Raw genomic sequence first — 56,823 nt, forward strand, 5'->3', positions numbered from 1 at the left:
CGGTGCGGGGGAGCGGTGGCCTCGGTGGGCGCCGCCAGGGCGCCGGCCGGGGCGGGGCTGCCGCCGGCCACCACGGTGCCGACCCGCGGCCGGGCCTCCACCAGCCCCTCCAGGCGCAGCACGGTCAGGGCCTTGGTGGCGGTGGCGAGGGCGACGCCCCAGTCCTGGGCGATCCGGCGGATCGAGGGCACCCGCTCGCCGGGGGCGAGTTCTCCGGTGGTGATCCGCCGCCGGAGGTCGGTGGCGATGCGCTGGAAGGGCGGGTCGGTCTCCGTTGCCATGCTGTCGACTCCTCGGAAGATCTTTTTCGCCGGTGCCCGCTCTGTACTAGCTCAGACCCTACCGGCGCGAACGTCCACCGGAGGGCCCTCTGTCCTAGCACAGAACCGACGGAACCCACCTTTCGGGCCCTTGCGAGGCTCTGAATTTACGTCGTACATTCAGAGCGCTTACAGCGTACAGACACAGTCGACAGCCTAGCGGCAGCGAACAGGGGAGCCCCTCATGAAGACCGTCCTCATCTCCGGCGGCGGCATCGCCGGAACCACGCTCGCCTTCTGGCTGCGGCGTCAGGGCTTCGCCCCGACCGTGGTGGAGCTCGCCCCCGCCCCGCGTCGCGGCGGCCAGGCCGTCGACATCCGCGGCGTCGCGCTCGACGTCGTCGACCGGATGGGGCTGACCGGACCGGTTCGCGCCGTGCGCACCCGGATGCGCGGCATGTCCGTCCTCGATGCCGACGGCAACGAGGTGCACCGTTCCACCGAGGCGACCTACAGCAGCGGCCGGCTCGACAGCGACGACGTGGAGCTGCTGCGCGAGGACCTCGTCGCCCTCCTGCACGAACGCGCCGCCGACGGCGTCGAGTTCGTCAACGGCGACAGCGTGACCGAGCTCCGCGAGGACGAGCACGGCGTGCACGTCTCCTTCGCGCACGGCCGCCCCCGCACCTTCGACCTGGTGGTCGGTGCGGACGGTCTGCACTCCGGGGTCCGCAAGCTGGCCTTCGGCCCGGAGGAGCGGTTCCTGCGTCACCTCGGCACCCACATCGCCATCTTCGGCGCGGACAACTTCCTCGGCCTGGAGGACTGGCAGGTCTGGCAGCGCGACGGCCACGCCGGCTACGGCATCTACCCGGTGCGCGGCAACAGCGAGTTGAGGATCACCTTCGGCTACGGGAGCGACGGGCCGGCCGAGCGCGACATGGCGGTGGCCCGGCGGCAGGTGGCCGCGCGGATGGGCGCCCTGCGCTGGGAGACGCCCCGGTTGCTGGCCGCGCTGGACCGGGCGCCCGACTTCTACGCCGACGTCATGGCCCAGGTCCACCTCGACCGCTGGTCCGCCGGCCGGACCGTCCTGCTCGGCGACGCCGGGTACTGCGCCTCACCGCTGTCCGGCCAGGGCACCAGCCTCGCGCTGGTCGGCGCCCACCTGCTGGCCGACGAACTCGGCCGGGCCCGGACGGCGGGCGAGGACCACCACGCCGCCTTCGCGCGCTATGAGGAGCGGATGCGCCCCTTCGTCGCCCTCAACCAGGCGCTGGCCACCGAGAACCCCGGCGGTCCGCCGGCCGGGGAGTCGGTCGAGCGGGCGAAGAACGCCATCGCCCTCGACCGGTGACCCGACGGCCGGCCACCTCCCGGGTCGGCCTAGAAGACGCCGGCCCCGCGCAGGGCGAGGTCGGCGGCGACCGCCCAGTGGGCGTCCGGGGCGGTCACCACGAGGTGCCCGTCGCCGGAGGGCAGCGAGGCGCTGGTGCACCCGTGGGAGCCGTGGCCGTCGACGCGGGTGGCGGCACCGTCCAGGTGGACGACGACGCTGCGCCGGACGGGCGCGAGGTCCGCCGGGAAGGTCCTGTGCGGAATGCGGTCCGTGTTGGCGAGGAAGACCCAGAGTTCGGAGAGGGGTGTGGTGACCGGCCGCACCCGGTGACTCTCCGGCACCGGGCGGGAGGTCTGGACGGCCGCGACCTGGTCGGTGCCGCGGTGGTAGGCGACGTCGAGGCAGTGGAGGAACCCGTCCGAGCGCTGCTGCCCCAGCAGCGCGAACCAGCCGGGCGGGGCGTCCCGGAGCACGGCGACCGGCTTGCCGAACTCCTCGACGGTCTCCCGGTCGGGTGACCGCGACCCGGGCGGCTGCTGGTCGCTGCGGAACACTGCTCCCCCACGTGTGCGCCGGGCCTTTCTCCTTGGGCCAGTACACCACGGGAGCGGGCGGGCGGCGGGTGAACCGCCCGCCCCACTCGCCGGTGCCTACGGCGTCTTGTCCGACTCCCGGATCTCGTGGAGGTGGATCAGGACGTCGAAGGACGCGGCGAGCGCGAGGGTGCCGGGCGGAACGGGGGCCTGGGTGCCGTAGTTGCGGGTCGGCCGGGGGACGTTCAGCCAGGCCTTCGCGGCGGCCGGCGCGGTGCGGGTGTCGAGGTAGAAGTCCCGCTGGCGGACCTGGTCGAGGGTGTACTCGTTCAGCTCGGCCCCGGGGGGACCGTCGGTGAACTTCTTCCAGTCGCCGCCGATCGCGGTGTCCTTGGACAGGAACGAGCCCTGGTAGAAGGTGAACCCGATCGGGAGGTAGCCGCGGCCGAGCGTCTCGCGCAGGAAGGCCCCCTGGGTCTTCGGGTAGAGCGCGGCGTTGCTCGCGGTGTAGCCGACGTGGTCGTTGTGGGCCGAGAGCAGCACCTTGTGGCCGGTGCGCTGCTGCCACCAGGCGACGTTCTGCGCCATCACCTCGTCGCGGAACCGCTCGAAGCCGGGCAGCGACTCCTGGTCCGCGGGGTCCAGGGAGAGGAACGCGGTGGTCTGGGCGACGGAGCGGGCGTTCTGCTCGGCCCACTCGAAGGCCTCCCCGCCGGAGCCCCGCAGACCGCTCACCAGCTCCAGGGCCTGCTGGGCCCGCGCGGCGAGCTGCCGGCGCTCCGCGACGGGCTTGCCCAGGTAGGCGAAGGCGTCGTCGATCGGGCGCAGGCCGGTGTAGAGCTCGTCGAGCCGTGCGAGGGCCTGCGGGTGGTTCTGCCGGACGTAGTCGGTGATCCGGGCGAAGAAGGCGTCGTTGAGCGAGGGGGCGCCGAGGTCGTCGCCCATGAAGTGGACGGTCCGGCCGGGGTGGCGCCGGTTGTAGTCGCGCATCCACTCGATGAGGCTCACGAACTCCTCGCGGTCCCAGGGGGAGTTGGCGAGGGTCGCCTTGGCGACGCTGCGGGCGTCGCCGCCCTTGCCGGTCTGCAGGTAGTCGTCGATTTCGAGGCCTGCGGACCAGCTCAGTTCGAGGGCGAAGGTGGTGAAGCCCTTCTCCTCGACGAGGTAGCGGAACAGCCGCTCCTTCATGGCGAAGAACTCGTGCGAGCCGTGGGTGGCCTCGCCGAGGCCGACCACCCGGGCGTCACCGATCATCGTGCCCATGGCGCGCAGGTCGGCGGTGTTCCGGCCGGGTTCGGTGGAGCGCAGCGGGTGGGCCGCCTGCTCCAGCGCGCGGACCGGGCTCTGCCGTCCGGCCGCGGCGGTCGCCGTGTCCGCCGGGCCGGCGGGTGCCGCCTGGGCCGCGACGGGGGCGAGCAGCGCTCCCAGGGCGACACCGGCCGTGATCAACAGCCCTCGTCGGCCGATGCGCTTTCGATTGCCAGTCATGTTCCGACCCCTCAATGTCCTTATCGGCGTGTGGGATCGATCATCACCTGCGATTCCATGGTCGCGCGCTGAGGGAAGCCTCCGAAACCATCCGGGGGGATACCCCCCGTCGGAAGGGCAACGGCCGGGGCGTGAAGGGGCAGCGGCCGTTGCCCGGACGGGCCCGCGCCGGGGCCGGCCCGGGGTGCCGGGCGGGCGGCTCACCGGGTCGGCGTGACGAGCCCCGCCTCGTAGGCGGTGATCACGAGCTGGACCCGGTCCCGGGCGCCCAGCTTGGCGAACAGCCGCGACACGTGCGACTTGGCGGTGGCGACCGTGATGAAGAGGTCCTCCGCGATCTCGGCGTTCGACCGGCCGCGCCCGACCAGCGTCAGGACTTCCCGCTCCCGCTCGGTGATGCCCTCGATCGGCTGCGGGGAGCCTCCCGGGGCGGCCGCGGCGCCGGCCGCTCCCGGGCGTCCGACGAAGTCGGCGATCAGACGGCGCGTCACCCCCGGCGCGATGAGCGCGTCGCCGGCGGCGACCACCCGGACCGCCGAGAGGATGTCGTCCAGCGCCATGTCCTTGACCAGGAAGCCGCTGGCACCGGCCCGGAGCGCGTCGTAGACGTGGTCGTCCTCGTCGAAGGTGGTCAGGACGAGGACGCGCGCCGCGGTCGGACCGGCCGTGATCAGGCGGGTGGCCTCGATGCCGTCCATCCCGGGCATCCGGATGTCCATCACCACGACGTCGGGGCTCAGCTCGCCGACCAGCCGGACCGCCTCGGCTCCGTCGGCGGCCTCGCCGACGACCGTCAGGTCGGGGTGATCGGCCATGATCACGCGCAGGCCGGACCGCAGCAGCGGCTGGTCGTCGACGAGCAGGACGCGGACGGTCACCGGCCCGCCGCCGGCACCGCGACGGGCTCGGGCAGCGGCACCCGCGCCGCCACCCGGAAGCCGCCCTCGGGACGCGTCCCGGCGCTCAGCCGGCCGTGCAGCAGGCCGACCCGCTCCCGCATGCCCACCAGCCCGAAGCCGTGGGCCGAGCCGCTCGTGGCGGCGCCCCGTCCGTCGTCGACGATCTCCACCGACAGTTCCTCGTCCCCGTAGTCGATCGACACCCGGCAGTGCCCGGTGCCCGCGTGGCGGACCACGTTGGTCAGCGCCTCCTGGACGATACGGTAGGCGGACAGGTCGATGTCGGCCGGCAGCGGGCGCCGCTCCCCGCCGATGCGCAGGTCGACCCGCACACCCGCGTCCGCGGTCGCCGCCGCCAGCCGTTCGAGGTCCGCCAGGCCCGGCGTGGGCGTGCGCGGTGCCTGCGTCGAGTCGGCCGCCCCCGCGTCGGCCTGACGAAGCGCCACCAGCGTGCGCCGCAGGCCCGACAGCGTCTCCCGGCTGGTGGCCTCGATGGCCCGCAGGGCCTCCCGGGCCTCGGCGGGCTGGGTCTCGATCACCCGGCTCCCCACGCCGGCCTGGATGGCGATGATGCCGATGCTGTGCGCGACCATGTCGTGCAACTCCCGCGCGATCCGCAGCCGTTCGGCGGTCACGGCCTCGTCCACCTCCTGCGAGCGCAGCGCCACCGCGTGCTCGCGGCGCTCGCGGCTCAGCAGGCCGACCATGCAGGCGGCGGCCATCGCCAGGAGGGCGATCACGGCGTTGACGGTCAGGCCGTCCCCGTGCGCGAAGCCACCGACCATCAGGAGCTGGGCGACGAAGGACACCGCGACGGCGACGATCGAGGTCTGCCGGGCGGCGGTGGCGACGATGTAGCCCAGGAGGGCGTCCATCGCCAGGAAGGACAGGAACTGGCTCTGGTAGGACGCCGACAGGGGCGCCCCGAGGGTGCCCGGCGTGCCGACCACCACGAGGGCGGACCCGAGGTGAGCCGTCACCAGGGTCAGCAGCGGCCACCGTCGGAGCAGGCCGACGAGCAGGGTCACCGACAGCATGGCCCCGATGCCGTGGACGGTGCCCGAGGCCCGCGGCGCACCCCCCACCAGCAGACCGACCGCGAGGAGGTACAGCACCGCCCCGGCCCAGGCCGTGGCCTTCGTGCCCGGGAGGGGGAGCCCGGCCTTCCGCGGGGGCGGGGGCGGGGTGAAACCCGCAGGTGGCGGGGTGGTGGTCGGTGTGGTGTCCATGCCGCGACAGTAGCCAGCCGGTCCCGCGCGCGACATCGGCCCGGGGATGTACGCCCCCGGGTTGATCACGGCGCGTGATTGCCGCCCACGGCCCGATGCCCGGCCGGGGGGAGTCCCGGCAAGGTTGCCGTTGTGATCGAAGTCAACGAACTCACCAAGCGCTACGGCCGCAAGACGGCCGTCGACCACCTGTCCTTCACCGTGCGGCCGGGCCAGGTCACCGGCTTCCTCGGCCCCAACGGCGCCGGCAAGTCCACCACCCTGCGGATGATCCTCGGCCTGGACACGCCCACCGCCGGGACCGCCACCGTCGGCGGCGTCCCCTTCCACCGCCACTCACGCGGACTGCGGCACGTCGGGGCCCTCCTCGACGCCGGACAGGTCCACGGCGGACGCGGCGCCGCGGCCCACCTGTCCGCCCTGGCCCGCAGCAACGGCATCCCGCTGCGCCGGGTCGACGAGGTGCTCCAGGAGGTGGGGCTGGCCGAGGTGGCGAAGCGCCGCATCGGCGGATTCTCCCTCGGTATGAAGCAGCGGCTGGGCATCGCCACCGCCCTGCTCGGCGACCCGCCGGTGCTCATGTTCGACGAGCCGATCAACGGCATGGACCCGGAGGGTGTGCTCTGGGTGCGCCGGCTCTTCCGGCGCCTGGCCGCCGAGGGGCGCACGGTCTTCCTCTCCAGCCATTTGATGTCGGAGATGGAGAACACCGCCGACCAGCTGGTCGTGATCGGCCGGGGCCGCCTCATCGCCGCCGAGTCGGTGCGGGACTTCGCGGCCCGCGGCAACCGTGGCAGCGTCGTGGTCGGGACCCCGCAGGCCGCCGAGCTGGTGGCCGTGCTGACCGCGGCGGGCGCCGCGGTCGAGCCGGAGGGCTCGGCGGGGGCCGAGAAGCTCACCGTGACCGGCCTCCCGGCCGACCGGATCGGAGCGCTCGCCTTCGAGAACGGCATCCGGCTGGACGAACTGACCACCCGGACCGCCTCGCTGGAGGCGGCCTTCATGGAACTCACCGCCGACAGCACCGAATACCTGGCAGGACAGCCCTGATGACCACGCTCGCCACCACCCCCCGGACCATCCCCGCCGCCGCGCCGGCCGCCCGCTTCAGTGACCTGGCCGCCGCCGAGTGGATCAAGATACGGTCCCTGCGTTCCACCCCGTGGGTGATCGGACTCACCGTCCTGTTCGTCATCGGGTCCGCCGCCGCGGCCGCCCTGGCGGACAAGGAAGCGGGGTCCGGCGCCGGCTTCCTGCCCTACGACGCCTACCCGCCCGCCGGCTACTGGACGTTGATCCTGGTCGCCGCCACCATGGGCGCCCTCACCGTCGTGAGCGAGTACGGCAGCGGGCTGATCCGCACCACCACGGCGGCCGTTCCGGCCCGCGGCTCGGTCGTGCTGGCCAAGGCGGCCGTCACCGCCGCGCTGTGGAGCGCGGTCGGTACGGTCGCCGCCCTCGGTTCCTTCCTGGTCTCCCAGGCCATCCTGGACGGGCGGCACGCCGGCGTTCCGATCACCCATCCCGGTGTGTTCCGGGCGCTGGTGGCGTCCGCCTTGCTGGCGCCGGTCTGCGCCGTGGTCGGCCTGGGTCTCGGTGTGCTGCTCCGGCACGCCGCCGGGACGGTGGTCACCAGCGTCTTCGTCCTGCTGATGCTGCCCACCATGTTCTCGGAGAGCAACCGCTGGTCGGCGGACCTCAAGCACGCGCTGGTGTCGTCCGCCTGGCACCGCCTGGTCCAGTCCTGGGAGCCGGATCCCGACTCCCTGGGCTACACCGCCACCGTCCCCGGATGCTGGCTCGTGTACGCGCTCTGGCCGCTGGTCACCCTCGCTCTCGCGGTGATCGTCGTGCGGCGCCGGGACGTCTGAACGGCTCGTCGGGGCGTGCGCCGCGCGCCCCGGGATGCCTGTGCGGGCCTCGCGGGTGGGAGCAATTGACCCATGGAACTGGTCGTCAAATGCACCATAGGAGAGGTCGCTTGGCCTCATAGAGTCCTAGACACAAGGCCACGGCGAGCGACCGGGGCCGCCGCTCGAAGAGGGAGTCACCACGATGAACACCGCCGCGCCGAAGCCGGTCCTGACCCGCGCCGCCACCGCCGAGACCACCAGCGACCCGAGCAGTGTGATGACCCTGCTCGCCGACTGCGGCACCGACGGCAGCCCGATCACCAGCTACCGCTCGACGTTCGCGAAGGGCGCCGTCGGGGCTCCGGCCCACTTCCACACCCGGGCCTCGGAGTTGTTCTTCGTGATCGGCGGAGCGCTCCAGGTGCTGGTCGAGGACAAGGTCGAGGTCCTCGGCGCGGGCGACTTCCTGCTCGTCCCGCCGCACACCCCGCACGCCTTCGCGGCGGCGCCCGGCTCCGAGGCCGACGTGCTCTTCGTGTTCACGCCCGGCATGCCCCGCTTCGACTACCTGCGCCTGCTCGGCCGGGTGATGCGCGGCGAGGCCGGCCCGCAGGAGATCAAGGACTCCTCCGAGCAGTACGACAACCACTACGTCGACAGCCCGCTCTGGCGCGCCACCCTCGAAGCCGCCAAGTGACCGGTGCGGCAGCCGAAGACCGGACGGCGGCGAACGGGGTGGCAGCCCTCAGCGCCGCCACCCCGCCCGGGACTCGCGCCACCTGGGGCATCGGTACGCGCAGGTCGATGAGTTGAGCCAAACCCCACGTTGGGGGGAAACCGTTGTGGAGCGATGGGCGAATGCGCCGGGTCGCCGCCGCCGTCAGACGGCGACGACATCCCGTGCTCGTCCAAAGACGAGCGTGGTGGGCCCGGGCGCGGGAGTGATCAGCGCCCAGACGAACTTGCCGATGCCGCCGGCGCGTGGGCAGCAACCCCACTGATCAGCAAGCTCGTTGACGAGAAACAGGCCACGGCCGTGCTCGTCCTCGGAGGAACTCTCGCGCAGAGCGGGGCGGCCGCCACCCGCGTCGTGCACCTCGATCCGCAGCCGGTCGCAGACCTGTGCGAACCGGACCTCGACGACCCGGTCCGGCGGCGCGTCACTGTGCCGGACGGCGTTGGCGAACAGCTCCCCGAGCAGCAACTCACCGACGTCCGCGTACCGTTCGCCGTGTGGCATGCCGGCGAGATAGGCCCGCAGCATCTGCCGGGCCAGGGGGGTGCATTCGGGCCGGGAGTCCAGCCGCGCCGCGAATTCACGCGGTCGACGCGGACCGAGGGCGACACAGTTCTTGGGCATGGCGGGGCTACCTCCTGGGGCGATGGGGGAGTGGAAGCGGCTCGCGGGACGGCGTGCGCGATCACGTATTGCGAGCAAAAGATTGCGTTCCGGCATCAATCATCGAGGGGGCGGAGGTACGGTGACGGCCAAATCGCAGTGACGTTGGGTCACGTCACAAGAGGAGGTGGGGATGTCACATCGGAAGGGCCGCTCGGGGCCGACCGCCAGTTCGGCCGAACTGTTCGGTGAGGAGCTGCGGTTCGCGCGCGAGGCTGCGGGGCTCACGCAGGAGGATCTCGGCAGGCTCCTGCATTGCGATCGGACGGTGATCACCAAGTCGGAGGGCGGCAAGCGCAAGTTCCCCGTCGAGCTACTGGAGGAGGCGGACAAGGCGCTGCGGACCGGGGGCCTGCTGGCGCGGTTGTACGAGCGGGTCGATTGGCACGCGGATATCGAGCACCCCGACTGGTTCCAGCGATATGCGGAACTGGAGGCCGAGGCGGTGGCGGTCAGGGTCTTCCAGTACGCCCGAATCAACGGGTTGTTGCAGTGTGAGGACTACGCCCGTGCGGTCTTCGCCACGGGGAGGGCCCAGAACAACCCGGAGGCGCTTGAGGAGCGTGTCACGGCTCGTTTGGCGAGGCAGGACCGATTCCTGACAGATGAGGGGCCGTTGCTGATGGTGCTCCTGCACGAAAGCGCCCTCTACACCGTCTTTGGAGGGTCTGGCGTGATGCGGGTCCAGATGGAGCATCTTCTCGCAGTCGGCGAGCGGTCCACCGTCCTCATCCAGGTTGTGCCCTTTGACTGCGGCATCGTGATGCTTCCTCCCACCTCGATGTTCCTGCTGGAGATGCCGGACGGGAAGGAGTGGGTCTACTCGGAGAGCCTGTACCGTGGGCACTTCAGTGACGCACCGTCAGTCGTTTCCGAGCATCGGCGTGACTATGACCTCGTTCGCGGGAGCGCGCTCTCAGTGGTTGAGTCTCGTGCGCTGATCGCAGAGGTGATGGAGGAGTATCGACATGAGGAATATCGAGCTCAGCGCAGCGGTCTGGCAGAAGAGCAGCTACAGCGCGGAAAACGGCGGCGAGTGCGTCGAGGTGGCCCCCGGATTCCCCGGCCTCGTGCCGGTGCGTGACTCGAAGGATCCCGAGGGTCCGGCCCTGGTCTTCCCCGCCCCCGCCTGGCAGTCCTTCGTCGCCGCCGTCCGGGCCGGCGACTTCCCCGTCTGAGCGACCCGTCGCATTCGGTCATCCGCCGATCCCGGCCGAACAGTTTCGATCACTCTGCGTGTTTCACTGGTGCGGTACGTAATCAAACGGTTACGGTCACCGACTGTGCGCACATGATCCCTGTTCGACTAGACCGAGGCGGAAGTCATGGCACAGGAACCCCGGATCGACGTAGCGCTGACCCTCAAGGAGGGCCAGGCGGAGCCCAGTTCGGCGGAGAAGGCGGAGCTCGCCGCCACCCTGGCGCCCGATGTGTGGTTCACCGCCGCACTGGAGCGCGCGAGTGACGGCGGTCGGCAGGCCGACGTGACCTGGGAGCTGACCGGCGCCGAGTACAAGGGGCAGGTCGCGACGGGCAAGGCGGCCGTCTACTACGCCAACCCGAAGTTCGGCCTGCGGCGGCCCTTCATCTTCGCGGACGGCTTCAACTACGGCCCGAGTGACCTCCCCGGGCTGTTCGCGTACTTCAACCAGCCCTACGGCGGCAAGCAGGGCCTCTTCGACCAGCTGATCGGCCAGGGCTACGACATCGTCCTGCTCGGCTTCGAGGAGCGGCACACCTACATCCAGGCCAATGCCGAGGTCGCGATCAGCGCCATCCAACGGGCGATCGCCGAGCGGGTGGGCGAGGAGCGGCTGACCGTCGGTGGGGTGAGCATGGGCGGGATCATCACCCGCTTCGCGCTCGCCAAGCTGGAGACCATGAAGATGGATCACCAGACGGAGACCTACCTCTCCTACGACTCGCCCCACAACGGCGCGTGGATCCCGCTCGTCCTCCAGCAGATGGCGTACTTCTTCGAGGACTTCACCCCCGCCGGTCCCGGTGGTGCCAAGCAGGCCGACCTGATCCGCAGCCCCGCCGCGCAGCAGCTGCTCTGGGCCTGGGTGGAGAACTCCAAGTACTCGGGGCCGGTGGCCACCTCCAGTGAGCTGCGCAAGGAGTTCCTGGCGGACCTCGAACGCTTCGGCAACTTCCCGGTGATCCCGCGCAAGCTCGGTGTCTCCAACGGGCGGCGCGACGGCGTCGGCCGTCCGCTGCCGGCCGGCGAGGTGGCCTTCGACTGGCAGGCCCTGATCGCCAGCGCCACGGCGCGCTTCCAGCCGGAGAAGGGCGAGCAGCAGAAGATCGGCGGCATGCACCTCGGCCTGGCGGTGCGCCGCAGCTCCACCACCGAGGTCCCGGCACTGGACGGGGCGCCCGGCGGCACCCTGGACTCGTTCGGCAAGGTGGCGGACGCGCTGAAGGCGAAGATCGCCGAGGACTACCGCAGCGGTGCCTTCGTGCCGTCCGTCAGTGCGGCGGCGCTGGACTTCGACCCGGTGAAGTGGGACGTCAACGTGAACCTCTCCATCACCGACGCCGACCTGGAGCGCGGGCACCTGGACGAGGTCGCCTTCGACGACGACAACACCGAGCACAGCCACGTCTCCGGCACCTTGATCGACTGGATCGTCGGGCGCCTCACCCGCTGACCCGGCGACCCGGCCGACCTGGTTCGGAGCACCCGCGCGGATGGGCTACGATTTACCTCATCACCCAGATGCGCGGGTGGCGGAATAGGCAGACGCGCTGGATTCAGGTTCCAGTGCCCGAAAGGGCGTGGGGGTTCAACTCCCCCCTCGCGCACACTCGGTCTTCGGACCACATGAGGCCGGTCAAGTCGACGACACGTCGGATTGACCGGCCTCTTTGCTGTCCGGAGCGTGGGCCGTCGGGTGCGCGGTGGCGGAAAGCGTGCGCTCCGGGTGCCATGTGCGCGAACGCCCCGACGCGTCCGGATCGGGCAGGAATCGAGAAGCGCGGCTCCCGGGCCGCGTCTAGCCTGCTGGCCATGGACATCACCATTCACACGACCGTTCTCCCGCACGACGACCCGGACGCGTCGGTCGCCTTCTACCGCGACGTCCTCGGCTTCGAGGTCCGCAGCGATGTGGGGCAGGGCCGGATGCGGTGGATCACGGTCGGCCCGGCCGGTCAGCCCGGCACGTCGATCCTCCTGGCGCCGCCTGCCGCTGATCCCGGCATCACCGAGGACGAGCGGCGCACGATCACCGAGATGATGGCCAAGGGCACGTACGGCTGGATCCTGCTGGCCACCCCGGACCTCGACGCCACCTTCGAGAAGGTGCAGGCCGGTGACACCGAGGTCGTCCAGGAACCGACCGACCAGCCGTACGGCGTCCGTGACTGCGCCTTCCGCGACCCCGCGGGCAACCTGGTCCGGATCCAGCAGCTGCGCTGAGCCCCGCGGGCTGCCGTCGCGACCGCCGATGAGGAGCGCGACGGGCCGGTCCGTACCGCCGAGCGGCCGGGGCACCCACCGGGGCGGCACCCCGGCCGCTCGTATGTGCCGATGGCACAGGGAAGACGAACGATCAAGGGGAGGGTTCTCATGTGCAAGCCCGAATGGCATCGTGCCCGCGTCCAGGCGTTGCGCCTGGCCGATTTCGCGCGGCTGCGCCGCGTCCGCGACCGGATCGACCGGGAGTACGCGCAGCCGCTGAATGTGGAGGCGCTCGCCCGCGACGCGCACATGTCCGCCGGGCACTTGAGCCGGCAGTTCCGGGCGGCCTACGACGAGTCGCCGTACGCGTATCTGATGACCCGGCGGATCGAGCGGGCGACGGCGCTGCTGCGGCGGGGCGACCTCAGCGTCACCGAGGTCTGCTTCGCGGTCGGCTGCGCGTCGCTGGGCACGTTCACCACCCGCTTCACCGAGCTGGTCGGCCTGCTGCCCGGGGCTTTCCGGCGCCAGGCGGCGGATGCGGCCGCCGACGATGCCGATGCCGCGGGGGCGGCCCGCGAGCCGGGCCCGACCGCCGGGCTGGAGGGGATGCCGGCGTGCGTCGCGAAGCAGGTCGCGCGACCGGTCAGGAATCGAGAAGCCCCGGCCGCCCCCCGGCCCCTAGCGTGATGGTCATGGCAACCACTGCTCTCACCGCAGCCCACACGTCCCTCGCGTCCGTCACCCTTGAGGTGGCCGACCCCGAGGCCGCCCAGCGCTTCTACACCGCCTTCGGCGTGGCCGCGCACATCCGCCTGCGGGCGTCCGAGGCCCACTCCACCGGATTCCGCGGCTTCACCCTGGCGCTCACGGTGTCCGGCCCGGCCACCGTCGACGGCTTCGTCGCCGCGGCCGTGGGCGCCGGCGCCACGGTGCTGAAGCCCGCCGCGAAGTCGCTGTGGGGCTACAGCGGCGTCGTCCGGGCCCCGGACGGGACGATCTGGAAGATCGCGACCTCGGCGAGGAAGGACACCGGCCCCGCCACCCGCGAGTTCGACGAGCTGGTCCTGCTGATCGGCGTGGAGGACGTGAAGGCCACCAGGCAGTTCTACGTCGGCCGGGGCCTGACCGTGGCCAAGAGCTTCGGCGGCAAGTACGCCGAGTTCGCCCCCGGTACCTCCAGCCCCGTCAAGCTGGCCCTGTACAAGCGCCGCGCCCTGGCCAAGGACCTCGGCGTCCCCGTGGACGGCACCGGCTCGCACCGCATCGCCCTCGGCGGCACCGGCGGCAGCTTCACGGACCCGGACGGCTTCGCCTGGGAAGCGGCGGAGTAGTCCGCTCCCGCGCCGCGCCGACTCCCACACCACCCCGACTCCCGCCCGCCCCACAGCGTTTCGTCCGAGAGGAAGCCCACCATGCCGTCCACGAAGTCGCCCGCCGAGACGTACGACGGATTCACCGCCGAGGAGCGGGCCGCGATGAAGGAGCACGCGCGGGAGCAGAAGAGGACGGCGGCGCGGCGCGGTGCGTCGAAGGCGGAGAAGGACGCGGCAGCGGAACGGGACGTGCTCGCGAAGATCGCCGAGATGCCGGAAGCCGACCGGGTCCTGGCCGAGCGGATCCACGGGATCGTCAAGGCCGCCGCTCCCGATCTCGCGCCCAAGCTCTGGTACGGGATGCCCGCGTACGCCAGGGACGGCAAGGTCGTCTGTCACTTCCAGAGTGCGGAGAAGTTCACGTCGCGGTACGCGACGCTCGGGTTCGGCGACCGGGCGGCACTCGACGACGGCGCGATGTGGCCGACCGCCTTCGCCCTGAAGGAGCTGACTGCGGCCGACGAACAGTTCGTCAGCGCGCTCGTGAAGCGGGCGGCGGGCTGAGGCGCGGAAATCCGTGGACGGACCAGTGGCCGGCCACGTAGCGTGTGGCACCACGCCCCGAGACGAACGGAAGGAGGCGAGTGCCGTGCAGTTCACACCTTTCCAGCGCTCCCTCGTCCGCTCCCCCGGCGTGATGCACCAGTTCTGACCGGGAGCGCTCCAAGCAGCCTGTATCCCGGAGGAATCCATGACCGGTCCGGTCATCCGCGCGCTCTCCGCGAGCGACGCCCATCTCTTCGACGCACTCCCCGACCCGCTGGGCGCCCGTGAAGGCCACCGGCTCACCCGGTTCCGCCCCGACTGGAAGCGCGTCGCCCTGCGCGACGGCGAGGTCGTCGCACGCGGCGCGTGGTGGGGCGGCCCCGACGACGCGGAGCCCGTCACCGTCAACTGGTTCGACGTGGCCGAGGGCGAGGAGGAGGCCGGGACCGCACTCCTGCGCTCCGCCCCCCGGCAGGTCGAACTGGAGATCAACCTGCCCGGCGGCTGGCGGGAGGAGAGCGGCCTGCGCGCCGCCGCCGAGGCCCGCTTCACCGCCGCACGGGCCGCGGGGTACGAACTCCTGGTGGAACGCTTCCTGTACCGCTGGACCCCGGAGCGAGGTCTGCCCGAGCGGCCCGGACGCCTGCGCTTCGACGCGGAACCCGACGACGCCGTGTTCTTCGACGCGCTGCGCCGCATCCACTCCGTCACCCTGGACGCCCACGCGCTCAGGGCCATCGAGGAGGGCGGCCTCGACCGGGCCGCCCAGGAGGAACTCGACTTCTTCCACTGGTGCCCCTCCCCACGGGAGTGGTGGCGGATCGCGCGCACGCCGGAGGGCGACCTGGCCGGCATCCACATCCCGGCCCACAACCCCTCCGGTCCGGTCATCGGCTTCATCGGAGTCGTCCCGGAACAGCGCGGTCGCGGCTACGCCTACGACCTGCTCGCGGAGTGCGTCCACCTTCTCGTGGGGCAGGGCGCGGAGTTCATCGGCGGAGCGACGGACCGGGCCAACGTCCTGATGGCCGCGAACTTCGCCAAGGCGGGGTTCCCCGTCGTCCGCGAACGCATCAACTTCCTCCCGGCGGGCCGGGCCCCCGGGGAGGAGTAGTGCCCGGCGAGGAGTAGCGCGCGCTGAGCGGTCCGGTCCGGGGGCGGGCCCGGACCGGACCGCTCACCGGCGGTCGGAGTCGACGCCCCGGCCCCCGATCGTCAGCCCCTCCCTCGCAGACCGTCCAGCACCAGGTCGGCCAGGCGTTCCGGCAGGTCCGGCTCGATCGGGCGGTGGCCGAGCAGCGCGCGGGTCTGGATCGGGGCGCAGAGCAGTTCCAGTGCCAGGGCCGTGTCGGTGTCCGGGGGGAGCTCCCCGCGTTCGACGGCCCGGCCGATGACGGCGCCGGCCTGATCGAGCCGGGACTGCCAGAACGCCTGCCAGGCCTCGGCGAGTTCGGGGTCGGCGTCCTCGGAGCTGAGCGAGGCCGCCCGGGCGACGGACCGCCCGGTCGGGGTGGCGAGGTACTCGGCCAGCGCGCGGGCGAAGGCGGCCAGGTCGGTGCGGACGGCGCCGGTGTCGGGGACGGGGATGCCCTCGCTGCTCCCGGCCAGCAGGGCGTCCAGTACGAGCTTCTGCCGGCTGCCCCAACGCCGGTACACCGTGGTCTCGTTGACCCCCGCACGGGCCGCGACGCCGGCGATGCTGAGCCGGTCGATGCCCTCCTCGGCCAGCAGCTCCAGGGCGGCGCTCAGAACGGCCTGGCGGACCCGCGCGGCGCGGCCGCCGGGGCGGCGGCGGATCGGCTCCGCTGCTTCCTCGGTCATGTGTCGATCACCTCGGTCGCCACCTTTCGCTCCTCACCTTTCGCTCCTCACCTTTCGGTCGCCACCTTTCGATCACCACCTTAACGCAGGCGTGCTTGCGTTAAGCCCCGCCCGAGCGCATAGTCGCTAAGGCAAGAGTTCCGGCTTTAAGCACAGCAGGAGGCGCCACCATGTCCTTCACCTGGCCCCTGGACCCGCAGGACCTGTTCGTCGAGCGCTACCCGCAGATGACCCTCGGCCTGCCCGTCGACGAGGTGGACGCGGTCCGCGCCGCCGTCACCGAGATGTGGCCCGACCGGCCCGGCAGCTGGGTGCACGAGTGGTCCGCCCTCGCCGCCCGGCACGCCGGGGCCGGGCAGCACCGGCTCGCCGCACAGGCCTACGGCTGGGCCAAGTTCCCCTCGCTGGCCGACGAACCGAAGCGCACCGCGCTCGCCCGCCAGGTCGAGCAGTACGTCCTCGCGGCTCCCGGCTTCCCGGTGGAGTTCGAGCGCCGCACGCTCACCGTCCCGTACCGCGGGGCCGGGGCCACCCTGCCGGTCCACCTGATGGCCGCCCCCGGCCTGCCCGCCGACGCGCCGGTCGTGCTGGCCAGCGGCGGGGTGGACTCCTGGAAGACCGACCTGCACGGCATGTGGGAGCAGCTCGCGCTCACGCTGCCCGCCCGGCTGCTGCTGTTCGACCTCGCCGGCACCGGCGAGACCGCCCACCTGCCGATGACCCCGGACGGCGGAGCCGAGGTGGTCACCGGACTGGTCGCCTTCGCCCGCACGCTCGGCAACGGGAAGGTCGGCCACTTCGGCATCTCGATGGGCGGCTACTACTCCGCCCGGACCGGACTGACCGGCGCGGTGGACGCCTCCGTGGTGCTCGGCGGCCCGGTGGAGCGCTCCTTCGCGCCGGGCCGCGGCTTCGCCTTCGGCATGGACGGCATCGTCGGCAACGCGCTCGGCTTCGAGGCATTGCCGAGCACGGCCGAGCGCGAGCAGGCCTTCGCGGCCTTCGACCTGCGTCCCCTGCTGGACCAGGACGCCAACGGGCCGATGCTGGTGGTCAACGGCACCGAGGACGTCCATGTCCCGCTGGACGACACCCGGGTGTTCGAGGGTCGCCGGGACACCCGGGTCGAACTGATCCCGGACACCGGTCACTGCGCCATCTCGCGCTTCGGCGAGGCGATGGCCGTGATCACCCCCTGGCTGGAGGACGCCCTGGTCGGCTGAGCCGGGCGCCCCCGCCGCGCCATGAGGGCCGTCCGGCGGGCAGTACGGCCGAGCGCCCCGCACGGGCCCGTGCGGGGCGCTCGGCCGCGCTGTGGTGGGGGCGGGACCGTCCGGCGGCGCCGGTCAGGCGGCTGGCAGGCCGAGCGCGGTGCGGGCCTCGCCGACGAGGCGGAGCGAGCCGAGGACGACGATCAGGCCGCCCGGCCCGGCGAGTTCGCCGGCCCGGTGCAGCGCCGACCGGGTGTCCTCGGCGGTCAGGCAGGGGCCCCGGCCGGCGGGCGCCAGGCGGGCGCGCAGGGTGGCGGGGTCGGCGCACTCGTGGGAGCCGGTGCGGGTCAGGACCAGGGGCCAGTGGGGTGGCAGCGGGGCCAGCATGCCGGGGACGTCCTTGTTCGCGAAGGCGGAGAAGACCAGGACGGGGGGCCGGTCGGGGTGGCCGGCGGCGCGGGCGTGGCGCAGGATCTCCGGGGTGACGGTGGCGACGCCCTGCGGGTTGGTCGCGCCGTCGAGGAGGACGCGGCCGGTCCAGTCGCCCAGCCGGGCCGCCGGGACGAGTTCGAGCCGGCCGGGCCAGCGGGTGGCGGCCAGCCGGGTGCGCAGGCGTGCGGCGTCCGGTGCGCGGACGTGGCCGCGTTCGACCATCGCGTCCACCGCGGCGACGGCGAGCGCGAGATTGTGGTGCTGGTGCGCTCCGGGCAACGGGCAGGGGAGGTCGCGGTGCACCGCGCGGGGGGTGGTGACGTCGACCAGCGCGGCCGGGCCGCCGGGGCCGTTCGCGGTGCGGGCGGTGTAGCGGATCTCGTGGTCCATCCGCCACACGGACACCCCGGTCCGCCGGTCGAGGACCCGGCCGGCGGCGGTGACCGCCTCGGGGGCGAGCCTGCCCAGGACGGCGTGGTCCCCGTCCCGCACGGCTTCGACCTTGGCCCGGGTGATCTCCGCCAGGGTGTCCCCGAGCAGCCCGACGTGGTCGAGCCCGATGCCGGTGACGACCTTCACGTCCAGGTCCAGTTCCCTGGCCGCGGCCCTGCTCCCGCCGATGCTCGCCTCGGCCACCGCCAGGCGGACACCCGCGTTCCGGAAGTGCACGGCGGCGGTGGCCGCGTAGAGGCCCGTGGCCATGACGGGCAGGTCGTACCGGTAGGCGGCCCGGTACACCTCGGCGAACGCCGAGGCGTACTCGGCGCGCGTGACGGGGACCCCGTCGACCCGGATCCGCTCCCTGGGCTCCTGGAGGTGCGGGCTGGGCATGCTGCCCGCCCGCGCGCCGGCGGCGGCCACCGCCGCCACCGCGAACGCGCAGGTCGACCCCTTGCCGTTGGTCCCGACCACCAGCATCCCGCGCAGCTCGTGCTCGGGATGCCCCAGCGCCGCCAGCAGCCGGGGGACGTTCGCCTGCCGCGCCTCCCGGAGCGGCCCGTGCGAATTCCCGTGCAGCTCTTCGAGGATGTCCACGCACTCCTGGTAGTCCATCCTCCGATGATGCCCGAACGGACCGTCAGATCCATTGGGGTGGACGAAGCTTGACGCCCGGAGCGGCCCCGGCCGGCCGGGGCACGGCCGGGCGTGACCTGCCGCTCCCGGTCGCGGGCTCGCGCGCGAGCCGGCGACCGGCGACCGGGAGCCGGTCCGGGTGCCTACCGCTTGGGGGCGATCAGGCGGGTGCCGGACCAGTCCGCGGCAACGCTGACGGGCTTGACCTGGGAGAGTCCGGCGGTCTGCGCGGCCTCGCCGATGTCGCTGGGCTCGATGTACCCGACCCGTCCGGTCTTGGGGGTCAGCAGCCAGATCGTGCCGCCGTCCGCCAGGAGTCCGATCGCGTCGACCAGTGCGTCGGTCAGGTCGCCGTCCTCCTCGCGGCACCAGAGCAGGGCCACGTCGGCGACATCGTCGTAGTCCTCGGCCACCAGGTCCTGGCCGGTGATCTCCTCGATCGCCTCGCGGAGTCCCAGGTCGACATCGTCGTCGTAGCCGAGTTCCTGGACGACCTGTCCGGGCTGGAAGCCCAGTCGGGCCGCAGGGTTGATCCGCTCTTCGGTGCTCATCACTGCCTCCGGTGCCGAGGGCCGCGCCTGCCGCGGTCCACCCGTAGCCAATCAGACACGCAGGGTGTCCGGGGGCAGGCCGCGCACCGGGCCGGGACGGCGGGCCGTGGTCGGCCGCCGAGGGTCAGCGAGCGGTGTCCCGGCGCCCGGCCGGGCCGACGGCGACCGCGTCGGCGAGATGCCGGCGGCCTACGGGCCCCCCGAGTTCGTGCTGGACGAGCTCCTCGCCCGACGGCGACCGGGTCCACGCCCGGTGGACCCAGCACGGGCACCACCTCGCGCCGATCAACGGTCGTCCGCCGACGGGCCGGCCGCTGACGGAGAAGGCGAGCGCGGTCTACCGGGTCGAGGCCGGGCGGATCGTGGAGTACTGGATCCAGATCGACCGTCAGGGCCTGCCGGCCCGACTCACCCCCGGCGAGGCCTGACCGCCTCCCGGCGCCGGTCCCCGGGTACTACGGCAGCTCCTGCTCGGCCCAGATGGTCTTGCCGTTCCGGGTGTAGCGGCTGCCCCAGCGCTTGGTGAGCTGGGCGACCAGGTACAGGCCGCGGCCGCCCTCGTCGGTGAGGCGGGCCCGGCGCATCCGCGGCTGGGTGGCGCTGGGGTCGGAGACCTCGCAGGTCAGCCGCTCCGCGCGGATCAGCCGCACCTGGACCGGGCCGCCGGCGTAGCGGATGGCGTTGGTGACCAGCTCGCTGAGCACGAGTTCGGTGGTGAAGACCAGCTCCTCCAGACCCCAGGCGCGCAGCCGCTCCGTCGCACTCTCCCGGACCCGGCCGACGGCGGCCGGGTCGGCCTCCAGCGACCAGGTGGCGGTGGCCTCGGGCGGCACCGCGCGGGTGCGGGCGAGCAGCAGGGTGACGTCGTCGGCCAGGCGGTGCGCCGGGTGGTCGTCGACGAGTGCCCGGCCGAGCTCGGGCAAGGGCGCCTCGGCGGCGCCGGGGCGGGCCATCCGGCGGCGCAGCTCGGCCAGGCCCTCGTCGAGGTCGCCCCCGTATCCGAGGATCAGCCCGTCGGTGTAGAGCGCCAGCACGCTGCCGGGCGCCAGCTCGACCTCCGTCGCCTCGAAGGGCAGGCCGCTGACGCCCAGCGGCGGTCCCGGGCGCACCGGGACGTACTCGACGGTGCCGTCCGGGGCGGCGACGGCGGGCGGGGGGTGTCCGGCGGAGGCCATCGCGCAGCGCCGCGAGACCGGGTCGTAGACGGCGTAGACGCAGGTGGCGCCGAACGGTCCGGTCCGGTGGCCGGTGGGCCACTCGCCCTCGTCCTCCGGTTCGTCGGCCTCGATGAGCAACTGGCAGACCAGGTCGTCGAGGTGGACCAGCAGTTCGTCGGGCTCCAGGTCGAGGTCGGCGAGGGTGCGGACGGCGGTGCGCAGCCGGCCCATGGTGGCGCTGGCCTCCAGCCCGTGGCCGACCACGTCCCCGGCGACCAGCGCGACGCGGGCCGAGGAGAGCGGGATCACGTCGAACCAGTCGCCGCCGACGCCGCCGGCGGTGTCGGTGGGCAGGTAGACGCTGGCGGTGGTGACCGCGGCGGTCTCGGTCTGCGCGGGCGGCAGCAGGCTGCGCTGGAGGCTGACGGCGGCGCGGTGCTCGCGGGTGAAGCGGCGGGCGTTGTCCAGGGCCAGGGCGGCGCGGGCGGCGATCTCGTGCAGCAGGTCGAGATCGGCCGGTTCGTAGGCGATGCGGCCGGCGGCGCGGTGCACGGTCACGCGGCCGAGGAGACTGCCCCGGGCGCGCAGCGGCGCGGTCATCGTGGTGGGGGTCGGGTCGGTAGCGGTCGGGTCGGTCGGGGCCGGAGTGGTGGCGGTCGGGTCGGTCACGGTCGGGGAGCCCTCGGTGTGGAACGCCACCGCCGCCGTGTCCGGGCCCGCCCCCGGGGACGCTCCCGCGTCCGTCAGCAGCTCCGTGGCCCCGGTGACGGCGGTGCGGCGGAGCGTCAGACGGCCGTCCCGGCCGGGCGCCGGCTCCTCACCGGTGAACACCGCCTCGGCGACCTCGACCACGGCGAGGTCGGCCAGCCCCGGAGCCAGGACGGCGGCGAGGTCCTCGGCGGTGCCGGTGACGGAGAGCGATCCGCCGACCGCCGTGGTGGCGCGGTGGAGCACGGCCAGCCGTTCGCCGGAGCGGTGCAGGGCGGTGACGTCGGTGAACAGGGCCGTCACCCCGATCACCTGGCCGTCGGTGGCCTGCAGCCGGAAGGCCGAGATGGCCATCGCCGCGCCGCCGCGCGGAGCCTCGATCGTCCGCACCAGCTCCCCCGAGATCACCAGCGGACGGCCTGTCCGCAGGACCTCGCGCAGCTGCCGCTCGACCGCCTCCGCGTCCTCGGTCTGCAGGAAGTCCCCGAGGCGTCGACCGGTCAGATCCGGCGGGAGGCCGGTGTAGGGGAGCAGATGGGTGTTGGTCCTGACCAGCCGCAGCTGGTCGTCGAAGACGGCGAGGCCCACCCGGTCCTGGAGGAACAGCTCCCGGGTGAACGCCTGGTCCTGCCGCCACTGGGTGACCAGCCGGGCGGGGGCGGCGAGTACGAAGTACCGGGCCGCGGACGGCTCCCCGGCGGTGGCCTCCGCCAGCGGGAGCACCTGGAAGACGACCCCCAGGTGCCCGCCCCGGCCGGAGCGCAGGAGCGCCGTGCCGGACCAGGTGTCCGCGGGGGGTTCCGCCGGCGGCCCGGCCGTCCGTTCCGCCGCGCGCGCCGTCCGGCGTTCGGCCAGCAGGGTGTCCCAGCCGGCCGGGTCCGCCAGCAGCTCACGGACCGGGCGGCCGCAGACCTCGCCGGCGGGCAGCGACAGCAGCCGCTCGGCCTCCCGGGTCCAGCGGACGATCCTGCCGTCGGCGTCCAGCAGGGCACCGGCCGCGCTGTCGACGAAGGGGGGTCGTCGGCTGTCCATGGTGCGCACCTCGGATGTGTCGTGCCGTCGCGTCCGTCTTCGGTCCGTCCGTCGTCCGTCGTGCCCGGTCCTTCGTCCGCCCGGTCGGGTGCCGCCGTTCCGTGCTCCGACCGGGGGTCGCGTGCCGCCGTCCGGGTGACGGGTGGTCCCGTCCGTGCCGGTCGCCGCCCGGCGGCCGGGGGAGCGGAGCGGAGCCGGAACGGGGGAGGTGCCGGTGTGAGCGGGGGGAGATCCGGTACCGGGCGGGCCTGGCCCGACCGTTCGCCGGTCGGTGGCCGAGGGGGAGGGCGGCTGCCGTGCTCATCCGGTCCGCTCCTCTCCGCGGGCTGCTCCGCCGGCCGAGAGCGCGCCGGTCCGTGCCCCCTGCTGCGCGGCCCGGGGCCTCTCCATCATCCCTCCGGTGGGCGTGGCCGCCAGTCACGCCCGGGGCCCGGACGGTGCGCGAGGGCTTCTCGCACCCGGGCTCTTATTGTACTCTCCGTCTAATAAGCGGGGCGGGCGGGAACCCCGCGCAGGGCACGCACCTGGAGGCAGCCATGGCTCACCCCGGCACGGCAGCAGGAACCCACCGTCACACCTCGGCCGACGACGACGTCTCGAAGCGGCTGCTCGCCTCGGCCGCGACCCTCTCCTACGACCCGGCGACCGCGATCGACTGGGACGCGCCGCTCCCGGCGGACGGCTACGGGCTCAACCCGGAGTGGAGCACCCTGTACGGCACCCGGCTGTGGGACGAGATGACCGAGGAGCAGCGGGTCACCCTCACCCGGCACGAGGTCTGCTCGATCATGACGACCGGCATCTGGTTCGAGATGATCCTGCAGCAGATGGTGCTGCGCGACCTGTACCTGAAGGACCCGGCCAGTGCCGAGTTCCGCTTCGCCCTCACCGAGATCGCCGACGAGTGCCGGCACTCGATCATGTTCGCCCGCGCCTGCGAGAAGATGGGCGTCCCGCGGTACCGGCCGGCCACCGCGATAGCCCAGGCCGGCCGCCTCTTCAAGGCCACCGCCAAGGGTGAACTCGCGTACGGCGGAATCCTGGTGGCCGAGGAGGTGCTCGACGTCATGCAGCGCGACTGGATGCGCGGCGAGAACGTCCTGGAGATCGTCCGGGAGGCGTCCCGGATCCATGTCGTCGAGGAATCGCGGCACATGAAGTTCGCCCGCCAGGAGATCCGTGAGCGGCTGCGCGGCGCGGGCCGCGCGCGCCGGCGGGCCGCCGGGACCGGCATCGCGGTGGCCGCCTTCGTCATCGTCGGCAGCATGGTCCACCGGGGGGTGTACCGGGCCGCCGGCCTCGACACCGAGCGGGCGCTGGCGGAGGTGCGCGACAACCAGCACCGCAAGGCGATGATGCGCACCAGTTCCGGCCACCTGATGGCCTTCCTCGGCGAGACGGGGCTGCTCAACCGCTCGGCGGCGGCGGTCTACCGCCGCGTCGACATGCTCTGACCGGGCTGACCTGACCGGGCCGAACCGACGCCCGACGCGCGCCGGTTCGACGCCCGCAGCCCGACGCGCACCGCCCGGACAGCCGGCCCACCCGGGCCGAACCCGGTGCGACCCGACCGACCCCCACGCAGCGAGGACCCCACCCGGCCATGGCCTACGCGATCACCCAGACCTGCTGCAACGACGCCTCGTGCGTGTCCGTCTGCCCGGTCAACTGCATCCACCCCACCCCGGACGAGCCGGAGTTCGGCCGGACCGACATGCTGTTCATCGACCCGGTCGCCTGCATCGACTGCGGCGCCTGCGCGGACGCCTGCCCGGTCGACGCGGTCTTCCCCGTCGACCGGCTCGCCGGCCCCGACACCGTCTTCGGGCAGCTCAACCGCGACTACTACCGGGACCACCCCGCCGACCACAGCTGGGGAGCGCCGGCCTTCCCCCGCAGCCTGCCGAACGGCCTGGGGCCGCTGCGCATCGCCATCGTCGGCACCGGCCCGTCCGCGAGCTACACCGCCCAGTCGCTGCTGCGCACCACCGGCGCGGAGATCACCATGATCGACCGGCTGCCGGTCGCCGGCGGACTGCTGCGGCACGGCGTCGCCCCCGACCACCAGTCCACCAAGCGGATCGCCGAGAGCTTCGCGAGCGTGTTCCACCACCCCCGGCTGCGGGTCCATCTCAACGTCGAGATCGGCAAGGACCTCACCCATGCCGAACTCGCCGCCCACCACCACGCCGTCGTCTACGCGGTCGGCGCCGCCACCGACCGCCGGCTCGGCCTGCCCGGTGAGGACCTCCCCGGCAGTCTGCCCGCCACCACGTTCGTCGGCTGGTACAACGCCGACCCGACCGTCCCCGCCGAGGCCGTCGACCTCTCCGCCGAGCGGGTCGTCGTCGTCGGCAACGGCAACGTCGCCGTGGACGTCGCCCGGATCCTGCTGCTGGGTCCGGACCGGCTCGCCGCGACCGACATCGCCGACCACGCCCTGGCGGCCCTGCGGGACAGCCGGGTGCGCGAAGTGGTGCTGCTCGCCCGCCGGGGGCCCGAGCAGGCGGCCTGGACGCGGCCCGAGTTCCTGGCCCTGCGGCACCTGCCCGGCGTCGAACTCGTCGTCGAGGACCACCCCGAGGTGCGCGCCGCGATCGCCGCCGCCCCGCCCGGCTCCAAGGCCGAGCTGCTCGCCGGGCTGCCGTTGGAGCGCGTCGACGGCGACGAGCCGCCGCGCCCCGGCCGGCGGATCGTGCTGCGCTTCTTCGCCGTGCCCACCGAACTGCTGGGCACGAGCCGCGTCGAGGGCGTCCGGCTCGGCGGGACGGCGCTCGTGGAGGGGCCCGGGGGCGGCCGCGTCGAGCCCACCGGTGAGCAGGGCGCCATCCGTGCGGGCCTGGTGGTGCGGTCCATCGGCTACCGGGGCGTTCCGGTGCCCGGCCTGCCGTTCGACGCCGCCGCCGCGGCCGTTCCGCACCGGGGCGGTCGGGTGATCGATCCGGCGTCCGGCCGGCCGCTGCCCGGCACGTACGTCGTGGGCTGGGCCAAGCGCGGCCCGTCCGGCGGGATCGGTGCCAACCGGGCCTGTGCCCAGGAGACCGTGGACGCCCTGCTGGACGACGCCGCCGCCGGCGTGTTGCCCGAGTCGGCCCGCGGCCGGCGGGAGTTGGCCCGGCTGGTCCGCAGCCGGCGGCCGGACGCCGTCGGGCTGCGGCAGCTGCGGGCCATCGACCGTGCCGAACGCGCGCTCGGCGAGGCCGCCGGCCGCCCCCGGGTCAAACTCGCCACGCTCCCCGCGCTGCTGGCCGCCGGCCGCCGCTGACCGCCGGCCGCCCCCGAGCGCGACCGGCCGGCCACCGGAACCCGGCCGGCCGCGCACGGAGCCCCCCGGGGGCGCGGCCGCCGTGACGCGGGCGTGCGGTGCCTCCCGGTCAGACCGGCTGGAGCACGTACAGATCCGGCTGGTCGCCCTGGATGATCTGGTTGCCGTTCTGGCCGAAGGTGCCGGAGGCCGTCACCCACTTGCGGGAGTGCTGCCCCTGGAGGGCGAACAGGTTGGTGCCGGGCACCTTCGTCTTCACGAACTGCTGCTCGGTGGGGATGTGGTCGCTGAAGCAGCCGGTGGTGACGATCCAGGCCCCGTAGAACATGGCGTCGCTGCCGACGGCGAGGCACCAGTGCCGCCAGCTGTCCTGGAAGACCACCGTCTCGGTGCCGTCGGCCTCGGGCCGGTGACAGTAGATCCACTTCTGATTGGACTCGTTGCCCCAGAAGTACTGGATGACCGAGCCGTGGTTGCCGGGCGACAGCGCGACCGTCAGGAACAGTTCCCGGGTGGTCGGGGCCTTGATGCGGTAGAGGCCCCCGTCGCAGGTGAAGTCGCCCCAGGTGGTGGTCAGGGCGGCGGGGGCGGGGGCGGGTGCGGCCACGGCGGTCGGGGCGGCGGTGAACAGGAGCGCGACGGCGGCGGCGGCGGTGCCGGCCGCGGCCAGTCGGCGGCGTATCCCGTGGCGGAGCCGGTGCGGAGCGGGCATCATGAACTCGCTTTCACAGCAGAGGGTGTGCGGCGCATCGGCGGACGGTCAGCAGAAGAGGCGCAGCCGGGCGGACGCGCGCACCGTGCCGGCCGGCTCGGGCCAGCCGCAGGACACGGTGCCCTGCTCGGGTATGTCGAAGGTGGTGTAGGTGCCGGCACCGCCGGGGTTGGTGTTGATCCAGTACCCGGTGCCCGGGCCGGAGCGGGCGCAGAGGTAGCGCACCCACTCACCGGTCACCTTCCGGGTGCCGCGGTACATGCCGTAGTAGCCGGGGCTGTTGAAGTTCACGGTGTCGGTGACGGAGGTGCTCCGGGTGGTCGACTTGGTGTCGCTCACCGAGAAGCCGACCTTGGCGCTGACCTTGGCGAAGAGCGCCTTGAACTCGGCCGTCACCTCCACGCTGCTGTTGACCGTGGTGCTCACGGAGTTGATCTCGGTCAGCGTCCGGGTGTACTGGCCGGTGGTCCCGGGGGTGATGGCGACGGCGATGAAGTCGGTGACGGTGGGCTCGACCCGGGCCGTGACGATGTCCTCCCAGACGAAGTCCCGGTCCGGGTTGCAGACGGGGTTCGGCGGCGGGTCGGCCTGGGCGGGGGCGGCGCCGAGACCGAGGCCGGTCACCGCCAGCAGCGCGGCGAGGCCTGAGGTGAGGGCGGCGCGTCGGTTGCGCGAAGCCATGAGGGTGCTCCTCCGGTCGAATGGGATGCGGCGGGAGCCGTGTCTCGTTCATGTCACAGCTCCCGTACGGGCATCCTCGCGGTCGGGGCGGGGTGCGCGGTATCCCAACCTTCTGGGGGTGGATCCGGTCCGAACCATCGCGGCCCGGGCGGGCAACGGCCCTGGTGGGACAGGTGCATGACGATGCGTCAGAAGAAGGTGAAGGGGTGCGTGGGCCCGGTGGTGCGGGCGGCGCCTCAGCGTCCGAGGACGGCGCCTCCGTTGACGCCGATGACCTGGCCGGTGACGTAGCCGGCCGCCGGGGAGGCCAGAAAGGCGACGGCGGCCGCCACGTCCCCCGGGGTGCCCGCCCGGCCGACCAGGGTGGCGGCGACCTTGTCGGCGTGGAACTCCGGGGTCCAGTCGTCGCCGAAGATCTCGGTGTCCTCGACGTAGCCGGGCGCCAGGATGTTGACGGTGATGCCCTCCGGTCCGAACCGGCGGGCGAGACCGAAGCCCCAGCCGTGCAGGGCGGCCTTGGCGGCCGCGTAGGAGCCGGCCGAGTGCGGGCCGGCGCCGCCGCGTTGGGCGGCGGCGGAGCTGATCAGGATCAGCCTCCCGCCGGGGCGTCGCAGCTGGTCGGCGAGGGCGGTGGTGAGCAGGACGGCGGTCATCAGATTGGTGTCCAGGTCGCGCCGCCAGGCCTCGGCCAGCGCCTCCAGCGAGGCGTCGGCCGGCGGGGTGATCACCGCTCCGGCGTTGTTGACGAGCACGTCCACCGGGCCGAGTGCCGCGATCGCCGCGGCCGCGTCCGCGACCTCGGCGGCCACCGTGAGGTCGGCCGCGACCGGGACCACGCCGGCCCCGATCTCCGCCGCCGCCTTCGCCAGCACCTCGGGCCGCCGTCCGACGATCACCACCCGGTAGCCGTGTCCGGCGAGTTCGGCCGCGACGGCCCGGCCGATCCCCGTCCCGCCGCCCGACACCACCGCGGTCCGTCGCTGCTCCATCGTGCGCGCCCCCTGATCCTGTGACTCCGACAACTCCGGATCGGATCCTACTCGGCGGTAACCGCCCGTATCGCGGCCGGACGCCCCCGCACGGAGCCGGAGGTGACGGCGGATCAGGCCGAGGTGCCGCCGTCCCCGGGGTGGAGCGGCTTGCCGTAGACCGTCGAGCCGAGCCGGACCGTCATGCCCACCCGCTCGTACAGCGAGAGCGCGCCGGTCTCCGAATGCGTCCACAGCGTGCACGTCCGCCGCCCGTGCCGGTGGAAGGCGCGGAACGCCTCCTGGAGCAGCACGCGGGCGATCCCCCGGTTGCGGTGGTCCCGCCGGACGGCGACCCGCTCGACATAGCCCTCGCCGCTCTCCGGGACATCCAGGGACAGCACCGCGCCGACCAACTGCCCGTCGGCGAAGGCCAGCGGAGAGAGCGCCGGGGCGAAGGCGGCCCGCTCGACGGTGTGCCGCGCCCACTCCTCGTAGGGCTTGCGCCGCACCTGCCACTCGTCGAACGCGTCCTCGGTGAGCCGGTAGGCCGCGTGCTCGTCGCCGCGGCGGAACGGCCGGACGGTGACCCCCGCCGGCAGCGCGGGCACCACCGGTTCGGTGGCCAGCTGGATCTCCAGCAGCCACTGGGTGACGAACGGCCCGTAGCCGCGGGACCGCAGCAGCTCGACGGCCGCCCGGTCGCCGTCCAGGAGGGTCTGGGAGATCCGCTCGCTGCCCAGCTGCCGCGCCCGGGCCTCGGCCCAGTCGAGCAGCGCGCCGCCCAACCCCCGGCCCCGGTGGGCGGGGTGGACGTCGACCTTGCTCCGCCGTCCGCCGTGCACCCAGGCCCGGCCGACCACCGCCCCCGCCGCGTCCTCCACCAGCAGCGTGTCGTGCGCCGGGTCCAGGCCGGGCAGCGCGAGGTCGGCGGCCACGCCGTCGGCCGCGTTCTCGGCCCGGTCCCCGGCGTCGCCGAGCAGCTCGCGTTCGCAGGCGGTGACCAGCCGGTGGACGGCGGGCGCGTCGGCCGGGGCGGCGGCCCGGCTCCGGTAGTGGGCCGGGAGGGGCGGCGGCGGAAGGTGAGACATGGCGCGACTCTGCGCCATCGGTGGGCGGTCTGTCGACCGGTCCGGCGAACCCGCGTCATCGCGGCGGGGAACCGGGGCCGCCTCCGGCACGATCGATGACGGGAGGCGGCCCACAGCCCCGGGGCCGGTCGTCACCCTACGGACGGGGCATCGACCGCGTTGTCCTGACCGACCACGCTTCTCCACCCGTTCGAGCCGGGGCGTCCTCCGCCCCATGCGGCCGTGCCTCCCCCTGCCGGATCCCGCCCGGTGGCGCGGGTGTTCGCCACCGGTCCCCATCCCACAGCCTCAACCGGGCTTGAGGTCAAGCCCGGCCCGCTCGCGCCGCGCACGAGACGTCGGACCGGCCGACTTCTCGTGCGGCCGCGGCAGCAGCGCCGCCGCCGCCAGCGGAAAGCCCACCACCAGCGCGTACGCCCACCCGTACCCCGTCGAGCCGATCAGCGCGCCCACCGTCGGGCCCACACAGGCCGCGACCGCGTTCCGCACGGTGGTGTGCACGCCCAGCGCCCGGCCCGCCCACGCGCTGCCCGCGTACTCGGCGACGGCCGTGAACGACAGCCCGTTGGTCGAGACCGTCAGCACGCCCGCCGCCATCAGCGCCGCCACGGCGGGCGCCGACCCGGTGAAGGCGCCCACCGCGAGCAGGGCCAGCACGCCCGAGGCCGTCACCGCGAGCTGCCGGATCGGGCGTACCCGGCTGCCGACCACGTCCGACCAGCGCCCGGCCGCCAGCCGGGCGCCGGCCCCGGCCACCTGGACGCAGGCCAGCAGCGGACCGGCCGTCGAGGGCGACCAGCCGCGCTCGTCCACCAGGAAGACCAGCGCGAACACCGACACCGTGAACTGCGGCACCACCAGCAGGGTCGCCGCGCCGTGCAGCCGCCACAGCACCGCCGTCCGGTACGGGTTGGCGGCCCGCGCGCCCGCACCGCCGTCGGTCCGGGCCGGGTCCCGGACCGCGACCGCCACCAGCAGCGCCGCCGCCACGCTCAGTGCGCCCAGCACCGCCAGCGCGCGGGCTCGCCCGTGCGCGGCGAGCGGCGGCAGCAACAGTGCCGCCAGCGCGACCCCCAGGGGCAGCGACGTCTGCCGCAGCCCCATCGCGAGCCCGCGCTCCCGGGCCGGGAACCACCCCAGGATCAGCCGCCCGCTCGACGCGTGCGCCGACGCCCCGGCGGCGCCCGCCAGCAGGAAGCAGAGGCCGAGCGCGAACGGTCCGTGCACCGCGGTCGCCGCCGGCAGCACCAGTCCGCCCAGCCCCAGTCCGGAGGCCAGCACCCACCGCTCGCCCCACCGGTCGGCCGCCGCGCCCCACGCCGCGAGCGTCAGCACCAGCCCGATGGTCGGGCAGGCGGCGAGCAGCCCGGCCCGGCTGAGCGAGAGACCCTCGTCGCGCAGCACCGGGATCAGGTACGGGAGCCCGAACTGGAACGCGCACCCGGACGTCATCGCGAACATGCCGACGGCGAGCACCCACCACCGCCGGGGGCCGTGTTGTTCGTGTTCCATGCCGAGCAGCTCATCAGACCGGAGGCGAATCCGGCAGAGGTGTCTACGGGGTGGACCGCCGGCTGTGACACTGGCTGCCATGGCTCCTTCCTCGCAGCACGCCCGGTCGTCGGCGGGCGCTCCCGAGCCGTCGGGCGCGCCGTCTCCGTCGGGGGTTCCCGAACCGGCGGGCGCGCCGTCTCCGTCGGTGCGCAACGCGATGACCGGGGGGACCGTCAACGGCCTGCTGGTCCAGGCCGAGCAGGTGCACCTGCGGGTCACCGAACCGCGTTGGCCGTGCCGGGTCGGCCTGATCCCGAACGTCGCGGACGCCTTCCAGCCCCGCGGCCTCGTCCGGGAGCTGGCCGACACCCCGGCCGGCACGACCGTGCTGTCCGGGATGGGCGGCGTCGGCAAGACCCAGATCGCCGCCCGGCACGCCCGGAGCCTGCTGCGCTCCGGCGGGCTCGACCTCGTCGTCTGGACGGCCGCCACCGACCGGGAGGCGGTGCGGCAGTCCTACACCCGGGCCGCGCTGGAGATCGGCCTGGCGGACCGGCAGGACCTCGAACCGGCCCCCGAACGCCTGCTGGCCTGGCTCGACTCCACCGACCGGCGCTGGCTCGTCGTCCTCGACGACCTGACGGACCCGGCCGACCTGCGGGAGCTGTGGCCGCCGGACACCGCGTCCGGCCGCACCGTGGCCACCACCCGCCGCCGCGACCGGCCGCTGGCCGCCCGCGGCCGACGGCTGGTCGACGTCGGCCTCTTCACCGAGGCGCAGTCCGCCGCCTACCTCGCGGAGCGCCTGCCCGCCGTCGCCCCGGGGGAGGCGGCCGGGCTCGCCGCCGAACTCGGTCACCTCCCGCTCGCGCTCGCCCAGGCCGCCGCCTACCTCGACGAGACGCAGATGCTCCCGGCCACCTACCGGTCCATGCTGAGCGGCCGGCACCCGCTCTCCGGTCTCACCCCGTCCGGCGGCGCGCTGCCCGACGACCAGCGGGCCCCCCTCCCGGCCGTCCTCGGCGTCTCGCTGGCCCGGGCGGACCGTCACACCGGCGGCCTGGCCACCCCGATGCTCCAGCTCGCGGCGCTGCTCGACCCCGGCGGCATCCCGGTGGGCGTGCTCACCGGCGAGCCCGCGCGGGCACATCTGGGGCGCCGGGTCCTGGCGTCGAAGCTCCCCGGGCCGAAGGGCCTGCTCGGCTGGTACGGCCGACTGTTCGACACGGCGGAGTACGACGTGCTGGTACGGACGCTGCCGGCGCACGGCGTCGCCCTGCCCAGCGAGGCCGCCGCCCTCGCCGTCCTGGAGGTGCTGCACCGGTTCGGCCTCGCCGACCTCCTCCCGGCCTCCGACGGCCGGGAGTTCGCCGTGCTGAGGGTGCACGCGCTCACCCAGCACCTGGCCCATGACACCCTGCCGGCGGCCGCGAAGAGCCGCGCGGCGTTCGCCCGGCTGGTGGCCGGGGCCCTGCAGGCGGCCTGGCCGGTGACCGACCACGACCAGGCGCTGGCCCACGCCCTGCGGGCCAACACCGCCGTGCTGCGGGTCAACGCCGGCGGGGCGCTCTGGGCCGATGCCCAGGCGGCGTCGGCCTCCGTGCTGCAGCGCGCCGGGACGAGCCTCACCCAGAGCGGCCGGGTGATCGCGGCCGCCGGGTACTTCGAGGACCTGCGGCGGGAGGCCGAGGAGCGGGTCGGGCCCGAGCACCGCGCGACCCTGATCCTGGCCGGGGAGGCCGCCAACGCGCGCGGCCGGGCGGGCGACCGCGCGGCCGCGATCGAGCTGCTCGGCGCGCTGCTGCCGGTCCTGGTCCGGGTGCAGGGGCCGGACGCGGCGGAGACCCTGGCCTGTCGCGGCGACCTCGCCGCCTGGCGGGGCCGGGACGGCGATCCGGCGGCGGCCGCCAAGGAGTTCGCCGCGATCCTGGCGGCCGCGCGGCGCGCGCTCGACCCGGGCGACCTCTTCCTCCTCACCGCCCGCAACAACCTGGCCGTCTGGCGCAGCTCCGCCGGCGATCCGGCGGGCGGGGCGGAGGCCCTGGAGGAACTGCTCGGCGGGCTGCCCGCCGGCTTCGGCCCGGACCACCCCACGGTGCTGCTGGCCCGCGCCAACCTCGCCAACCTGCGCGGCCGGGCGGGCGATCCGGCGCGGGCGGTGGCGGAGCTGCGGGCGCTGCTGGCGGACCGCGCGCCCAGCTACGACCACGACCACCCGCACACCCTGGTGGCCCGGGCGAGCCTGGCGGACTGGCTGGGCGCGGCCGGCGACCGCACCGGCGCGGCCGAGGCCTGCCGGGGGCTGCTCGACGACGCGCTCGGCGCGCTCGACCCGGAGCACGAGTACCTCGCCCTGATCCGCGAGAGCGTCGACCGATGGCTCGACGGCCCGGCCGAGCCCCCGGCCGAGCCGGGGCCCGTTGACGCGGGCTCCGTTGACGCGGGGCCCGCCGGTTCAGGACCCGTTGTTCCGTGACCCGCTGACGCGGGGTCTTCCGGCCGGGGGCCCGCCGAGCCGGGAATCCGCCGATCCACGGGTGGAGGACGGGTGCGGGGCAGTTCGGCGGATCAGCACACCGCAAGGCGCTCGTGACGGGCCCGGTGGCCCTGGTGCACGGCCCCTCGGGGCGTGATCGGACGGGGGACGGGTGCGCACCTGGCGGCGCGTCGCCCGGTCTGTGACCGGGCCCGCCGCCCGCGTCCCCCGCGACGCGCTCCTTGGGGCTCCCGACGCGACCACCCCAACACGACCGCCCCGACGCGACCGCCCCGACGCGACCGCCCCGACGCGACCGCCCCCGACGGGTGTGCGGACCCGTCGGGGGCGGAACTCGGGGAGCGTTCGGGCAGGCGGGCGTTACGCCGCCACCGGCCGGGCCGGGTCGCCGTACGCCTCGCGCACCCGCGCCTGGGCGGCCGGCCCGGCGTCGAGGTGGTCGAGGCCGAGCAGCGCGGCGCCCAGCACCGGCGGTGCCACCACGACCCGCGGCTCGGCCAGCGGCGCCGCCGCGGTCAGGCGCGCCGTCAGGTTGTCGAGCAGCAGCGGCTGCCGGGAGGCGAGCACACCGCCGCCCAGCACCACCGGGGCGGGCTCGTCCAGCAGGTCCAGCCGGCGCAGCGCGACGACGGCGAGCCGGGTGATCTCGTCGGCCTGCCGGTCTATCAGCTCCAGGGCGACCCGGTCGCCGGTGTCCGCCACCGCGAACAGCACCCGGACGATCTCGTGCAGCCGCGCGAAGGGCAGGTGCCCGAGGTGGATGGCCTCGGCGACGGCGATGGTGCTCGGCAGGCCGAAGTGCTCGGCGATGGCGCGGGCGAGCGCGGTCGGGCCGCCGCGGCCGTCCTCGGCGCGGACGGCGTGCCACATGCTGCTGGTGGCGAGGCCGCTGCCGCCGCCCCAGTCGCCGGTCAGCTCGCCGAGGGCGGGGAACCGGGCGGTGCGGCCGTCGGGCAGCAGGCCCACGCAGTTGATGCCGGCGCCGCAGACGACGGCGATGCCGCGCGGGCCGTCGGTGCCGGCCCGCAGCAGGCCGAAGGTGTCGTTGACGACGGAGCTGGTGACGCCCCAGGGGTGGGTCTCCAGCGCGGTGCGCAGCGCGGCCTCCTCCACCGGGAGGTCGGCGTTGGCGAGACAGGCGCTGACGTGGGTGGTCAGGACGCCGCTGCGGAACGTCAGCCCGGCAGCGGCGGCCGCCTCCTCGACCAGCGGCGCGAGGCCGGCGACGGCCGCCGCGCCGCCGATCTTCTGCGGTGCGAAGCCGCCGCCCCGGGCGGAGCCGTGCACGGTGCCGTCGACGCCGATCAGGGCGACGTCGGTCTTGGAGTTGCCCGCGTCGATGGCGAGAACGCCGGGCAGGAGTGGTTCGGGCTGGTGGGTCATGAGGTCCCCGCGGCTCGTACGTGGCCCGGCCGTTGTCCCCGGCCGGGGGTGGTCGGTCTCCTCGCGGCCCGGCCCGCCGTCGGCACTGTCGGCAGGGCCGACGGCCGGCGGCGCGGGCCGGACGGAAGGGGCACGTCAGGCCCAGGCGAGGTGCTCGCGGTTGTGGGCGAGCAGCCGGTCCGTCAGCCGGTCGGCGAGTTCGATCTGGCCGACCAGCGGGTGGGCGAGCAGGGCGTCGAAGACCCGGTCGCGGCCGCCGCGCAGGGCGGCGTCGAGGGCGAGCTGCTCGTACGAGGTCACCGAGGCGATCAGGCCGGCGTACAGGGGCTCGACGGGGCGCTGCGGCAGCGGGCGCACGCCGGCGGCGTCCACCTCGGCCGGCACCTCGATCACGGCGTCGTCGGGGAGGAAGGGCAGGACGCCGTTGTTGCGGGCGTTCACCACCTGCACGGACGTCCCGCCGCCGGTGCCCAGCAGGGCGGCGATCAGCTGGACGGCGGCCTCCGAGTAGAACGCGCCGCCGCGCTTGCCGAGCAGTTCCGGCTTGGTGTCCAGGGCGGGGTCGGCGTACATCTCCAGCAGATGCCGCTCGATCTCGGCGACCTCGGCCGCCCGGGAGCCCTTGACCTTGAGCTCCTCCACGACCAGGTCGTGCTGGTAGAAGTAGCGCAGATAGTAGGAGGGCACCACGCCGAGGCGCTCGACGACGCGCTGCGGCAGCCGGAGGTCCTCGGAGATCTCCTTGCCGAAACCGCTGAGCAGCTCCGGCAGCACCTCGCGCCCGGTGGCCGCGCCCGGGGCGTCGAGCAGGGTGACGCCGCGCTCCCAGGTGAGGTGGTTCAGGCCGACGTGGTCGAGGCGGATCAGCTCGGGGTCGACGCCGAGGTGTCCGGCGAAGCGCCGCTGGAAGCCGATCGCGACGTTGCACAGGCCGACGGCCTTGTGACCGGCGTTCTGCAGCGCCCGGGTCACGATGCCGACCGGGTTGGTGAAGTCGACGATCCACGCGTCCGGGTTGGTACGGCGGACCTTCTCGGCGATGTCCAGCACCACCGGCACGGTGCGCAGGGCCTTGGCCAGGCCGCCCGCCCCGGTGGTCTCCTGGCCGACGCAGCCGCACTCCAGCGGCCAGGTCTCGTCCTTGTTGCGGGCCGCCTGCCCGCCGACCCGCAGTTGCAGCAGCACCGCGTCGGCGTCGGCGACGCCCGCCTCGACGTCGGTCGTGGTGGTGACGACGGCGCCGTGCCCCTGCTTGGCGAAGATCCGCCGGGCCAGCCCGCCGATCAGCTCCAACCGGTCGGCGGCCGGGTCGATCAGGACGAGTTCGGCGATCGGCAGGCTGTCGCGCAGCCGGGCGAACCCGTCGATGAGCTCGGGGGTGTACGTCGAACCGCCACCCACGATGGCCAACTTCAGTGCGGACATCAGCCCTTGACCCCTGTCAGTGTCACGCCTTCGATGAAGGCCTTCTGTGCGAAGAAGAAGAGGATGATCACCGGCGCCATCACCAGCAGGGTGGCGGCCATGGTGAGGTTCCAGTTGGTGTGGTGGGCGCCCTTGAAGGACTCCAGACCGTAGGAGAGGGTCCAGGCGCCCGGGTTCTCGCTGGCGTAGATCTGCGGGCCGAAGTAGTCGTTCCAGGCGTAGAAGAACTGGAACAGCGCGACGGCGGCGATGGCCGGCTTGGCCATCGGCAGCACGACCTTCAGCAGGGTGCGCAGGTCGCCGCAGCCGTCGATCCGGGCCGCCTCGATGTACTCCTTGGGGATGGTCATCAGGAACTGGCGCAGCAGGAAGATCGAGAACGCGTCACCGAAGGCCATCGGGATGATCAGCGGCCAGAGCGAGCCGGAGAGGCCCATCTGCTTCGACCAGAACAGGTACATCGGGATGATGGTGACCTGCGGCGGCAGCATCATCATCGCGATGACGGCCATCAGGGCCAGATTGCGGCCCCGGAATCGGAACTTGGCGAGCGCGTACGCCACCGGGAGGCTGGACACGATGGTCAGCACGGTGCCGAGGCCGGCGTACAGCAGGGTGTTGCGCCACCAGGTGAGGAACCCGGGGGTGTCCCAGACCTTGGTGTAGTTGCCCCACTCCCAGGAGGTGGGCCAGTAGTCGGTGGTGAGCGCCTGGCTGTCCGTCATCACCGAGGTGAGGAAGGCGAAGACGAACGGCAGCAGGAAGAACAGCGTGGCGGCGATGGCCAGCGAGTGGACGGCCACCCAGTTGAGCGCGGCGCGGCGGCGGGCGGCCCGCGCGGCGGCGGTGCCGGGCCGCCCGGACCCGGTGGCGCCGGACGTGCCCGCGGGGGCCTTGGAGAGCGTGGTGCTGAGAGTCATGATCGAGTCCTCACTGGTCCGCTAGTCGTCGTTCGCCATGAAGCCGGACTTGCGGCGCAGCAGGAGCGAGGTGACGGCCATCGAGATGGCGAACAGCACCAGGGCGACGACGCACGCCGCGCCGTAGTTGAAGCGCTGGAAGCCGAGGTTGTAGACCATCTGCGGCAGGGTCCAGGTGGAGCCCTGCGGGTAGCCGGGCTCGAACTGCTGCCCGGAGTTGCCGGCGATGCCGCCGGCGACCTTCCCGGCCACGATCGCCTGGGTGTAGTACTGCATGGTCTGGATGACCCCGGTGACCACCGAGAACATGATGATCGGCGAGATGTTCGGCAGGGTCACGTACCGGAAGCGCTGGAGCGGGCCGGCGCCGTCCAGCTCGGCGGCCTCGTACTGCTCCTTCGGGACGTCCAGCAGGGACGCCATGAAGATGACCATCAGGTCGCCGATGCCCCACATGGCCAGCATGGTGAGCGCGGGCTTCGACCAGGTCGGGTCGGCGAACCAGCCGGGCTGGGGCAGGCCGATCTCGCCGAGGAAGTGGTTCACCGGTCCGGTGCCGGGGTTGAGCAGGAAGGCGAACGAGACGGTGGCGGCCACCGGCGGTGCCAGGTACGGCAGGTAGAACGCGGTGCGGAAGAAGCCGACGCCGGTCTTGACCTTGGTGATGAGCAGGCCGATGCCGAGGCCGAACGTCACCCGCAGCGACACCATGACGACGACGAGCCAGAGCGTGTTGCGCAGGCCCTTCCAGAACGACGGGTAGTCGTTGAAGACGTAGTCCCAGTTCTTCAGGCCGCTGAAGGTGGGGGCACTGAAGCCGTTGTACTTCATGAAGCTGAAGTAGACGGTGGAGAGCAGCGGGTACAGGAAGAAGACGCTGAACCCGATCAGCCAGGGGGAGAGGAAGGCGAGGGTGCGGGCCGCCTCCCGGCGGCGCTTCCGGCGCAGCAGGTGCTGCGTGGAGGGCGCCGCCGGTTCGGTCGATCCGGTGCCCTTGCGGGTGCCGAACGCGAGTGACATGGGAGCTCCGAGGTGGCGCCGGCTACTTGGCCTGGGCGATGGCGGCGTCGATCTCCTTGGCGGTGGCCGCGAGGCCCGCCGGGAGGTCCTTCTGCTGGCCGGACTCGTAGGCGTAGCCGAGGTTCTGCAGCGACACGATGTACGCGCCGCCGTTGACGGTCGGCGGGGTGGTGCCGGAGTACTGGTTCTTGGCGATGTCCAGGAAGGTCTTGAAGTTCTCGTCGCCGATCAGCTTCGGCGAGTTGAGCGCGTCGAAGGTGCTCGGCACGTTGTGGATCGCGTTGGCGAAGCTGACCACGGCGTCGGTGTCGGTGGTCAGGTACTTGACCAGCTCCCAGGCGGCGGCCTGCTTCTTGCTGCTGCTGGCGATGCCGACGATGGTGCCGGTCTGGTAGCCGCGGCCGTAGGTGGCGACCTGGTCGTCCGGCACCGGGAACGGCGCGGTGGCCCACTCGAAGTCGGGCTTGTTCTCGGCGAGCGCGGCGGTGCGCCACTCACCGTCGATGGCCATCGCGACCTGGCCGGTGAGGAACGGGTTCTTGGCGCTGAACTCCTCGCCGAAGGTGGCGCGGTACTTGTCGAGCTTGGCGTAGCCGCCGAGCTTGTCGACCAGGCCCTTCTGCCAGGTCAGCATCGAGGCGACCTTGGGGTCGGTGGCGAGGTTCGACTTGCCGGAGCCGTCGAAGTAGCTCGGGCCCCACTGGCCGAGGAAGTGCTCGGTGGTCGACTCGTAGCCGTGGTACAGCGGCATGAAGCCGAGCTGCTTGAAGCCGTCGCCGTCGGCGACGGTCAGCCGGGTGGCGGCGTCGGCGAACTCGCTGAAGGTCTTCGGCGCGCTGGTGATGCCGGCGTCGGCGAAGGCCTTCTTGTTGTAGTACAGGCCGAACGCGTCGCCGAGCAGCGGCAGCGAACACTGGTTGCCCTGGTACTGCGTGTAGTTGAGCATCGCGGCCGGGAAGGTCTTCGCGGCGTCTATCTTGTCCTTCTCCAGGAAGGGCTTGAGGTCGGCGAAGGCCTTGGTCGAGCAGAACATGCCGACGTTGTTGGTGGTGAAGGAGGAGACCACGTCCGGGGCGGAGTCGCCGCCGGCCCGCAGCGCCTGGTTGACCTTGTCGTCGGCGATGTTGCCGACGGCCTTGACGTGGATGTTCGGGTGGGCCTTCTCGAAGGCGGCGATGTTGGCGTCGATCGCCTTCACCTCGGAGTCCTGGTTCCAACCGTGCCAGAAGGTGATGGTGACGTCGCCGCCGTTGGCCGAGTCGTCCTTGCCGCCGGTGTCGTTGGTGCCGGTGCAGGCGGTGGCGAGCAGGGCCAGCACGGCGCCGCCGGTCACGGCGGCGACGGTCCGGCGGCTTCTGCGGGAGGTGGTGGAGTGCACTTCGAGATCCTCCTGGGGGTGCGCGGGCAGGCGTCATTGCCTCAGGTCCCGCGTTGGGGGTTGGGGGAGAGGTGTGCAGGGTTTGTGGTGCGGGCGGGAGCTGTCCGTGGGGTGGTGCGGTCGCGGTGGGCGGGCTTCAGTGAGTGGAGAAGACCGCCTCGCGAGCGGCTGCCAGGGCGCGTTGCAGTGCGCCGAGCAGGACGGGTGAGCCGGGCAGGGCACTGCTGCGGACCTCGGGCCGGGCGATCGAGATCCGGGCCAGTTCCTCCTCGACGAGTGCGCGCAGCCGTTCGCCGCCCGCGCTCGGCACGCCGCCGGAGACCACCACGAGCTGGGGGTCCACGACGGCGACGATCACGGCCAGGCCGACGGCGAGCCGGCCGGCCAGGGCGGCGAGGAACTCGTCACCGGCACCCGGGGTCTCCAGGGCCTTGGCGAGCGACTCCTCCGCGGTGGGCGCGCCGAGCCCGTACTCCTTGGCCAGGACCCGGACGGCGGGTGCGCCGACCAGCTCCTGGAACCCGCCGGAGTTGCGGCGGCGCACGTCCCGCACGACCGGTGAACCGGGGACGGGCATGTAGCCGACCTCCCCGGCGCCGCCGGTGAAGCCGCGGTGCAGCCGGCCGGCGATCACGATCGCCGCGCCGGTGCCCTCGCCGGCCCAGAGCAGGACGAAGTCCTCGAACCCGCGCGCCGCGCCGGAGGCCTGCTCGGCGACGGCGGCGAGGTTCACGTCGTTCTCGATCGACACCGGCGCGCCGATCGCCTCCGAGAGCTCCCGGGTCAGCCGCGGGGAGTGCCAGCCGGGCAGGTGGGAGGCGTAGCGGAGCTTGCCGGTGACGGGGTCGGGCGCGCCGCCGACGCCGATCGCCACCGTGTGCAGGCTGTCCTCGGGGAGCCCGGCGGCCCGGACGGCCTCGGCGACGGCCGCGGCGACCCGGGTGACGGTCTCGGCGGCGGTCCAGCCCTTGGTGGGCACCACGTGCTCGGCCAGCGTGACGCCGGTGATGTCGGCGATCGCGATCCGGGCGTGACTGTTGGTGACGTCCAGGCCGGCGACGTAGCCGGCGGCCGGATTCACTTGGTACAGCTGGGCGTTGGGGCCCGGCCCGCCGGCGGTGGTACCGACCGGCAGGACGAGCCCGGCGGCCTCCAGACGGGCCAGCAGCTGGGAGGCGGTGGGCTTGGAGAGGCCGGTCAGGGTGCCGATCTGGGTACGGGAGAGCGGGCCGTTCTCCAGCAGCAGTTCGAGGGCCGCGCGGTCGTTGATGGCGCGCAGCAGGCTGGGGGTGCCGGCGAGGGGGGCCTTGGCGGGCGTTCTGGTCACGGCGTCGATCCTCCTCTTCCCGGCACGGCACGGCGGACGCAGGGTGGGCTCCAGGCGAACTGTTAGGAAACTTTCCAGTCGCTTGAACAGGACCGTACGGTCCACGTCAGGAGGGTGTCAATGGTCCTTCCGGCGGTGGATGCCGAAGCGTTACCGGCCAGCGCGAAGCCCCGTCTCCCGATGTCCGGGAGACGGGGCTTTCGTCCGGTTCGCGCGTCCGGTTCGCGGCGGGCGGCCGGGCCCTCGGGCGGCCGCCGGGCCCGTCAGGGCGCCTTGGAGATGTCGTCGGCCGGCTTCACCGGAGCCGGTATCGGCGCCGTCGCGAGGTAGCGCGGCGAGGTCGGGTCGGCCAGCGCGGACGGCGGGGCGGGGTCGGTGGGCGGCGTCGTCGGGGCGGTCGTCAGCACCACCCCGGTGGGGGCCGCGGCGGCCGCGGCGCCGGCGGGGAGCGGGGCCTCCTCCTTGACCTTGATCCCGGCCTGGTCGAACGCGGTCTTCAGCCGGTGCCGCAGCGCCCGGGCGACCGACAGCGCCTTGCCCGGGGCCGTGCGCGCCTCGACCCGCAGCACCACCGAGTCCACCGCGACCGACTCCACGCCCAGGATCGAGACCGGCGCCCAGACCAGCTCGTCGAACGGCGCCTCCTTGGCCATCGCCTCGGCCGTCTCCTGGATCAGCGCCTCGACCCGGGCCAGGTCCTCCTTGTAGCCGACCTGGACGTCCACCGAGGCGGTCGACCAGCCCTGGCTCATATTGGCGATCCGCTTCACCTCGCCGTTGCGGATGTACCAGATCTCGCCGCCCGCGCCGCGCAGCTTGGTGACCCGCAGGCCGACCTCCAGCACCGTGCCGGTCGCCACCCCGGTGTCGATCTCGTCGCCGACGCCGTACTGGTCCTCCATGATCATGAAGACTCCGGAGAGGAAGTCCGTGACCAGGTTGCGGGCGCCGAAACCGATCGCCACACCGGCCACACCGGCGCTCGCCAGCAGCGGCGCCAGGTTCACCCCGAGCGCCGAGAGGACCATCAGCGCGGCCGTCCCCAGGATGCTGAACGAGGCGACGCTGCGCAGCACCGAGCCGATCGCCTCGGACCGCTGCTGCCGGCGTTCGGGGTTGACCACCCCGGTGTTGGCCAGCAGTCCGCCGAGCCGGCCGGGCTCGTCGTCGGTCTCGTTCGACTTGATCATCCGTGCTATCAGCTGGGTGATCAGCTTGCGCACCACGGCCCGCAGCACCAGCGCCAGCACGATGATGAAGACGATCCGCACCCCGCCGGCCAGCCAGTCCTGCCAGTGCGAGTCGAACCAGCCGGCCGCCTGCTTGGTGGTGTCACTGACCTCTTGCGCGCTGGTCGGGATTCTGAGGTCGAACTGCGGCAGCTGCGGGGCCGTGGGGCTCGGGGACGGGCTCGGCGGCGTGGACGTGAGCGTCGTGGACGCGTCGGCGAGGAGACCGGCGGCACCGGACCTGAACACGTGCGGGGACCTTCCTGCAGGGGTCGTGGCACAGCCCGCCGACGCGGAGGCACACCCTGGGCCTGCGGACCGTCCGCCTTAGCCTATCCGCCGCCGGACCGCGCCCCGGACACGCCGGGCGGCCGCCGGGCGGCCCGGGAGTAGCCGCCCCGGGGCGTGTGGCCGCCGCCCGGACGCCCCGTCAACGCCCCGGCACGCCCCCGATCGGCCCGCCGATCCGCCCCGGACCGGCCTCTGATCGGGCCTCCGACGGCAACGGGCGGCGCCCGCCGCCGCGCTGCTCCGACCGGACGAGCCGTCCCCCGGGAGGGCACCCGGGTGCAACCCGTCATTCGCCCGGGCATATCGGGTATGACAGAACCCACACCCGGAGTTCACATCAGCTCCGTTACACAGGAGTGGTGGCGCCGTACAAAGGCGTAAGGCGACACTGGGGGAGATCACGCACCCGTTGTGTGGTCGAACCGCTCGTCCCGGCGCGAGCCACGCGCCGCAGGCGTCCAAGGAGGCATCCGTGCCGCATGTCCTGGTCCTCAACGCGTCCTACGAGCCACTCGGCGTCGTATCGATGCGCCGCGCACTCATCCTGGTCCTCAACCACAAGGCGGTCAGCCTGGAGGATTCGGGAGTCACTCTGCACAGCGCCACCAGCGCCCTTCCGGCGCCGTCCGTCGTCCGACTGACCCGCTTCGTCCGGGTCCCGTTCTGCGGGCCCGTCCCGCTCACCCGCCGGGCGCTGTTCGCCCGCGACCACGGCCGCTGCGTCTACTGCGGGGCCGCCGCCACCAGCGTCGACCACGTCATCCCGCGCAGCCGGGGTGGCCAGCACCGGTGGGACAACGTGGTGGCAGCCTGCCGCCGCTGCAACCACACCAAGGCCGACCGTCACCTCACCGAACTCGGCTGGCGGATGAAGCGGCCACCGGCCCCGCCCAGCGGCCTGGCCTGGCGCATCATCGGCACCGGGATCAAGGACCCGCGCTGGCGGCCCTACCTGGAACCCTACGGCGGCGGTGACCAGCTGCACGCCCCGCAGTGGGCCGAGTACGAACACCACGACCATACCGAGGCCGCGCATCCGCTGCCGCTCGGCCGGGCGCACTCCGCCCACTCCGCCCCCGCCCGCCGCGGTGAGCAGCCCGAGCCGCTCTCCGCCTGACCCCGCTCCACAAGGGCTTGCCCGTCATACTTCGGTACGCCTCATGGGCCGCCGCGCACCCCGCACCGGGGCGCACGGCGGCCCGCCGCTGTTATTCGCCCGCTCGCCTCCGGGCCGCTCTCGTCCGGTGCCGACGGTCGGCGCTCCAACGCCACTCGTTCCTCGCGACGTCCTCGCTTCTCCCTTTCGGCACCGGCGCGGCCCTTCGGCTCGGGGCTGTGTTGTCGCCCGCTCGCCCGCTCGGGTCAGGGCCGCTCGGGGCGGGGGCCTGTCTCCCCGCCCGTCTCCGTGTCCTCCGGCCCGCTAGGGCTTCTGCGACGGTGCTCCCGAGGGTGTTCCCGGCGGGGTGGTGGCGGGTGCGGTGCCCGGCGGCGGCGTCGTCGTGGTGGGCGGCACCACCGTCGTGCCCGGCGTCGTGACCGGCTGCTCGGTCACCGGGGCCGACGGGTCGGCGACGGCGTACAGCTCCACTCCCCAGAGCGAGTAGCCGTACTTGGTGGCCCGGGCGACGCCCTGGACCCGCAGGAACGTCGTGTCCGGTGCGTCGAACCGGACCGTCTCGTTGCCGCCCTTGCCGTCGTCCACCGTCGCCACCGTCGTCCAGGCGATGCCGTCCGCCGAGGTCTGGATCTTGTACGAGGACGCGTACGCGGCCTGCCAGTGCAGCACCGCCGAGCCGAGGTGGGCGGCCTTCGGCAGCTCCAGCTGCACCCAGGCGTCGTCCTTGGCGGGGGAGGACCAGCGGCTCTTCGGGTCGCCGTCGGCCACCGCCGAGGCGGGGAAGGACGACGTCTCGTCGGCCGAGGAGGCGGCCTTCGCGGTGGTGGCGAGGTCCGGCCCACCGGTCGGCGGCACCACGTGCACCTGGAGCACCTGGCGCACGGTGGTCGTGCCGGTCACGAACAGCACCGGCACCTGATAGGTGCCGGACGGCGTCCCCGGCGCGGCGCTGACCAGCAGCGGGACGCCCACCCGGCCGCCGCGCGGCACGCTCACCCCGGAGGCCGGTGCCACGGTCAGGCCCTTGGCCACGGCGGGTACCTCGGTGCGAAGCTCGCCGACGGTGCCCTCCGGGCGGCCGGCCTCGACCATCGCCCGGGCCTGCACGGGCGCGGGCGCGCCGGTCACCACGTCCAGCGCGGCGTCGGCCAGGCTGAGCCGGGCGGCCGGGGCGTCCGCGTACCAGGGGATCACCTGGTTGACGACCGGCGGTTCGCCGCCGGGCTTCCAGGCCAGCCGGAACGCGTCCGCGCTCTGGCCGCCGGCCGGCAGCTCGTTGTAGCCGGGCTGGACGGTGCCGATCTCCGCCCAGGTGCCGTCCGCCCGCCGCACCGAGACGGTGGCGGAGGCCCGTACGGTCGGGTCGGTGAGGACGGTCAGCCGGTCCAGCGGCCGGGCCGTGCCCAGCTCGACGGTGAGCGGCTCGTCCGCGGTGGTCGGCGCGGTGGCCGCCCGGTAGGCGGTGTCCGGGTTGCCGTCCAGCACGGCGCCCGCCGAGGCGCCGGGCAGCGCGGCGGGGCCGCCGGTGACGCTGGCCGGGGCTTCGTCCGGCGCGGTCACGCTGAACTCGCGGACCGCCACGGCGGTCTTCTGGGCGGCGGTGGCGCGCAGCCGCACCGCCCGGACGACCGTCCCGGCGGGCAGCTGGGCGGTGACGCTCCGCTGGTTCTTCACCTGGGCGAGCTGCTTCCAGCCGCCCTCGCCGGTGGAGTACTCCAGCACGCCGTCGCGGATGTAGTCGTCCAGCGCGTTGGTGCCGTCCGGGCCGCTGCCCCAGGAGCCCATCAGCACGGTGACGCTGCCGACCGGGCGGCCGCCGCCGAGGTCCAGGCCGACCGAGTCGCCGGGCTGCGGGGGCGCCGAACTCCAGTAGAACGTGTCGGCCACGCCGTCGGTCATCAGTGCGGGCAGGTGGTCGTGGGCGGTGCCCATGGTGGTGGTGGGGGCGGCTCCGCCGCCGACCACGCCGGCCCAGTTGTCGGCGGCCCGCACGGCGCGCTCCAGGAACGGGCCGAGCACGCCCGCGCCGACCGTCGCCGGGCTCTGGCCGAGCTGCTCGCGCAGCTTGTTGAGCTCGACCCGGGCCCGCCAGGCCGCCGCGCCGTCGCCGCCGCGCTGGGCCAGCAGCATGTCGAGCGCGGCCTGGCCGGCCAGGCCGTAGTCGCGCAGCGGGGCCAGCCAGGGCCCGGCCTCGGCGGCCAGCGCCGCGGTGGCCGGGGTGGCGGTGAGGGTCTGCTGGGCCCCCGCCATCGCGGCGAAGGACTCCCGCAGCGGGGCCGCCGCCTCTATCAGCTTGGCGAGGTCGGGCGCCGCCCCGGCGTTCGGTTCGGCGGTCGCCCAGAACCGCTCCAGCAGCGGGGCGAGGTAGCCGGACTCCTGCTTGGACAGCGGCGAGGAGGAGCTGTTGCCGGCCAGCGCGGTGACGGACGCCAGGACCGCCCCGGCCGGGGCGGCGGTGGCGCCGGCCGGGCCCGCCAGCGAGCGCAGCGCGGCCTGCCAGGAGTCCTCCGGCTTGTACCCGGCGGGGTTCCAGGCGAAGTCCCCGGCGGTGGCGAGCGCGATCCGGGAGGCCGTCGGCTGCTGCATCGCGCCGGTGAGCATGACGGCCGACCGGGTGGCGACCTCCGCGTCGCGCCCGGTGTAGGCGCCGAGGAAGAGCCGGTCCGGGTTGGCGTCGTTCACCGGGTAGTTGTCGATGGTGACCAGCGGGTGCCCGTACAGGCCGGCGGTCTCGGCGGCCTGAGTGCCCGTGATCTTCTCGGGGATCACCCCGACCCCGCTCCAGGCCACCTGCACGCCGGCCGGCAGCGCCGCCGCCAGCGCGGTGCGGTAGGGGGTGGCGCCCTGCTGGTGGTACTCGGTCGGCACCACGGAGAGCGGTGCCAGCCCCGGGTTCTTCGCGATCAGCCGGTCCTGCACCTTGGCCACCAGCTCGGCCTGCGCCTTGGCGGCGGCGGCCGGCCCGGTGCCGTACTTGGCCCGGTCGTCGCCGCAGTGCCACTCGTCGTAGGAGACGTCGAGGAACTGCAGCTGGAACGCGGTGAAGCCGAGTGCCCGCAGCCCGTCCAGCTTCGCGACCAGGGCGTCCGCGTCCTTGGCCGAGCTGTAGCAGAGCGACTGGCCCGGGTCGATCGCGTAGCCGGCCGTCACGTGGTTCGCCCCGGCCCGGGCGGCCAGCGCCTTCAGGTCCGCCGCCTTGGCCGCCGGGTAGGCGTCGCGCCAGCGGGAGAGCCGGTACGGGTCGTCGCCGGGGGCGTAGAGGTAGAAGTTCTGCTTGGAGCGGCCCAGGAAGTCCAACTGGTCGAGGCGCTGCTGCTGGCTCCACGGGGTGCCGTAGAACGCCTCCGCGGTGCCGCGCACCGGCGCGCCGGAGGGCCAGTCGCGCAGCGTGATCCCCGGCAGCCCGAGACCGGCCGCGCCCGGCGCCTGCCCCTGCCCGGCGGGCACGGCGGCCAGCAGTTGGCGCATGCTCTGCGCCGCGTAGAAGCTGCCCGCCTGGTCGGCGCCGGCCAGCACCACCACGCCGTACGTCCCGCCGCCCGGGGCCGGCAGCTGGCCGGCCGAGAGCACGTACCCGCCGGCGGGCATCCCCGCGGTGGAGGGCGCGGTGCCGTCCTTGCCGCCGGCGGCCGCGGTCAGCTCCCGCAGCGCCCGGTCGACCTCGCCGCCCGCGCCCTCGGCGGGACCGCCGATGTACACCACCAGCGACCCGGCGACCGGTGTGCCGGCCTCCGTCCGCGGCGTCACCGCGGTTGCCCCGGCCACGCCGAGCACCTCGCGCACGGTGTCCACCGCGCCGTGGTCCGCCTTCGGCGCGGTCACCAGTGTCACCTCGGCGGGCACCGCGACCGGCCTGCCGGCCACGCTCTGCTCCTGCGGGCGCGGGAAGACCTGAGGGTTGCTCACACTGCCCAGCGGCGTCTGCGACGCGGTGCTCACCACGTCGGGCCCCGGGCTGTACGCGTACGCGACCGGTCCGCTCACCAGCAGCCCGCCGACCACGGCGGCCGCCGACAGCGTCGCCGCGACCTGCAGGGTCCGCCGGCTCGGCGTCCCGGCCCGGCCCCCGGTCCGTTCGGCCCGCACCGATGCCAGCAGCGGCTCCGTGCCCTTGAGATCCGCGATCAGCCGGTCCGCGGCCCTGGGCGCCAGCTGACGGCACGTCCGCGCGGTCGCCCGCCGCGCCGCGATCGCCGCCGGATGCTGCAATACGTCACGCAGCGCCGGGCTCTGCTCCAGCTGCTGCCTCAACCGCCGCCCTGCGGCGACGGACACTCGGGCTTGCACAGGAGCCTCCTCGCCAGGCAATGACCACATCGCGCCAAAGCCCACCAGTTGGCCCTGCTGGTGTCAACGTCGTCGACGGGTATGCCGAATTTGTCCTCTTTGTCGTTTCATCGCCCCGCCCCGGAACCACCCGGAACCACCCGGGCCCACTCGTGGGCTCCCCGGGGCCGCACGGTCCCGGTCCCAGGGCGCGGCGCCCCGGCCGGTCCGGTCCCGCCGCACGGGCCCGGGTGACGCCCCGTCGGAACGGGCGGTCCGGCCCCGGCCGTGTGTCGCACCGGGTCACCGGGCCGTTACGCGGGTAGGACTGTGGCTGTCCTGACTGGGCGTTGCCGAGACATCGCAGGAGCCGCGAGTGGCCGCTTATCTCGACCGTGACGGAGCCGACGGCCTGGAGGTGCCCGCGCAGGACGCGCCGCCTCCCCCGGCGGAGCTGGTGGCGCTGGCCCAGGCCTACGGGGTGGACACCCGGGACAACCCGGGGGGCGGGGCCGTGCCGGTGGGCGCGCGGACGCTGGTCGCCGTGCTGGCCGCGCTGGGGGTGGCGGCGGGTACGCCGGAGGAGGTCCGGGAGGCGCTGGAGCGTCACCGCGCCGAGCAGCGGGCGCGCCTGCTGCCGCCCTGCGTGGTGGTGCGGGCCGGGCGGCGGACGGCGCTGGACGTGCCGGCGGACGCGCGGCTGACCGTCGAACTGGAGGGCGGCGGGCTCTGGGAGCTGCCGCGCGGACACTCGCACTGGCTGCCCGCCGACCTGCCGCTCGGGCGGCACCGGCTCAGGGCGGAGAGCGACGGCACCCGGCAGGACGCCCATCTGATCGTCGCGCCGGAGCGGCTGCCGCGGCTCCCCGGTCGCGGCTGGGGCTTCCTCGCGCAGCTCTACTCCGTCCTGTCCGACCGGTCCTGGGGCATGGGTGACCTCGGTGACCTCACGGAGCTGACCCAGTGGGCCGGCGGTCTCGGCGCGGACTTCGCGCAGATCAACCCCCTGCACGCCGCGCTGCCCACCGTCCCCTCCGACCCGTCGCCCTACCGTCCCTCCTCCCGCCGCTTCGCCGACCCGGTGCACCTGCGGGTCGAGGCGGTCCCCGCCTACGGCTATCTGACGGGCGAGCAGCGTGCCGAGGCCGAGGAGCTGGGCCGGCGCGCCGCCCGGCTGCGCGCCGAGGTGCTGGGCCACGACGGCCTGATCGACCGGGACGCCGTCTGGGCGCTCAAGCGCCGGGCCCTGGAGCTGCTGCACGAGGTGCCGCTCGGGGCGGGCGGCCGGGCCGCCTACGAGGCCTACCGGCGCGGCGAGGGCGAGTGGCTGGAGCGGTACGCGCTCTGGAACGCCCTCGCCGAGGCGCACGGCGCCGACTGGCACAGCTGGCCGAAGGGCCTGCGCCACCCGGACAGCCCGCACGTCGCGCTCGCCGCGGAGGAGCTCGCGGACCGCGTCGAGTTCCACCGCTGGCTCGCCTGGCAGGTCGACCGGCAGCTCGCCGGGGCCCAGCAGGCCGCGCGCACCGCGGGCATGGCCGTCGGGCTGATCCACGACCTCGCCGTCGGCGTCCACCCGGACGGCGCCGACGCCTGGGCGCTCCAGGACGTGCTGGGCGGCGGCATCTCGGTCGGTGCCCCGCCGGACGCCTTCAACGCCCACGGCCAGGACTGGGGCCTGCCGCCCTGGCGCCCGGACGCGCTGGCCGCCGCCGGCTACGCCCCGTTCGCGGAGCTGCTGCGCTCGGCCGCCCGGCACGCGGGGGCGATCCGGATCGACCACGTGATGGGCCTGTTCCGGCTCTGGTGGGTGCCGGCCGGCCACCCGCCGACCGAGGGCGCCTACGTCCGCTACGACGCCGAGGCGATGCTGGGTGTGCTCGCCCTGGAGGCGCACCGGGCCGGCGCGGCGGTGATCGGCGAGGACCTGGGCACCGTGGAACCGGGCGTCCGCGAGGAGCTGGCGGCGCGCGGCGTCCTGGGGACCTCGGTGCTCTGGTTCGAGCGGGACTGGCAGGCCGAGGGCGGGATCCTGGCCCCGGAGCGCTGGCGGCCCGGCAGTCTGGCCACGCTGACCACCCATGACCTGCCGAGCACCGCCGCCCGGCTCTCCGGCGAGCACGTCGAGCTGCGCCACCGGCTCGGCCTGCTGGCCCGGTCGCTCGACGAGGAGCAGGCCCAGGCGGCGGCCGAGCTCGCGGACTGGCGGGCCGAGCTGACGCGGCTGGGTCTGCTGGCCGAGGACGAGCCGCTCTCGGCGCAGGCGCTGTACCGCTTCCTGCTGGCCACGCCGGCCGAGCTGGTCGGCATCTGGCTGCCCGACCTGGTGGGTGACCCGCGCCCGCAGAACCTGCCCGGCACCTGGGACCAGTACCCCAACTGGCGGCTGCCGGTCGCGGACGGTTCCGGCCGCCCGGTGACGCTGGACGGGCTGGCCGCCACCCCGGCCGCGCAGGCCCTGGCCGGAGTCCTGCGGGCCGCCGGACGGCAGCCCGAAAGGCCGACCCCGCCGAGCGCGGCGGCGTAAGTGACGGGTAAGTTGAGCGGCGTGGACAAGAGGAACGCTTTGCGAGCCGGCGCGGTCACCGCGACGGTCACGCTGATGATGCTGCTGTCGTCGCCCGCCATGGCCTACTCCCGGGACGACGGCGACGACCCGGGCAGCGGCCTGACCGTGGCCCAGACCCTCGGCCTGTACGTGGTGATCCCGATCGTGGCCTTCGTGGTCATCGCCGGTCTGGCCGGGCTGCCGTACGGCAGCAAGGACAAGAAGAAGTAGCCCAGGGCCCTCCACCCGAGCCTGGCAGTACGCCCGAGGGGGCGCCGGACGATGTCCGGCGCCCCCTCGGGCGTTCCCGCGGGACGGGGCCCCGGGGTCGCCCCCGGGGCCCCGTCCGGCTCAGTGCCCCAGCGCCCGGGCGCCCGCCGCCCGGTCGGCGGCCTGCGCCTTGATCGCGCGCTCGACCCCGGCCCGCTGCTCGACGACCCGCCGGCGCAGTGCCGGTGCCGGGTCGGCGGTGCTCAGCCAGGCGTCGGTGGCGTCCAGCGTCGCCTGCTCGACCTGCACCGCCGGGTACAGCCCGACGATGATCAGCATCGCGATCTCGTGGCTGCGGCTCTCCCAGATGCCCTTGAGCGCCGCGAAGTACTTCGCGGTGTAGGGCGCCAGCAGCTCGGTCTGGTCGGCCTGCTGGAAGCCGGCGATCACCGCGTCCTGGACGTAGTTGGTGAGCTTGTCCGACTCCATCACCGAGGCCCACGCCGCGGCCTTGGCCTCGGCGGTCGGCACCGAGGCGCGGCAGCTGGCGGCGTGCTCCTGGCCGGCCGCGGTGTTGTCGCGGACCAGCTCGGCCGCGATGGCGGCCTCGTCGGCGCGGCCGGTGGCGGCCAGCCGGCCGAGCAGCGTCCAGCGCAGCTCGGTGTCGACGGCCAGGCCCTTGATCTCGACCGAGCCGTCCAGCAGACCGGCGAGCAGGTCCAGCTGCCCCGCGCTGCGCGCGACGGAGGCCAGCGTGCGGGCCCAGGCCAGCTGGTGGTCGCTGCCGGGCTGGGCGGCGCGCAGCTGCTCCTCGGCGGCCTCGGCCCACTGGGCGAGACCCTGCTCGCGCCAGGCCGGGTCGGTGTAGGAGTCGAGGGCGAGCTTGACCTGGCGGTGCACCGACTGGACGACGCCGATGTCGGACTCCCGGGCGAGGCCGGAGACGGCCAGGGCCAGGTAGTCACGGGCGGCGAGCTCGCCGTCGCGGGTCATGTCCCAGGCGGAGGCCCAGCAGAGCGCGCGCGGCAGCGAGTCGGTGAAGCCGCCGAGGTGCTCGGTGACGACCGCCAGCGAGTCCTCGTCCAGGCGGACCTTGGCGTAGGAGAGGTCGTCGTCGTTGAGCAGGATGACGGCCGGGCGGCGCCGGCCGACCAGCTCGGGGACCTCGGTGCGCGGGCCGTCGACGTCCAGCTCGATCCGGTCGGTGCGCACCAGGGTGCCGTCGGTCAGCTCGTAGAGGCCGATGGCGATCCGGTGCGGGCGCAGGACGGCCTCGCCCTTGGCGCCGGCCGGCAGTGCGGGGGCCTCCTGCAGCACGGCGAAGGACTCGATCCCGCCGTCGCCGTCGAGGGTGAGCTCCGGGCGCAGCACGTTGATGCCGGCCGTCTCCAGCCAGGCCTTGGACCAGGCCTTGAGGTCGCGGCCGCTGGCCTCCTCCAGGGCGCCGAGCAGGTCGGCCAGGCGGGTGTTGCCCCAGGCGTGCCGCTTGAAGTAGGCCCGCACGCCCTGGAAGAAGGCGTCCTGGCCGACGTACGCCACCAGCTGCTTGAGCACCGAGGCGCCCTTGGCGTAGGTGATGCCGTCGAAGTTGACCTGGACGTCCTCCAGGTCGTTGATGTCGGCCATGATCGGGTGGGTGGACGGCAGCTGGTCCTGCCGGTACGCCCAGGTCTTCATCTGGTTGGCGAAGGTGGTCCAGGAGTGCGGCCACTTCGAACCGGGTGCCTCGGCCTGGCAGACGGCCTCGGCGAAGGTGGCGAACGACTCGTTCAGCCAGAGGTCGTTCCACCACTCCATGGTGACGAGGTCGCCGAACCACATGTGGGCGAGCTCGTGCAGGATGGTCGCGGCCCGCGCCTCGTAGGCGGCGTCGGTCACCTTGGAGCGGAACACGTACTGGTCGCGCAGGGTGACGGCGCCCGCGTTCTCCATCGCGCCGGCGTTGAACTCCGGGACGAACAGCTGGTCGTACTTGGCGAACGGGTAGGGGAAGTCGAACTTCTCCTGGAAGTAGTCGAAGCCCTGCTTGGTGACCTCGAAGATCGCCTCGGCGTCCAGGAACTCGCGCAGCGACGGGCGGCAGTACACGCCCAGCGGGACCGTCTGGTCGCCGTTCTCGTAGCTGTCGAAGACGCCGACGTACGGGCCGGCCACCAGCGCGGTGATGTAGGAGGAGATCCGGCCGGTCGGCTCGAACGTCCAGAGCCGGGTGTCGCCGTCGCCGACCGGGGTCGGGGTGGGCGAGTTGGAGACCACGACCCAGCCCTCGGGGGCGGTCACCGTGAAGGCGAAGGTGGCCTTGAGGTCGGGCTGTTCGAAGGTGGCGAAGACGCGGCGGGCGTCCGGCACCTCGAACTGGGTGTAGAGGTAGGTCTCGCCGTCGACCGGGTCGACGAACCGGTGCAGGCCCTCACCGGTGTTGGTGTAGGCGCAGTCGGCGACGATCCGCAGCTCGTTCTCGGCGGCCAGGTCGGGCAGCGCGATCCGGTTGTCGGCGAAGTTGGCGTTGTCGAGTCGCTCGCCGTTGAGGATGATCTCCTCGACGCTCGGCGCCACGAGGTCGATGAAGGTGGCCGCGCCGGGGGTGTTGGCGCTGAACCGGACCACGGTGGTGGACCGGAAGGTGCCTCCCTCCCGGGCCGAGCTCAGGTCGAGCTCGATGTCGTACGCGTCCACGTGCAGGAGGTCGGCCCGGGTGCGGGCCTCCTCGCGGGTCAGGTTGGTGCCGGGCACTCGCAGGACTCCTTCGTCAGGCTGATGCTTCGCATCCTCCCATGCCCGGCGCGCGGAGCCCGGGGAAATGTTCGAGGGCGGGGCGGAACAGGCCAAGCGGCTTGTTCCGCCCCGCCCTCGACGGGGGCCGGACCTCGGGAGGCTACGCCCGGGACGTCACTTCTTCCCGTACTTGACGACCGGGGCGTCCGAGCCCGCGCTGCGGGCGAACCCGTACAGCGAGCCGTCCGACTGCAGCACGTACTCGGTGGTGCTGGAGCCGATGAAGTCGGCGCCCTTCTGGCTGGTGATGGTGCCGAGTTCGGTCCCGGCGCCGTCGGTCGGCGAGAGCGTGACCACCTTGGCGTCCTTGCCGTAGCCCATGTCCAGCACGGCCCGGACCTTGCCGTCCTTGTCGGTGCCGGAGACCAGCCGGATGCCGTCGTTGGTGCCGCCGGTGGACGACCAGAGCCGCTTGCCGGTGGTCAGGTCGTAGGCGTTGACGGCGGGCTTGCTCGGGTTGGTCTGGACGTACAGCGTGGTGCCGCTGACGACGTTCTGGGTGAACGCGTCGGACTGGCCGGAGAGCCGCAGGCTGTCCGCGCCGGGCTCCTTGACCGACATCGGGGTCAGCGGCTTGTTGCTCTTGTCGAACGGCAGGATGTAGTCGCCGTTCGGACCGTTGGTCACCAGCAGCACCAGCGGCTGGTCCGAGACGACCTTGTCGACGCGCTCGATGCTGCCGGTCAGCGGGATCGGCGCGGCGCTGGTGGCCTTGCCGGTGTCCGTGTCGACCAGCACCAGCTGCGACTTGGGGTTGGCGTTGGAGCCGTAGCAGCGGTCGCTCACCGCGATCTGGGCGCCGGCGGCCTTGCCGTAGACGTTGCAGTCCTTGTCACGGGGCTGGAACTGCCAGACCGGCGAGCCGTCGGCGATGTTCACCGCGCCGGCCACGTTGCCGCCGATGCCGATGACCTTCTCGGTGACGCTGAGGGTGGGCGAGGACATCCGCTCGGTGCTCACCTTGGCCGACCAGAGCAGCTTGCCGGTGCTGATGTCGACCGCGCCGACGGTGGAGCAGTCGCTGTCACCGGTGTTGAGCGCGACGGCGGCGATGTGCTTCGAGTTCACCCCGTACGAGACGGCGCAGAACTCCTTGGCGCCGGCCGGCGGCGTGATCGTCCACAGCTCCTTGCCGTCGGCCGAGTTGAGGGCGCGGATGCCGTAGCTGTCGGCGCGCACCACGGTCTTGTCGGCGCCCCAGATGCCGAGCAGCTGCGAGCCGCTGGCCGCGTTGGCGGGCTTGGCGGCGGTCCAGGCGAGGCTGTAGGAGCCCGCCTTGCCGCCGTTGCCGCCGCCGGTGGTGCCGCCCGAGCCCGCCGAGGCGCTGGGGTCGGTGGTCGAGCCGCCGGTGGTGCCGCCCGTGCTGGTGGTGCCGCCGTCGGCGGTCGGGTTGTCGGGCTCGTTGGTCTGGGTGAACAGCACGACGAGGCCGGCGATGATGGCGACGGCCAGCACGCCGCCGATGATGCCGCCCCAGATCATCACCGGGTTGCGGGGCTTGGGCGCGGCCGGCGTCGGCGCGCCGGGGAAGCCGTAGCCGGGGGCCTGCTGCTGCGGGTAGCCGTAACCGGCTCCGCCGTCGGCCTGCGGCGGGGCGGTGTAGCCGTACGGCTGGCCGGCGCCCGGCGCTCCGAACGGGGGCTGGCTGGGGTCGTACGGGCCGACCGGCGGCGCGCCGGGCGGGGGCGGCGGGGCGCCCTGGGCGGGGAAGGCGGCGGCGGTCGGCGCGTAGGCGTACTCGCTGCCCGGGGCCGGCGGCTGCCCGGGTGCGGCACCCGGCGCGGCCGGTCCCGGCTGGCCGGGGACCGGAGCCCCGTCCAACTGCGTCATCTGGTTCGCCACGGCGGCCGGGTCCACGCCGCCGGGCGTGCGCCCGAGCGAGACGCCCCGGTTGTCCTGTGGATTGTTGCCGGACGTGTCGCCCGCCCCCGGCGTAGGGTGATCCCCTGACATCTGATGCCCCGTCATGTCGTGAAGCGCCCCCCGGCCGGGTCACGTCCGTGGCCGGTGGGACGGGTGAGAATGGGCACCATCGTACGGGTGAGCCGTTTTCGGCCGGTCGCAGGAGCCCCGGATCCAGCGCGTCGTCCCGCTGAGCTGGGCCCCGTCCGCGGCGGCCGGCTCCCGGCCGCGGGCCCCGCCGTCCGGCCTCACCGCCCACCGCACCGACCCCGTCGCCCCGACCCCGCCGCCCGGTACCCGCGCCACCGGCCGCCGTCAGGCCCTAGGCTTCAGGAGTTGAAGGGATCGCCCGGCGGAGGGGTTCCCTCGCCCTTGGAAGGGTGGATCATGGCGACGGACACACCGGGTTCGCAGTCCTCACTGCACCGGGCCAACCTGGAGCGCGTGCTGCGGGCGGTACGGATGGCCGGCTCGCTCACCCAGGCCGAGATCGCCCGCGGCACCGGCCTCTCGGCGGCGACCGTGTCCAACATCGTCCGGGAGCTCAAGGAGAGCGGCACCGTCGTGGTCGCCGACACCTCCTCCGGTGGCCGCCGCGCCCGCAGCGTCTCGCTCAGTGGTGACGCCGGCATCGTGGTGGGGATCGATTTCGGCCACACCCACCTCCGGGTCGCCGTCGGCAACCTCGCGCACCGGGTGCTCGCCGAGGAGAGCGCGCCGATCGACGTCGACGTCTCCGCCGCCCAGGGCTTCGACCGGGCCGAGGCGCTGGTCGAGCGGCTGCTCCAGGAGGCCGGCTTCCGCCCGGACAAGGTGATCGGTGTCGGCCTCGGCGTCCCCGGCCCGATCGACGTGGAGACCGGCGCGCTCGGCTCCACCGCGATCCTGCCCGGCTGGACGGGCATCGCTCCCGGCCGGGAGCTGGCCGAGCGCCTCGGCATGCCGGTGCACGTGGACAACGACGCCAACCTGGGCGCGCTCGGCGAACTCGTCTGGGGCGCCGGCCGCGGCCTGAGCGACCTCGCCTACATCAAGGTGGCCAGCGGCGTCGGCGCGGGCCTGGTGGTCAACGGGCAGATCTACCGCGGCCCGGGCGGCACCGCCGGTGAGATCGGGCACATCACGCTGGACGAGGCCGGCCCGGTCTGCCGGTGCGGCAACCGCGGCTGCCTGGAGACCTTCGTCGGCTCCCGCTACCTGCTCGGCCTGCTGGCCTCCACACTCGGCCCGGACCTCACCCTGCCGCGGGTGGTCGAGCTGGCCCACCAGGGGGACCTCGGCAGCCGCCGGGTGATCGCGGACGCCGGCCGGCAGATCGGCACCGGCGTCGCCACCCTCTGCAACCTGCTCAACCCGCGCCGGGTGATCCTCGGCGGCGACCTCGCCGACGCCGGCGAGCTGGTGCTCGGCCCGATCCGCGACTCGGTGGCCCGCTACGCCATCCCCAGCGCGGCCCGCCAGCTCTCCGTCGTCCCCGGCACCCTGGGCGGCCGTGCCGAGGTGCTCGGCGCGCTCGCCCTGGTGATGAGCGAGATGGGCGACTCCGGCCCGATCGGGCGATCCGTACAGGCGTCCGTCGCCCGGCCGTGAGTGCCGCCGGCCCGCCCGTGGTCCGATCGTCCGTGTCCGGTGCCGACCGGGCGTGTCGTTCCCCGACCGTCCGTGCCCACCACCGGACGCTCTGTGCCCACCGCCGGTCGTGAACGGCGGTGACAGACCGATGGCACCGGGCACCCCGCTCGGTGTCCGGTAGGCGGACATTAGACTCGACCGGTCGGCACCGACCGAGACCGATCGGAGCGCGTCGGCACACCGGGCAGCGACGCCCGTCGGACCGCCCGCGGTCCGCGACTTTGAACGAGGAGGAACGGGTGGCCCTGCTGACCCGCATTCGGGGACCGCGCGATCTCGACCGGCTCACGCCCGGACAGCTGGCCGCCCTGGCCCAGGAGATCCGGACCTTCCTGGTGACGGAGGTCTCCAAGACGGGTGGCCACCTCGGCCCCAACCTCGGCGTCGTGGAGCTGACCATCGCGCTGCACCGGGTCTTCGACTCGCCGCGCGACCGGA

Annotated in this window: 47 protein-coding genes and 1 tRNA gene (2 of these 48 only partly in view); 23 read left to right on the forward strand and 25 right to left on the reverse strand. The window is 73.8% G+C overall.

Going from position 1 to position 56,823, the window contains the following annotated elements; genetic code table 11:
* Positions 1–281 carry the 5' portion of a TetR/AcrR family transcriptional regulator C-terminal domain-containing protein gene (locus ACIQTO_RS21740; RefSeq protein WP_402390366.1) on the reverse strand. The gene continues 730 nt to the left of window position 1, outside the view, so only the first 281 of its 1,011 coding nucleotides appear in the window; it begins with the start codon at positions 279–281; the stop codon falls past the left edge of the window.
* 223 nt (positions 282–504) lie between these two features.
* On the opposite strand from ACIQTO_RS21740, the gene ACIQTO_RS21745 reads away from it, so the two are divergent.
* Positions 505–1,617, forward strand: a complete 1,113-nt coding sequence (locus ACIQTO_RS21745) for an FAD-dependent monooxygenase (RefSeq protein ID WP_402390369.1) — start codon at positions 505–507, stop codon at positions 1,615–1,617.
* A gap of 29 nt (positions 1,618–1,646) precedes the next feature.
* Here the strand turns inward: ACIQTO_RS21745 and ACIQTO_RS21750 are convergent, their stop codons facing one another.
* The 4 genes from ACIQTO_RS21750 to ACIQTO_RS21765 form a co-directional block, all read right to left on the reverse strand.
* Positions 1,647–2,153 carry a hypothetical protein gene (locus ACIQTO_RS21750; protein WP_402390372.1) on the reverse strand — a complete coding sequence of 169 codons (507 nt, stop codon included), beginning with the start codon at positions 2,151–2,153 and terminating at the stop codon, positions 1,647–1,649.
* Between the two features lie 96 nt (positions 2,154–2,249).
* On the reverse strand, positions 2,250–3,620 hold the full coding sequence (locus ACIQTO_RS21755) for an erythromycin esterase family protein (RefSeq protein ID WP_402390374.1): 1,371 nt from the start codon (positions 3,618–3,620) through the stop codon (positions 2,250–2,252).
* Positions 3,621–3,820: 200 nt separating this feature from the next.
* Complete coding sequence (locus ACIQTO_RS21760; RefSeq protein WP_402390377.1) at positions 3,821–4,498, reverse strand: response regulator; 678 nt, start codon at positions 4,496–4,498, stop codon at positions 3,821–3,823.
* Positions 4,495–5,748: a sensor histidine kinase gene (locus ACIQTO_RS21765; protein ID WP_402390380.1), complete on the reverse strand. Its 1,254-nt coding sequence runs from the start codon at positions 5,746–5,748 to the stop codon at positions 4,495–4,497. The genes ACIQTO_RS21760 and ACIQTO_RS21765 overlap by 4 nt, the downstream gene beginning before the upstream one ends.
* A gap of 132 nt (positions 5,749–5,880) precedes the next feature.
* On the opposite strand from ACIQTO_RS21765, the gene ACIQTO_RS21770 reads away from it, so the two are divergent.
* The 3 genes from ACIQTO_RS21770 to ACIQTO_RS21780 all read left to right on the forward strand — a co-directional run bounded on the left by ACIQTO_RS21770 (position 5,881) and on the right by ACIQTO_RS21780 (position 8,298).
* Positions 5,881–6,798 (forward strand): ABC transporter ATP-binding protein, encoded by a 918-nt coding sequence (locus ACIQTO_RS21770; RefSeq protein WP_402390382.1) that lies wholly within the window; start codon positions 5,881–5,883, stop codon positions 6,796–6,798.
* Positions 6,798–7,619, forward strand: a complete 822-nt coding sequence (locus ACIQTO_RS21775; RefSeq protein ID WP_402390385.1) for an ABC transporter permease — start codon at positions 6,798–6,800, stop codon at positions 7,617–7,619. Before ACIQTO_RS21770 ends, ACIQTO_RS21775 begins: the two co-directional genes overlap by 1 nt.
* 184 nt (positions 7,620–7,803) lie before the next feature.
* Positions 7,804–8,298: a cupin domain-containing protein gene (locus ACIQTO_RS21780; RefSeq protein ID WP_402390387.1), complete on the forward strand. Its 495-nt coding sequence runs from the start codon at positions 7,804–7,806 to the stop codon at positions 8,296–8,298.
* Positions 8,299–8,481: 183 nt separating this feature from the next.
* On the opposite strand, the gene ACIQTO_RS21785 is transcribed toward ACIQTO_RS21780, so the two are convergent.
* Positions 8,482–8,961 (reverse strand): ATP-binding protein, encoded by a 480-nt coding sequence (locus ACIQTO_RS21785; protein ID WP_402390389.1) that lies wholly within the window; start codon positions 8,959–8,961, stop codon positions 8,482–8,484.
* A gap of 172 nt (positions 8,962–9,133) precedes the next feature.
* Between ACIQTO_RS21785 and ACIQTO_RS21790 the strand changes: the two genes are divergently transcribed.
* From ACIQTO_RS21790 to ACIQTO_RS21830, 9 genes are all read left to right on the forward strand, one after another.
* Positions 9,134–10,084, forward strand: coding sequence for a Scr1 family TA system antitoxin-like transcriptional regulator (locus ACIQTO_RS21790; protein ID WP_402390392.1), 951 nt, complete (start codon positions 9,134–9,136; stop codon positions 10,082–10,084).
* The gene (locus ACIQTO_RS21795) at positions 10,047–10,178 is read left to right on the forward strand and encodes a DUF397 domain-containing protein (protein WP_402390394.1); all 132 of its coding nucleotides are present in this window, start codon (positions 10,047–10,049) and stop codon (positions 10,176–10,178) included. Before ACIQTO_RS21790 ends, ACIQTO_RS21795 begins: the two co-directional genes overlap by 38 nt.
* A gap of 147 nt (positions 10,179–10,325) precedes the next feature.
* Positions 10,326–11,654, forward strand: coding sequence for a hypothetical protein (locus tag ACIQTO_RS21800; RefSeq protein ID WP_402390397.1), 1,329 nt, complete (start codon positions 10,326–10,328; stop codon positions 11,652–11,654).
* Positions 11,655–11,724: 70 nt separating this feature from the next.
* A tRNA-Leu gene (locus ACIQTO_RS21805) sits at positions 11,725–11,808 on the forward strand.
* 205 nt (positions 11,809–12,013) lie between these two features.
* Positions 12,014–12,424: a VOC family protein gene (locus ACIQTO_RS21810; protein ID WP_402390399.1), complete on the forward strand. Its 411-nt coding sequence runs from the start codon at positions 12,014–12,016 to the stop codon at positions 12,422–12,424.
* A 150-nt stretch (positions 12,425–12,574) separates the two neighbouring features.
* Positions 12,575–13,096 (forward strand): helix-turn-helix transcriptional regulator, encoded by a 522-nt coding sequence (locus ACIQTO_RS21815; RefSeq protein WP_402390735.1) that lies wholly within the window; start codon positions 12,575–12,577, stop codon positions 13,094–13,096.
* Positions 13,096–13,740: a glyoxalase gene (locus ACIQTO_RS21820; RefSeq protein ID WP_402390402.1), complete on the forward strand. Its 645-nt coding sequence runs from the start codon at positions 13,096–13,098 to the stop codon at positions 13,738–13,740. Before ACIQTO_RS21815 ends, ACIQTO_RS21820 begins: the two co-directional genes overlap by 1 nt.
* An 81-nt stretch (positions 13,741–13,821) precedes the next feature.
* On the forward strand, positions 13,822–14,286 hold the full coding sequence (locus ACIQTO_RS21825; RefSeq protein ID WP_402390404.1) for an iron chaperone: 465 nt from the start codon (positions 13,822–13,824) through the stop codon (positions 14,284–14,286).
* Between the two features lie 187 nt (positions 14,287–14,473).
* Positions 14,474–15,382: a GNAT family N-acetyltransferase gene (locus tag ACIQTO_RS21830; RefSeq protein WP_402390407.1), complete on the forward strand. Its 909-nt coding sequence runs from the start codon at positions 14,474–14,476 to the stop codon at positions 15,380–15,382.
* A gap of 101 nt (positions 15,383–15,483) precedes the next feature.
* Here the strand turns inward: ACIQTO_RS21830 and ACIQTO_RS21835 are convergent, their stop codons facing one another.
* A complete protein-coding gene (locus tag ACIQTO_RS21835) occupies positions 15,484–16,089 on the reverse strand; it encodes a TetR/AcrR family transcriptional regulator (RefSeq protein WP_402390410.1) in 606 nt (201 codons plus the stop codon).
* 170 nt (positions 16,090–16,259) lie between these two features.
* Between ACIQTO_RS21835 and ACIQTO_RS21840 the strand changes: the two genes are divergently transcribed.
* Positions 16,260–17,312, forward strand: coding sequence for an alpha/beta hydrolase (locus tag ACIQTO_RS21840; protein WP_402390413.1), 1,053 nt, complete (start codon positions 16,260–16,262; stop codon positions 17,310–17,312).
* Between the two features lie 123 nt (positions 17,313–17,435).
* On the opposite strand, the gene ACIQTO_RS21845 is transcribed toward ACIQTO_RS21840, so the two are convergent.
* Positions 17,436–18,785 carry a bifunctional folylpolyglutamate synthase/dihydrofolate synthase gene (locus ACIQTO_RS21845; protein ID WP_402390416.1) on the reverse strand — a complete coding sequence of 450 codons (1,350 nt, stop codon included), beginning with the start codon at positions 18,783–18,785 and terminating at the stop codon, positions 17,436–17,438.
* Between the two features lie 164 nt (positions 18,786–18,949).
* A complete protein-coding gene (locus ACIQTO_RS21850; RefSeq protein WP_402390419.1) occupies positions 18,950–19,357 on the reverse strand; it encodes a DUF3052 domain-containing protein in 408 nt (135 codons plus the stop codon).
* A gap of 134 nt (positions 19,358–19,491) precedes the next feature.
* On the opposite strand from ACIQTO_RS21850, the gene ACIQTO_RS21855 reads away from it, so the two are divergent.
* Entirely contained in the window at positions 19,492–19,785 is a 294-nt protein-coding gene (locus ACIQTO_RS21855; RefSeq protein ID WP_402390422.1) for an ester cyclase, read from the forward strand.
* Positions 19,786–19,812: 27 nt separating this feature from the next.
* On the opposite strand, the gene ACIQTO_RS21860 is transcribed toward ACIQTO_RS21855, so the two are convergent.
* Complete coding sequence (locus tag ACIQTO_RS21860; RefSeq protein ID WP_402390424.1) at positions 19,813–22,254, reverse strand: SpoIIE family protein phosphatase; 2,442 nt, start codon at positions 22,252–22,254, stop codon at positions 19,813–19,815.
* 536 nt (positions 22,255–22,790) lie between these two features.
* Between ACIQTO_RS21860 and ACIQTO_RS21865 the strand changes: the two genes are divergently transcribed.
* Positions 22,791–23,708: a diiron oxygenase gene (locus ACIQTO_RS21865; RefSeq protein ID WP_402390429.1), complete on the forward strand. Its 918-nt coding sequence runs from the start codon at positions 22,791–22,793 to the stop codon at positions 23,706–23,708.
* A gap of 149 nt (positions 23,709–23,857) precedes the next feature.
* Entirely contained in the window at positions 23,858–25,519 is a 1,662-nt protein-coding gene (locus ACIQTO_RS21870) for an FAD-dependent oxidoreductase (protein ID WP_402390432.1), read from the forward strand.
* A 109-nt stretch (positions 25,520–25,628) separates the two neighbouring features.
* Here the strand turns inward: ACIQTO_RS21870 and ACIQTO_RS21875 are convergent, their stop codons facing one another.
* The 5 genes from ACIQTO_RS21875 to ACIQTO_RS21895 all read right to left on the reverse strand — a co-directional run bounded on the left by ACIQTO_RS21875 (position 25,629) and on the right by ACIQTO_RS21895 (position 30,483).
* Positions 25,629–26,234: an RICIN domain-containing protein gene (locus tag ACIQTO_RS21875; protein ID WP_402390434.1), complete on the reverse strand. Its 606-nt coding sequence runs from the start codon at positions 26,232–26,234 to the stop codon at positions 25,629–25,631.
* A gap of 45 nt (positions 26,235–26,279) precedes the next feature.
* Positions 26,280–26,912 carry a hypothetical protein gene (locus ACIQTO_RS21880; RefSeq protein WP_402390437.1) on the reverse strand — a complete coding sequence of 211 codons (633 nt, stop codon included), beginning with the start codon at positions 26,910–26,912 and terminating at the stop codon, positions 26,280–26,282.
* A gap of 236 nt (positions 26,913–27,148) precedes the next feature.
* Complete coding sequence (locus ACIQTO_RS21885; protein WP_402390440.1) at positions 27,149–27,901, reverse strand: SDR family NAD(P)-dependent oxidoreductase; 753 nt, start codon at positions 27,899–27,901, stop codon at positions 27,149–27,151.
* Positions 27,902–28,014: 113 nt separating this feature from the next.
* Positions 28,015–28,971: a GNAT family N-acetyltransferase gene (locus tag ACIQTO_RS21890; RefSeq protein WP_402390443.1), complete on the reverse strand. Its 957-nt coding sequence runs from the start codon at positions 28,969–28,971 to the stop codon at positions 28,015–28,017.
* Between the two features lie 288 nt (positions 28,972–29,259).
* Positions 29,260–30,483, reverse strand: a complete 1,224-nt coding sequence (locus ACIQTO_RS21895) for an MFS transporter (protein WP_402390445.1) — start codon at positions 30,481–30,483, stop codon at positions 29,260–29,262.
* A gap of 199 nt (positions 30,484–30,682) precedes the next feature.
* Here ACIQTO_RS21895 and ACIQTO_RS21900 point away from each other — a divergent pair, with 199 nt between their 5' ends.
* A complete protein-coding gene (locus tag ACIQTO_RS21900) occupies positions 30,683–32,941 on the forward strand; it encodes an NB-ARC domain-containing protein (RefSeq protein WP_402390447.1) in 2,259 nt (752 codons plus the stop codon).
* Between the two features lie 381 nt (positions 32,942–33,322).
* On the opposite strand, the gene ACIQTO_RS21905 is transcribed toward ACIQTO_RS21900, so the two are convergent.
* From ACIQTO_RS21905 to ACIQTO_RS21935, 7 genes are all read right to left on the reverse strand, one after another.
* A complete protein-coding gene (locus ACIQTO_RS21905) occupies positions 33,323–34,345 on the reverse strand; it encodes an N-acetylglucosamine kinase (protein WP_402390450.1) in 1,023 nt (340 codons plus the stop codon).
* A 135-nt stretch (positions 34,346–34,480) separates the two neighbouring features.
* A complete protein-coding gene (locus ACIQTO_RS21910) occupies positions 34,481–35,770 on the reverse strand; it encodes a 6-phospho-beta-glucosidase (protein WP_402390453.1) in 1,290 nt (429 codons plus the stop codon).
* A complete protein-coding gene (locus ACIQTO_RS21915; RefSeq protein WP_402390456.1) occupies positions 35,770–36,690 on the reverse strand; it encodes a carbohydrate ABC transporter permease in 921 nt (306 codons plus the stop codon). The genes ACIQTO_RS21910 and ACIQTO_RS21915 overlap by 1 nt, the downstream gene beginning before the upstream one ends.
* 21 nt (positions 36,691–36,711) lie before the next feature.
* Complete coding sequence (locus tag ACIQTO_RS21920; protein WP_402390458.1) at positions 36,712–37,710, reverse strand: carbohydrate ABC transporter permease; 999 nt, start codon at positions 37,708–37,710, stop codon at positions 36,712–36,714.
* A gap of 22 nt (positions 37,711–37,732) precedes the next feature.
* Positions 37,733–39,088 carry an ABC transporter substrate-binding protein gene (locus tag ACIQTO_RS21925; RefSeq protein ID WP_402390461.1) on the reverse strand — a complete coding sequence of 452 codons (1,356 nt, stop codon included), beginning with the start codon at positions 39,086–39,088 and terminating at the stop codon, positions 37,733–37,735.
* Between the two features lie 136 nt (positions 39,089–39,224).
* Positions 39,225–40,415, reverse strand: a complete 1,191-nt coding sequence (locus ACIQTO_RS21930) for an ROK family protein (protein ID WP_402390464.1) — start codon at positions 40,413–40,415, stop codon at positions 39,225–39,227.
* A 263-nt stretch (positions 40,416–40,678) separates the two neighbouring features.
* Positions 40,679–41,893, reverse strand: a complete 1,215-nt coding sequence (locus tag ACIQTO_RS21935) for a mechanosensitive ion channel family protein (protein ID WP_402390467.1) — start codon at positions 41,891–41,893, stop codon at positions 40,679–40,681.
* A gap of 514 nt (positions 41,894–42,407) precedes the next feature.
* Between ACIQTO_RS21935 and ACIQTO_RS21940 the strand changes: the two genes are divergently transcribed.
* Positions 42,408–43,052, forward strand: a complete 645-nt coding sequence (locus ACIQTO_RS21940; protein ID WP_402390470.1) for an HNH endonuclease — start codon at positions 42,408–42,410, stop codon at positions 43,050–43,052.
* Positions 43,053–43,355: 303 nt separating this feature from the next.
* Here the strand turns inward: ACIQTO_RS21940 and ACIQTO_RS21945 are convergent, their stop codons facing one another.
* On the reverse strand, positions 43,356–47,339 hold the full coding sequence (locus ACIQTO_RS21945; protein WP_402390472.1) for a beta-N-acetylglucosaminidase domain-containing protein: 3,984 nt from the start codon (positions 47,337–47,339) through the stop codon (positions 43,356–43,358).
* Positions 47,340–47,694: 355 nt separating this feature from the next.
* Between ACIQTO_RS21945 and malQ the strand changes: the two genes are divergently transcribed.
* Positions 47,695–49,845 carry a 4-alpha-glucanotransferase gene (gene malQ, locus ACIQTO_RS21950; RefSeq protein WP_402390475.1) on the forward strand — a complete coding sequence of 717 codons (2,151 nt, stop codon included), beginning with the start codon at positions 47,695–47,697 and terminating at the stop codon, positions 49,843–49,845.
* Positions 49,846–49,866: 21 nt separating this feature from the next.
* Positions 49,867–50,097, forward strand: coding sequence for a hypothetical protein (locus tag ACIQTO_RS21955; protein ID WP_402390478.1), 231 nt, complete (start codon positions 49,867–49,869; stop codon positions 50,095–50,097).
* Between the two features lie 120 nt (positions 50,098–50,217).
* Here ACIQTO_RS21955 and pepN read toward each other — a convergent pair whose 3' ends face one another.
* Both pepN and ACIQTO_RS21965 read right to left on the reverse strand, forming a co-directional pair.
* On the reverse strand, positions 50,218–52,809 hold the full coding sequence (pepN, locus tag ACIQTO_RS21960) for an aminopeptidase N (protein WP_402390480.1): 2,592 nt from the start codon (positions 52,807–52,809) through the stop codon (positions 50,218–50,220).
* A gap of 156 nt (positions 52,810–52,965) precedes the next feature.
* Positions 52,966–54,804, reverse strand: coding sequence for a PQQ-binding-like beta-propeller repeat protein (locus ACIQTO_RS21965; protein ID WP_402390482.1), 1,839 nt, complete (start codon positions 54,802–54,804; stop codon positions 52,966–52,968).
* 336 nt (positions 54,805–55,140) lie between these two features.
* Between ACIQTO_RS21965 and ACIQTO_RS21970 the strand changes: the two genes are divergently transcribed.
* Positions 55,141–56,343: an ROK family protein gene (locus ACIQTO_RS21970; protein ID WP_402390485.1), complete on the forward strand. Its 1,203-nt coding sequence runs from the start codon at positions 55,141–55,143 to the stop codon at positions 56,341–56,343.
* Between the two features lie 281 nt (positions 56,344–56,624).
* Positions 56,625–56,823, forward strand: the start of a protein-coding gene (gene dxs / locus ACIQTO_RS21975; RefSeq protein ID WP_402390488.1) for a 1-deoxy-D-xylulose-5-phosphate synthase. Its footprint extends 1,709 nt past the window's final position; only the first 199 of its 1,908 coding nucleotides appear in the window; it begins with the start codon at positions 56,625–56,627; the stop codon falls past the right edge of the window.

Source organism: Kitasatospora sp. NPDC091207, from assembly GCF_044768625.1.
Classification (GTDB): Bacteria; Actinomycetota; Actinomycetes; order Streptomycetales; family Streptomycetaceae; genus Kitasatospora.

Excerpts from the sequence above, each read along its gene's own strand:
- ACIQTO_RS21745 (WP_402390369.1), top strand. The coding sequence starts at position 505 with ATGAAGACCGTCCTCATCTCCGGCGGCGGCATCGCCGGAACCACGCTC.
- ACIQTO_RS21755 (WP_402390374.1), bottom strand. The coding sequence starts at position 3,620 with ATGACTGGCAATCGAAAGCGCATCGGCCGACGAGGGCTGTTGATCACG.
- ACIQTO_RS21765 (WP_402390380.1), bottom strand. The coding sequence starts at position 5,748 with ATGGACACCACACCGACCACCACCCCGCCACCTGCGGGTTTCACCCCG.
- ACIQTO_RS21775 (WP_402390385.1), top strand. The coding sequence starts at position 6,798 with ATGACCACGCTCGCCACCACCCCCCGGACCATCCCCGCCGCCGCGCCG.
- ACIQTO_RS21780 (WP_402390387.1), top strand. The coding sequence starts at position 7,804 with ATGAACACCGCCGCGCCGAAGCCGGTCCTGACCCGCGCCGCCACCGCC.
- ACIQTO_RS21785 (WP_402390389.1), bottom strand. The coding sequence starts at position 8,961 with ATGCCCAAGAACTGTGTCGCCCTCGGTCCGCGTCGACCGCGTGAATTC.
- ACIQTO_RS21790 (WP_402390392.1), top strand. The coding sequence starts at position 9,134 with ATGTCACATCGGAAGGGCCGCTCGGGGCCGACCGCCAGTTCGGCCGAA.
- ACIQTO_RS21800 (WP_402390397.1), top strand. The coding sequence starts at position 10,326 with ATGGCACAGGAACCCCGGATCGACGTAGCGCTGACCCTCAAGGAGGGC.
- ACIQTO_RS21810 (WP_402390399.1), top strand. The coding sequence starts at position 12,014 with ATGGACATCACCATTCACACGACCGTTCTCCCGCACGACGACCCGGAC.
- ACIQTO_RS21815 (WP_402390735.1), top strand. The coding sequence starts at position 12,575 with ATGTGCAAGCCCGAATGGCATCGTGCCCGCGTCCAGGCGTTGCGCCTG.
- ACIQTO_RS21820 (WP_402390402.1), top strand. The coding sequence starts at position 13,096 with ATGGTCATGGCAACCACTGCTCTCACCGCAGCCCACACGTCCCTCGCG.
- ACIQTO_RS21825 (WP_402390404.1), top strand. The coding sequence starts at position 13,822 with ATGCCGTCCACGAAGTCGCCCGCCGAGACGTACGACGGATTCACCGCC.
- ACIQTO_RS21830 (WP_402390407.1), top strand. The coding sequence starts at position 14,474 with ATGACCGGTCCGGTCATCCGCGCGCTCTCCGCGAGCGACGCCCATCTC.
- ACIQTO_RS21835 (WP_402390410.1), bottom strand. The coding sequence starts at position 16,089 with ATGACCGAGGAAGCAGCGGAGCCGATCCGCCGCCGCCCCGGCGGCCGC.
- ACIQTO_RS21840 (WP_402390413.1), top strand. The coding sequence starts at position 16,260 with ATGTCCTTCACCTGGCCCCTGGACCCGCAGGACCTGTTCGTCGAGCGC.
- ACIQTO_RS21845 (WP_402390416.1), bottom strand. The coding sequence starts at position 18,785 with ATGGACTACCAGGAGTGCGTGGACATCCTCGAAGAGCTGCACGGGAAT.
- ACIQTO_RS21850 (WP_402390419.1), bottom strand. The coding sequence starts at position 19,357 with ATGAGCACCGAAGAGCGGATCAACCCTGCGGCCCGACTGGGCTTCCAG.
- ACIQTO_RS21860 (WP_402390424.1), bottom strand. The coding sequence starts at position 22,254 with ATGGACAGCCGACGACCCCCCTTCGTCGACAGCGCGGCCGGTGCCCTG.
- ACIQTO_RS21865 (WP_402390429.1), top strand. The coding sequence starts at position 22,791 with ATGGCTCACCCCGGCACGGCAGCAGGAACCCACCGTCACACCTCGGCC.
- ACIQTO_RS21870 (WP_402390432.1), top strand. The coding sequence starts at position 23,858 with ATGGCCTACGCGATCACCCAGACCTGCTGCAACGACGCCTCGTGCGTG.
- ACIQTO_RS21875 (WP_402390434.1), bottom strand. The coding sequence starts at position 26,234 with ATGATGCCCGCTCCGCACCGGCTCCGCCACGGGATACGCCGCCGACTG.
- ACIQTO_RS21880 (WP_402390437.1), bottom strand. The coding sequence starts at position 26,912 with ATGGCTTCGCGCAACCGACGCGCCGCCCTCACCTCAGGCCTCGCCGCG.
- ACIQTO_RS21885 (WP_402390440.1), bottom strand. The coding sequence starts at position 27,901 with ATGGAGCAGCGACGGACCGCGGTGGTGTCGGGCGGCGGGACGGGGATC.
- ACIQTO_RS21890 (WP_402390443.1), bottom strand. The coding sequence starts at position 28,971 with ATGTCTCACCTTCCGCCGCCGCCCCTCCCGGCCCACTACCGGAGCCGG.
- ACIQTO_RS21895 (WP_402390445.1), bottom strand. The coding sequence starts at position 30,483 with ATGGAACACGAACAACACGGCCCCCGGCGGTGGTGGGTGCTCGCCGTC.
- ACIQTO_RS21900 (WP_402390447.1), top strand. The coding sequence starts at position 30,683 with ATGACCGGGGGGACCGTCAACGGCCTGCTGGTCCAGGCCGAGCAGGTG.
- ACIQTO_RS21905 (WP_402390450.1), bottom strand. The coding sequence starts at position 34,345 with ATGACCCACCAGCCCGAACCACTCCTGCCCGGCGTTCTCGCCATCGAC.
- ACIQTO_RS21910 (WP_402390453.1), bottom strand. The coding sequence starts at position 35,770 with ATGTCCGCACTGAAGTTGGCCATCGTGGGTGGCGGTTCGACGTACACC.
- ACIQTO_RS21915 (WP_402390456.1), bottom strand. The coding sequence starts at position 36,690 with ATGACTCTCAGCACCACGCTCTCCAAGGCCCCCGCGGGCACGTCCGGC.
- ACIQTO_RS21920 (WP_402390458.1), bottom strand. The coding sequence starts at position 37,710 with ATGTCACTCGCGTTCGGCACCCGCAAGGGCACCGGATCGACCGAACCG.
- ACIQTO_RS21965 (WP_402390482.1), bottom strand. The coding sequence starts at position 54,804 with ATGTCAGGGGATCACCCTACGCCGGGGGCGGGCGACACGTCCGGCAAC.
- ACIQTO_RS21970 (WP_402390485.1), top strand. The coding sequence starts at position 55,141 with ATGGCGACGGACACACCGGGTTCGCAGTCCTCACTGCACCGGGCCAAC.